Below are 57,671 nucleotides of genomic sequence, written 5' to 3'. Positions count from 1 at the left end.
CTTGGGGCCGCAATCACTGCCGAGACCATGCAAGTCAATGCAAAGATGCAAAACAGCATCAACAAAAAATTCTTCTGAAATTTTTTCATAACAAAGTCATCTCATTTTTTTCTTTCATTATTCATACTTCACCTATAAACACGACATCACAAAAATGCAAACATCGTATTATTGGGAGAAATGGACAGCTATTCATCTATTTCACACAAAATGTATCATAAATGAACAGGAGTTTGATTTTCATCAATCTCCACCACCCAATTCATTGTGATGACTGTTGTTTTACCATTCAGTCATACATATTTCTATTGTTAAAAAAAGAAGCATAAAGATAGTGAGCACACTCTAGAATTTCAAAAAATGATGGTTAGTAATTGAGTAAGAAAAAAATTTACCACCATTCTCCCAACCACTCTAAAATTCTTTCCCAGATACTCTTTTCCACATGTGCCATATCAGACGACTCGACCGGAACGATCCAGATATCATACTCCGGCGCTTCAAGGAAAATGATTGGAATCGCGGTATCATACCCGTTCAGAAATGCAACCTTCTGAATAACATTATAGATGTTCAGCAGATCCTTTTCTGAGTAATTGGATGAAGAGGCAATTAAGACCTCCAGATATCCTGAGTTACTGATTCTGTATCCACGATACTGTAGATCGGTATCATTGAGAAGTTCTCCAAGCGTTACATCGCTGATAACGAACGTGCCGCATCGATCATAATGTGGAAAGTCGGAGAGGACAAACTCCCTGCTCTCTTTCGGAAGCTCAGAATCAACGTTCGCATACAGGCCGTCCTTCAGAAACGAGACCGCAGGATCAAAATAAAACATCGTGACCGTTGTCCAGTCAGGAGAGAGCTGCGGAACCTCAGGTCCGGCATCAATTTTTATGCGATCATTGTTCGCATTCGCCAAATCAATTGACGAGCGGGAGGGAATCTGTTGTGCCATCTCCAGCGTGTCGGCATTCACTCGGTCAGCAGGATTTTTTGGAAATGTCACAATCTCAGATTCAGCCCTGATCGTTGAAAAAGCATCATCGATATCCATAAACTGAACCGGCAGCACGCCAAACTCATCATACCCGTTCTGCGACGCAATTTTTTGCAGATACCGTTTCATATTGATCAGATCACAAGTCCGGTAAAAATTTCCCGTATCATCGATTGCTGCATGCCGGACAAACACATCCAGATTTCCGGATCCGCTCAGACCAACGCAGCGAAATGTTGTTTCCATTGTCTCAAACAGCTCGCCAGCGGTGATGTTGGTTACAATCTCCGTTTCGTTTGGATAACAGAACAGAAAATCCGTCAGCATATAATCCCTCACTGCATCTGAGAGATTCTCAAATCCTGACGCATCGCGGCCAACATGGGATATTGATTCGCGTTCCTGATTTTTTGGCCTGACAGAGTCGCGGCTGATGCCGGTGTGATCAATGGACAACAGAAACTCATCCAGTACCGGATCATGGTACAACATCTGAATCATCCGCCAGTTTGGTGGAGCTGAGTTCTCAATCTCATTCACAAAAATAATGTAGGGGGCATCATTTTCCTGATACTCTTTCAGCAGAGCAGGATTGGGAAACGGTTCCCCGAAAGCCGGAGAGTATTTTTCAATGAGTGCTCTGTCCTCAGAGGAAATATCGCTCGGGGCAGCGGACACCGAAAGGGAAAAACAACTGAGCATCGTTATGCAGAGAAGCATCAGCAAAAAATATCTCTGAAATTTTTTCATATGATTTCATCTGTATGCGTGAAGCTCAGTATAAAGACAGTGATCAAACTCTGGTACTGCAAAAAATGAGCACAATTCGAAAAAAATAGTTTTGGATATACCATCCAAAAAATTAGAGATTGTGTAACTACTAATGACGTCATAACAAACCAATAAATACATAAAAGCATTATAAAAATCAAAAATTAATTAAATTGGAATATGATTATTTTTCGTAAAATTTCTTTCTCCAGTGTAACTTGTCAGGCCCAGTTGATTGAAATAATATCGACAGACGCGTGACCAAAGCGGCTAACAGTAGATAACCCAAGATCACGTGAAACATCACAGCGATATGTAATAATACGTTTGGTACAGGTGAGAGATCAATGGGAATTATGCCAAAAACAACTAAAAATGTTTGAGGTATTGCTGTGAAAAAAAAGGGAGATGCCACTTGAACGATTCCAAATGAGTGATATATCATGGAGAATACTATATTTACTAACACAAAAAAACCAATAATTCTAAGTGTACTCCCTCCATAATCTGAACATATCCAGAATAATTTTACAAGATTTTTATACATCAAGAACATAAATTTTGACACTTTTTCTGAAAAAGAATATTTTTCAGTTTCCTGAGGAACATCATTTCCCTCAATATTCTCATTATAAATATTGAATATTGTGTCCTGATACCAACTTTCCCAACTTTTTTTTCGAATTGCATATTGCAGGTATGGTAACATCTGAGTATCAATTCGTGCAGAATTTAGGCCGACACCAAGAAAACTCGTGGAATTACTAATATCACAACTAAATATAAGCGTACCACCATCAACAACTGAGAAGTCAAAGGACGTACTGCTTAGATTGCTAGACCAAATTTTAGTCCCAGTCAACACTGTTTTTTCAAAATGTGAATGAGAGAGATTTACTGATTTAAATATACAATTTGATAAATTTGCCCATGTAAAATTTGCACCAGTAAGATCTGCACCAGTAAAATCAGCACTGATCAAAGTAGACCCAACAAAATTTGAATATCGCAAATCCGCATCTTTCAAATCTAATCCTACTAATTTTTTACTTTTTTCGTCTTCGTATGGAGGAAAAGATGCACTCCTAACGTACGCACCAGCTAATTCTACAACGGATCTTCCTTTTTTTCGCTCTTCCTGTCTCCATTCATTCCATTCTTTTGTATTTTTTGTTTGCATGAGTTTGGCATAATGTAAAGGATTCATTTTTCCTCCAAATTGTTAAGAGGCAAAAACATTCCCTGAAGATGGCGAGGTATGAGAGGATCATTCAACATCTCATCAACATATCCAAAGACGATACCCTTCAAAACTCCATCAATATCTCCGCTAACAGTCTTGAATTCTACCATTACACATTTTACGTCATATGTTTTTGTTGACATGAGCAATTCGCCGATAAATCCAGCAAACATTTGAACGTTTTTTGGATTGGATGTGTTTAAATAACTATAAATATCACTATGCCTTTTACGATTGAATTTACCACTATTCTCAGAATAACCTAATCGATTGTAAAATTCGTCAGAAATTACAAATGAATCCTTATTAAATATTTCAGGATTTGATGCGTCGGTAACATATTCCCAATCCCATCTATCTCCAATTTGGGCGATAGGAGTTTTTTTCAATTTCTGTACGTCTGAACGCATTTTTATTGAGAGATTTCGATAATACAGAGATATAATTACCAAAACAAAAATCCCAATACACAAAGCCAAGAGAGAAATGAACCATACGATCTCCATAGTTTAATTAAGGTTTTAAAATATTATATAATTTATGAATGGAATGTGCACCTACCAGTATCTCAGCACTTCCTACAGGCAATACATTCGGCAATAAATTTTTTTCAAGATATTTTTTCAAGATACAAAATCTCAGTCTCGACATCATGGCGGTTCAATGCGACTACAACCTCAAACAACACCAGAACCTCAGAGTACTCCTTTCTTCTGTACGGATTAACTGCCAGATCATACTTATTTCGGAGATCACAAAACACCTTTGTCGCCGTCGAAAAATTCGATTCTGCCGAACAGCAAGGATTGCATATGCTCTTTCGTTCGTCATATTTTTAGCCATATTATGACCTCCACAGTGAAAAATTTCAGAAATCTTTCCTTAGAAGATATCAGATCTTCTCATCAGAACTCGAAATATTCTCGCAGTAAGGAATACCCTACGCCATTTCCAGGGTATCAGCACTCAGTCGGTCAGCAGGATTTTTTGGAGAGACTCTCAGGTAGTCAGATGATGTTCTTTCAATAAACTCACGATCCTCAGGCGAAATATCGTTCGGGGCAGCAGAAACCGAAAAGGCAAAACAACTGAGCATCGTTATGCAGAGAAGCATCAGCAAAAAATATCTCTGAAATTTTTTCATATGATTTCATCTGTATGCGTGAAGCTCAGCATAAAGACAGTGATCAAACTCTGGTACTGCAAAAAAATTTTTGAAAAAAATCAGCGGAAAAAATCCGCCGGAAAAATTCACTCAATAAAATTCGTCATAAGATGCTCCTCGTACACAGGCCCCGGAACGCCCGCCTTTCTTCCAGCCTCAATGCACCGCAGAAGCCACGCCATATTTTCCGCAAGCGTTCGCATCGTCTGAAGACCCTCCGCATCCTTTCGCACATCCTCAGGCGTAAACCCGTGAACCTGATTCCAGTACTGCGAAGAAACAATCGGCATATTACTGATCGTAAAATACTTGTTCAGCCGATCAAACGCAGCAGACGCACCGCCTCTCCGGCAGGACACAACCGATGCACCAAGCTTTCCTGCCATTTTACCGCCGCTTGAAAAAAACAACCGGTCCAAAAACGCAGTCAGCTGACCCGAAGGACCCGCATAATACACTGGTGATCCAAAAACAATCGCATCAAACTCATCAAGGCGGGCCGCAACCTCATTCACCTGATCCTTAAAAGCGCACTTCCCTGTCTCCCGGCACTTCATGCAGGCAATACAACCCGCAATCGGTTTCTTCCCAAGATACAAAATCTCAGTTGCGACATCATGACGATTCAGGCTTGCTGCAACCTCGGACAACGCCGTAAACGTACAGCCCTCCTTATTCGGACTCCCGTTGATCAACAAAACCTTCATACAACTGACCTCCCGAGTGCCTCAGCCTCAAGAAGAATTGGCTTGCCGGAAATATCCCCGACCTCCATCAGCCCTCCCGCAAGAATCATTCCTACATCCTTCCATCCAAGATTCTCCGCAAGCGTCTGATAATAACTCACCACCGGAGCAAAATTTTTCTCAGAATCCTCCTCGGCAGGCATCAGAAGAATACACTCCTTTCCACTCGAGCTTTGAAGATCGCTCTCCATCACCGCAAACAGCCGATCAACACATGCCTTCAGCTGCGCAGTAAAACTCCAGAAGTACATCGGAGATGCAAACACCACGACCTCCGCCTCCTTAAAAATTGGATAAATCTCATCCATCGCATCCTTCTGAACGCACGGACTTTTTGGATCCTTTCCGCCGGACAGACATCCAAGACACGGATGAATATCCATCTTCTCCAGATCAAACCGCGTAACAGAATTTCCAGAAGAGACTGCTCCCTTCACAAACGAATCAATCAGCACCGCAGTATTGCCTTTCGGCCGGGGGCTGCCGTTGAGAATCAGAATTTTCTTGCTCATACTAAAACACCTAATATAAAATATAAAAATTTCACCGCACTCAGAACTGGTGCTGCAAAAATTCAAACGCCGCCAGAACTTCTGCGTACTCCTTTCTTCTGTACGGATTTACTGATGGATCATACTTATCGCGGAGATCGCGAAACGCTTTTGCTGTCGTCGAAAAATCCGAGCCTGCCGGAACACCAAGGATTGCATATGCCCGTTCCGTCGTCATATCATCGGCCATGCTATAACCTCCGCAGTAAAAGAAGAAAAATTTTCGGGAAGGATTTCAAAGATCCTTCATCAGAAGATACCAGGTCTTCTTGTCAGGACTCGAAATCTTCTCACGTTCCTCCATCTCGGCCTGAGTTCTTGGCGCAGGAACAATAACCTTGTCTCCCGGCTGCCAGTTCGCGGGCGTTGCCACATGGAACTTATCATTCACCTGCAGAGAATCGATCACCCGCAGAACTTCAGGAATATATCGTCCGGTCGTCAGCGGATAATAGATCATCGCACGAAGAATGCCTTTCGGATCAATGAAGAACACCGCACGGCATGCGGCAGTCGTACTCATTGCCGGCTGGATCATGCCGTAAAGGGAGGCAACTCTTGTATCCAGATCGGCAATGACCGGGAAGGGAATTGCAACGCCGAGTTTTTCTTTGATGTCTTTGATCCAGGCAAGATGCGAGGACGAACTGTCAACCGAAAGACCGATCAGGGCAACGTTTCTCTTCTCAAACTCCGGGTATGCCTTGGCAAACGCTGCGAACTCGGTCGTGCAGACAGGAGTAAAGTCTGCCGGATGGGAAAACAGCACGACCCATTTCTTGTCTTTGTAATCAGAAAGTTTGATCTGACCTTGTGTGGTTTCTGCGATAAATTCGGGGGCTGGTTCGCCGAGACGGGGCATCTCGTGGAAGTATTCAATGCAGTCGCACTCATCGTCGAATGGGTCGCATGTACAAGTTTGGTCTTCGCACATTTTTTTCACCTGATCTGTCTTTTGCACGTGTGAGTGAATAAGGGTTCAGTTGTCGGCAAAAGATCAGGTTTGATTTGGAAAAACTTTATTCGGATTTTGTGTTTTTATTTGGTGAGCCGCCCACGGAAAATCTGAAAACACGGAGCTTCACGGAAAAAAAGATCACGGAGCAGACGTGAACACCACGGAATTCTAAATAGAAGTTCCGTGTTTAAAATAATCACAATGAAATTGTGTTGAAAAATCATTCTTGGCAGTCTCACTACTTCACAGAATTACACCGCGTAACTCCTATTCTATCTAAAATAATTCACTTCCGTGGTGTTCACGTCTGCTCCGTGATGTTTTTCTGTTGTCTTCAGTGTGTTCCGCTTTTCCGTGGGCGACAAAATCATCCACACGCCTAAGAGCACATAAATATCATGTTGACAAACTAAGTAAGTTGCAGTAAGTTCACGTATTTGTACCCGAAAGCCCGGTGTGGGGCCGAAGGATAAATACCACTGCCGGGGGAATATTTTGTGTTAGATTGGAACTTAATTGGCATCGGAGCGGCATTTATTATTTACTTCGCCGCAATGATCTACATCGGGTTCTTCTATTTTAAGAAGACCAAAACCACAAGTGACTACGTTCTCGGAGGACGCAAGCTGCACCCGTTTGTTGCAGCAATGTCTGCCGAAGCATCAGATATGAGCGGATGGCTCCTGCTTGGTCTGCCGGGTCTTGCCTATGCAACCGGTATGTCTGCTGCGGGCTGGACTGCGATCGGTCTTGCGATCGGAACGTATCTGAACTGGAAATTCATTGCAAAACGCCTGAGAATCTACACCCACAAGGCAAAGGATTCTCTGACCATTCCCGAGTTCATCACGAACCGTTTCAATGAGAAGAGAGGATTCATCACTGCAATTGCATCTGTTTTCATTCTGATCTTCTTCATCGTCTACACCTCTGCCCAGTTCAAGGCAGGAGGAGTTCTGTTCAGCTCCCTGATGACGATCTACGGCGTTGATTTAAGCTCGATCGGTATCACGGATGTATCCTCGCTGTATATTGCGGGTGTGCTTGTCTGTGCACTGATTGTGGTCTGCTATACCTTCACCGGAGGATTCAAGGCAGTGTGTATCACTGATACGATCCAGGGTCTTTTGATGCTGTTTGCTCTGATTCTGGTTCCGATCGTTGCCTGCATTATTCTGTTCGGCGACGGCATTACGTTTGCAACTGCAGGCATCAACCCTGAGATGTTTTCGCTGTTCCATCAATATGATGCGGCAAGCGGCGTCTTTGAGTTCGTGTCGGTGTTTACGATTGTGTCAGGACTCGCATGGGGATTCGGTTACTTTGGCCAGCCCCACATTCTGCCAAGATTTATGGCAATCGAGAATCCCGAAGAGGTGCCAAAGGCACGTATGGCTGCAATGGTCTGGGTCATTCTGTCTCTGTCTGCGGCAATCTTTGTTGGTCTGATCGGTCAGCTTATGTTCCCGGACCCAGCAGCTCTCGGCGGAAACCCTGAGCAGGTGTTTATCCAGATGACAGGAACAGTGTTTGGTGCTCTGCCGTTTATTGCAGGTATCATCTACTGTGGTATCCTCGGGGCAGTGATGAGTACTGCTTCGTCCCAGCTTCTTGTTGCATCCTCTTCGATCTCGCAGGACATCTACAAGAATCTGATCAACAAGTCTGCACCCGACAAGAGACTTCTGATGATCTCTCGTGTGACGGTGCTGGCAGTTTCTGCAATTGCAATCATCCTTGCCTTAAATCAGGCAAGTACGGTGTTCAATATTGTGGCAAATGCCTGGGCAGGTTTCGGCTGTACGTTTGGTACGGTAATTCTGCTTGGACTGTTCTGGAAGAGAATGAACTGGCAGGGGGCACTTGCCGGTATCATTGTCGGAGGAGTGGTGTCTCTTGGCTGGGGTACGTATCTTGCAGGCCCGACCGGTCTGTATGAGATGGTGCCCGGAGTCATCGCGAGTCTGATTGCAATTTATGTGGTCTCAAAGCTTACGGCAGAGCCGGAGAAGGAGATCACGGATTTGTACGATGAGTACGTTGCAGAGATTGGCGACCGAAGTACCTAATTCGCGGAAGCATTTTTCCGCATTTCTTTTTTTTGTGCTGTCGTGAAAAATTTTAAAACGCGAATAGCGCGAATAAAAAAATCGCCAATGGCGATTTTTAAGAAAATGTTAAAGATTTTATTTTGAACAGATTTTATTCGTTCAGAAAAAAACACAAACATTTTTTTTGAAAAATCGCCATTGGCGATTTTTTATTCGCGCTATTCGTGCCATTCGCGTTTCAGAATCTCATCACGCCGGATTCGATAAAACGAGTGTTTGTCCACAGTACTCATATACTGTGAAGGATCAATGACAGAGGTACGCGAATAGTATGAGTGTTGATTCCCGGACAATAGATGAAACTGTGAGGATTGTTGCCTGCATCCGGGAAAATCCGGGGGTTTCATCAGAGGAGATAATGCATGAGACCGGCATCTCGCAGTTTTGGGCAAAACAGACACTCAGAAAACTAAAAAAACGGGCGGTGATTCTGGTAATCATGAGAGACGGGGTCTCTACCTACTGGGTGCGGCGGGAACCAAAATGTGCCGAGGAAAAAATATTACAGGAGATCATGGGCAGTGATGTTCTCCACCGGATATTTTCAGAAATTTTCCGGAACCAAAACATTTCAGCAGAAGAGATTACAAAAAGAGTTGGGCTGTCCGGAATGCGGGTCGGTTGGCATCTCTCAAGGCTGGAGATGTTTGGTGCAGTTGTTGAAGAAGAGACTTTGGGATTGAAAAAATATCGGACTGCGGATATGTTTAGAGAAGCGTACGAAATATATCAGTGAAAAAATATTTTTTCAGGAAAAAAATTCCATGAGAGCTGCGAGTGACTCATCGGTTGCGTCGTCATCAAGCGTGATGAACATTTTTTCCGAGAACGAACTCACGTGACCCTCGGGAGTGCACGTGAATCTGACGATGTGGGCGATCAGATCTTTTGGTTTTTTGTCGCGGTTCCATTCAAGAGAGATCTCTGCGTATGTAGTACTGTTGTCTGGGAGAATTTTTTCCGAGATGAAATTTTTGGTTGACCATACTCCTTCTTCGGTCCAGTTGGTAAAACCTGTGGCATGCTCTCGCAGGACCGGATGGGGAGTTGGAGGATTCACGCCGTCGTACTCAAAGACCATGACGATGCTGAGGTTCGTCGATGGTCTGCCAAAGAAAGCTCCTTTGTCAGAGGAGGACTCTTCTTTTGATGCAGTACGATGTTTTTCTCCATGAAGGGAGAAGAGATCATACACTGAACTTGTTTTTGCGGTGATGATTCCATCAGGCGAAAAAGTGATCTGGAGGCGACAGCCGTAGATGTCAATGCGGGTGCTGCCATCAGGGCTGGAGAGATTCGGATACCGGGCCTGATATGCTGAAATAATTTCTTCGTGAAGAGCAGGAATGGTTGTGTAAAGAGTATGGCCCAACTCTTTTTGAATAAAAGTGAGATTTTTGGATGACGGAATCTCGGATGGATCGAAGGTTGTTTTCAGCGGTAGTGCTGCGTGTTCGTCGTACAGGACATGATCGCTCTGATTGTACTGCGTTTCAATGACTGCGGCGGCTGCCGGAGACGCGGCGAGACAGAGTGAGAAAACCAGAAGGAGGCAGAGGCAAAAAGTTCGTGGCTGCATGTTTGAATAAACGTCAGCCGGATATTTATAGAGAGTGAGCAATTCTTCGGTTTGAAGAGTTGCTCAAATGATAATCAAAATTTTCTCCATACCATGCATCTAATATTCAGTCAGCCGTCCATAATCATTCCAGTCACCGAACATCTTTCCTGCCGCAGACTGCTCAATAAGTTTTTTCACTCTTTTTTCAAACACAGCTCTGTCTTTCCTTTTGTCACGTTGTATGGAATCGATACGGACACGCTGATAGAGAGAAGGAAAACTTTTGAAATTATCCCATGCCGTCGGATTTTCTTTGAACGCCTGCATGATCTCATCGTCTATGACAAAGCTCTTCTCCGACATATCCGGCAAAACCGCACGCCCTGCGTCCGTCACAAGTCCCAGTTTTTCTAATCTGCGGCAACGTTCCTTATTTAATTCCGACCACGGGCTTCTCGGTGCCCGGGGAGTGAACTTCTGCATATCCACGCCATCGATGTTTTTATGGGTGGTATCTATCCATCCAAAACAAAGAACTTCTTCTACTGAGTCAAGATACCAGACAAAATCCTTTGGCGGAATTTTTCCTTTCTTTGCAATCATCCAGCATTCCGTTTCCTTGTCATGATTTTCTGCTAACCACTCCCGAAATGCCTCTCTTGTGGTGATGCCAAGAATATTTTTTGCCTCCACGGTAATCCGCCCTGTTCAGTAATTGTTCGACTGTTCTGCAAAGAAAGTATTTGGATTTGTGCTGAGTCCTCCTTTGTTTTTATCACGCCGCAGCACACAGCCGGATATTTATAGAGAGTGAGCAATTCTTCGGTTTGAAGAGTTGCCCATATGATACACATCAAAATCCTCTCCATGAATGAGGCTCATGATCTCCTTCCATGCATCCTTGAGTTCCTTAAGAGAACCCGGTCTCAACAGTCCAGTGGCATCTGACACGCATGATTCTTGACTCTATAATAGAACAGACGCGGGAGAAGAAGATGAACCATTATATGATAAGCCCTGAGTACCTCAATGTGCATAAGGAAATAACAGAAAACAGAACTACCGAACATCAAATGAGCAAAACAGACACCCAGTCAGAACCTGACCAGAATAACCGGTCGGGGAGTTAGGCTCTGACTAAAGTATTTGACGATCTCAAAAGTGAAAGTTATGTGTGGAAAATCACCTGCTGATCATCGACTGTCTTGACATTTTTGAGGTAATACCTGATGGAAATATTTGTGTGCCAACAACTTGTAGTTCCAGCGGACGAACAATGTTTCAGTGTATATCTGAAAATATTTTCCAGACCCAGCGGAATACATAACTCCATCAGGTAGTACAATTTAGGATTCTCTCATTTCAAGAAGATAAATCTCTTGGACACAAATTAGGTTTGCTTAGACAGCGTAGTATCCATGGCATACCAGGGTATCAGAAGGGCACGGCAAGCGCAAGAAAATCTCAAATAAAGCGCTTATCATCTGACAAAAAAGAGAGCATCAGTTCCGGACAGGATGCTTCAAAAAAAATTCCGCGCCGGATTTTTTCCTGAGGCATACCGTTTCGTTTGAAGTTGCAGGCAGTCATGGTTCAAAAACAATAATCCAAAACCACCACAGCATATGCTTTTATGATACCAAGAGAAAAGCATACAGTAGTATGATCAAGGTTGCTGTCAACGGATACGGAACCATCGGAAAACGTGTGGCTGATGCAGTCGCCGCACAGCCTGACATGGAAATCATCGGTGTCTCCAAAACCAAACCCGGCGCAGAAGCATTTGTTGCAAAACAACGCGGATACCCCCTTTACATCGCAGACATCACCAAAAAGGAAAACTTTGAAAAAGCAGGAATTCAGGTCGCAGGCAGTGTTGCGGACATGATCCAGAAAGCCGACATCATCGTTGACGCAACGCCCGGAGGAGTTGGCGAAGGCAACAGAGTCCTGTACGAAAAATACGGCAAAAAAGCAATCTGGCAGGGCGGCGAGGATCACGAGGTCGCAGGATTTTCCTTCAACTCCTCCTGTAATTATACAGAGGCGATTGGAAAACAGTTCGCCCGCGTGGTATCCTGCAACACCACCGGATTATGCCGGATCATCAACTTAATCGACTCAGCCTTTGGCGTCAAAAAAGTACGGGCCACGATGGTTCGCCGCGGTGGCGACCCTGGCGATGTCAAACGCGGACCGATCGACGCAATTGTCCTCAACCCGGTGACCATTCCCTCTCATCACGGCCCTGACGTGCAGAGCGTTCTGCCGAACATCAACATCGTCACCTCCGCAATGATCGTGCCGACAACCCTGATGCACATGCACTTCCTCAACATGGAGCTGAAGAATCCTGCGACCAAAGAGCAGGTCATCGAACTTATCAAAGCACACTCAAGACTCGGCCTCATTGAGAAGAGCACAGGGATAACCAGCACCGCAGAGCTCAAGGAGTACGCATGCGATCTGCTTCGCCCGAGAGGCGATCTCTGGGAGAACGGTATCTTCAAAGAATCCATCTCGGTCCTCGAAGGAACAGATCTCTATCTCTTCCAGGCGATTCATCAGGAAGCGGACGTTGTTGTGGAAACTGTTGACTGCATCCGTGCGATGGCAGGCAGGTGCCAGACCGCATCCGAATCGATTGCGATCACCAACAAAGCGGTCGGCCTTACCGCCATCAGATAATTTTCTTTTTTATGAATTTCGACGATCTGATCCCAAGCTCAGACAAAACGCATCATCTCTATGAAGGGGTGCCGATCTATGAACGGCGCTTCAAAAATATCGGGCCGTTCAAATTTCCGGGACTTGCGGTTGCCTGTGATGCGGCAGGAGCGTGTCACATTACGTTTGCCGGAGAGCCTGCGTATGCTGAGCGGTATGACTGGACCGGAGACTTTGCCGAAGGAGTCGCAGCAGTCAGAGACGCGAACGGCCGTTACTTTTACATCGATCAGACAGGAAAGCCGATTGCTTACGACACGTATCTGTATGCGACGGATTTTGCCGAAGGTTCGGCGGTTGTGTATCATGAAACATTCGGGGCAACCCACATTACTACGGCAGGCGAGCTGCTCTACGGAGACTGGTACTTTGATGCACGACCTTTTGCAAACGGAGTTGCAGCAGTCCGGGATGAAAACGGCTGGCTGGTAATTGATGCCGCGGGAACGGTAATCGGGAGAGCAAAAGAGCCTGCGGAAAAGTTTCCCCTGAGAGGAGATGTCCGCTATGTTCCGCAGGAGAATCAGATCCCCAAAGTTTTGCAGACTGCAGACTGGGACGCGGCCGCAGTTCTGATGCGGCACGGAGAACGACAGCCGTTCATCAAAGGAGAGCCTGGTTCAACAAAAGTTCTGACTGCCCGGGGAAGGAGGCAGGCGCGGGAGTTTGGAGCTGCGCTTCCTGATGTGCCGATTCGTGCGTACGCAAGTCCGATGGTTCGGTGTGTGCAGACCGGTAATGAAATTCTTGCAGGAGCTGGCGTTGCCAAAGAAGCAGAGGAAAGTCTGATGCTTGGAACGCCGAGCGCGTATGTCGCAGACGATGAACTGGTCAGAGAGTTTTATGTAATAAATCCGGTGAAGATCATGAGCCTCCGGTATGTCGCTGGCGAAATCCTTCCCGGACATTATCCTGTGGATGTTGGTACCAGCCGGATGTTTGATTTTGTTTCGGGTACGCTTGCCGACGGAGAAATTTCGGTCTGCATTACGCATGATGCATGGATTGTTCCTTTCGTTTCCCTCCTGACGGGTTATGATTTTACGAATGACTGGCCGGGTTTTCTGGACGGCTGCGTTCTGATGCGGCGGGATGGGAAGTATTTCCTGTGGTGGCGGGGAAGAGAGTACCCGATCGCTCGGTGAATATTTGAAACGCGAATAGCGCGAATAAAAAAAATCGCCAATGGCGATTTTTCAAAAAAAAAATGTTTGTGTTTTTTCTGAACGAATAGAATCTGTCCAAAAATAAGTAATTATAATAATTTTTTAAAAATCGCCATTGGCGATTTTTTTATTCGCGGTATTCCGCGAAGCGGTGAGCAGGCCGAAGGCATGCGATTCGTGCTATTCGCGTTCCCTTTTTCAAAAAAAATTGAGAGAAAAAATCATGCCGGAGTCGCAGCCCCGGCAGGAGATCGTTTCAGCACCCTCCTCGCAATCGCCTTTCCTGCCTCGCCCAGAAACAGAGCAACGACGGCTATCATAATAGCAACAAACCATGCCTGCTCGCCCAGCGCCGCAGTGCCGAACAGACTCTGCATGAATCCGATCTCAGTGAGAATCACCGCCCAGGCAATCACCACCAGAAACATGATGAAGAGAGTACGATTCGTCAGAAACTCGCGGGTGAAGATACTCGCGTCCGGGAACCGGAGGTTTGCCGTGAACGGAATGTGCAGAAGGATGAACGTAATCATCGTCATCGCAATCGCCTGCTCGGGCGTTCCGCCGGTTGACTCAATCCAGATATATCCTGCAAGGGGAGCCGCTCCCCAGTAAATACCGACGAGGATCATCCGCACGGTAAACCATCCTGACATGATCCGCTCATTCTTCGGTCGCGGCTTTTTCGTCATAATTCCCGGAGCTGCCGTATCATAACACAGTGCCATACCGACCGGGACCGTAACAAAGTAGCTGATAAAAAGCGTCTGTACCGGCGCAAAAATTCCTGTGTAGGCGCCGACAAAAAGCGCGGCAAACAGAAACAGAAGAATGTAGGCCATCAGATTTGCCATCTGGAATCTGATGAACTTCAGCATATTATCATAGAGAACACGTCCCTGACGAACGGCTGTTACAATCGTTGCAAAGTTGTCGTCGGTCAGAATCATCTCGGCAGACTCCTTTGACACTTCGGTTCCGGTAATTCCCATCGCAACACCGATGTCTGCGGCCTTCAGCGCCGGAGCATCATTGACGCCGTCACCGGTCATCGCAACGATATCGCCTTTTTCTTTGAGGGTCTGCACAAGCCGCACTTTGTGTTCCGGCGCGACGCGGGCAACAACGCCGATATCATCGATCGAAGCGCGGAGCTGTTCATCCGACATCGCAGACATCTCAGCACCAGTGATCACTTTTCCGGAGATGCCAAGCTGGCCGGCAATCGCTCCGGCAGTTGTTCCGTGATCGCCTGTGATCATTCTGACCCGGATGCCCGCGGTCTTACAGGTGGCAATTGCATCCTTCACCTCAGAACGCGGCGGATCAATAATGCCGACCATCGCAACAATCGTGAGATCGCGGATGCTTTCAGGCGTAACTGAAGAAGAATCAAACGTGGCCGGATCAAAGTCGCGGTAGGCTATCATCATCACCCGCAGACCTTTTTTCGCCAGATCATCGTTTGCCGCAAGAATCGCGGACTCGGATCCGGCAAGGGGGGAGACGGTTGTATTCGTATCAATATAGGAGACACCGCGGGAAACAAGGACGTCAGGCGCACCTTTGACATAACACCGGACGATCTCTTTGCCGGTGTTCGGGTCGGTCATTGCGTGAAACGTTGCCATGAACTTGTACTCGGAGTCAAACGGAACTTCAGCAATTCGCGGGTACTCGGCCCGGGTTGCTGCGGTGTTGAGGCCTCCCTTCTCCGCAAGAATCACGAGAGCCCCTTCGGTTGGATCGCCGACGAGTTTTCCATCCGATACTGTCGCGTCAGAACAGAGAACCATCGGCAGAAGAATCGGGTCAAGTGAGGCGATCGGGGCGCCGCCAACATGCTGAATCTGACCGTTCGGATAGTATCCTTCGCCGGTGACCGTCAGCGTGCGGCCCGCGACGACAATTTCTCTTGCGGTCATCTGGTTCATCGTCAGGGTTCCTGTTTTGTCGGAACATATGGCAGAGGTTGAGCCGAGCGTTTCAACAGAAGGTAAACGCTTCACAATTGCTCCGCGTTTGGCGAGGTCCATCGTGCCGACCGAGAGCATCAGCGTCATCACGACAGGAAGGCCGGTCGGTACTGCCGCGACCGCAAGCGCAATGCCGAGCGTGAAGAGATCATCAAACGACTCGCCATGGTAAAGGCCGATACTTATCAGAAGAATGAGCGCAATGGCTGCAATGATTGCAACCGCGATGCTGAGCTGATCGATCTTTTTTGTCAGCGGAGTCTTTTCCTCTTTGACCTCGCGAAGCATGCCGGCAATTTTTCCGACTTCGGTGTTCATGCCAGTGCCGGTCACGATCATTTTTCCTTTGCCGCGGGTCACGACCGTGTTCATGAATCCCATGTTGGCCTGATCACCGATCGGCATATCGCCAGAGGAGAGAACGGCTATCTCTTTTGGAACCGGCTGGCTCTCACCGGTCAGGGCCGACTCTTCGATTTCAAGAGCTGCTGAGTAAACAATTCTGCCGTCGGCAGGAACGATGTCGCCGCTTTCAAACTCCACCACATCGCCCGGGACGAGCTCTTCGATTGCAAGCGTTATCAACGCGCCGTCACGAAGACAGCGGGTGGTGGTCTTCATCATTTTTTTCAGCGCCGCAACACTGTCTGCGGCCTGGCGTTCGGAACGAATGCCAAGAATGGCGTTCAGCAGTGTTAAGGCAAATAAAAGCAACGCGGTGCTGACGTTGCCGACATACAGACTCAGGGCTGCTGCTGCGAGCAGAATTATCTGCATGTAGTCGCGGTACTGGCGAAGAAAAACCCTGATGAAACTTGGCTTCTCCTCATTTTGCAGTACATTGCCGCCAAATGTTTTCCTGCGCTCCTCTGCCTCGGAAAGGGAAAGGCCCTGCTCAAGAGAGGTTGCAAGACGGCTCTCGGTATCCGAAACAGACAGGGAGTACCAGGACTGTCCGGAGGAAAAATCCAGTTTATCCATTGCAGTATCCTGTTGTGAAAATTAGCGGCGAGTATGCATTAACCTGCGTATGGGGTCATGTTTTTAAAAGTTATAAAAATACACTAAAAGGTTATTTTTATAAACATGAAAGATCAATAGAGTAGTAGAGAGTCCGCACAGACTCGAAGGAAAAACATCATGACAAACGAAGCAATGGAATTTATGAAGAAAAACCCGGTCCTCTATCTTGCAACTGTTGACGAATCCGGCAACCCGAAAGTCAGACCATTCATGTTCATGCTGGAGAAGGATGGAAAACCCTACTTCTGCACCTCGAACAAAAAACCGATGTATGCACAGATGAAAAATCATCCAAACATTGAGATAACAACCGCGTCCCCTGAGTTTGCCTGGATAAGAATTTCTGCGAAGATCTCGTTTTCCAATGATCTTGAGATCAAAAAAGCGGTCATTGCATCAAGCCCTCTCGTGAAAGGCATCTATCAGACCGCAGAAAACCCGGAGTTTGCAATCTTTACTCTTGCGGATGCAACCGCAGTCATCGCAGACTTCTCCGGCAATCCGCCAAAGACTTACCGTCTTTGAAATCTCAATTTTTTTGAACTATACCTTCATCTGATCACAAAGGAAATTATTTACTGAACAATGGAAGACGTTTTGGCTGCCGAACTTCGCGAAGAGATCAGATCGCTCAGAGCCGAACTTCGCAGATATATTGCCGCAGAAACCTCTGACAACAATTCAGCACTGGAAGCGTTTAGAAAAAATTCTGCTGAGATGCTGATCAAAGGCGAACTTGAGCATGCGAAAAAAACTCTTGAGGCCCAGGCAGAAAACTGTTCTGCAAAGGACAAATGTCTGCCCCAGTTTTCCAAAACCTATGAAACACTTCTAAAAAGTCTGAAGACCGGCTCGATCTCTGCTGAAGAGATAACAAAGATCCGCCGCGAGTACGAAAATGCCCAGAAAATGTGCAGCAACGAAAACTGCACCGGATGTCTTGCAGAAGCAGATAGACTGTTTGCGGCCCAGACAAAACTGCTGAAAAGTGCCGGAGTCTATGCCGGAGACAGTGTCGCCGAACAGATTCAGGAACTCTCTGACGACGCGGTCGTTGCATGGATTGGCGAGCCGCTCGCAAATGTCGTCCGCGTAAAAATTCTCAAGTCCCTTGCAAGCGAGCCGAAAGCCTTTGCAGATCTTGCAAAACTCACCGGACTTCGCGGAGGAAATTTATTGTTTCACTTAGAAAAGCTGACATCATCCGGCATGATCCTGCAGAAGGGAGAGCGCAAAGACTACGCTATCACCTCAAGAGGGCGGGAACTGCTGCATGCAGCAGCTGTTCTCATCGAAAAAATCGGATAAAAAAATTCTTTTTTATTTTTTCCAACCTGTCTACACCGTATCACACATCCTTTATCTCATTGTGCTTCCAATGTAGTAGGATATGGACGCATACGAACTCGTCACCCGTAACACGGCGGAGATCGTCACTGAAGACGAACTCCGGCAATTGTTGAACAAACCAACAAAGCGGGTCTATACCGGGTATGAACCCAGCGGCGAGATTCACCTCGGTCACCTGGTGACCATCAATAAACTGATGGATATGAAAGAAGCAGGGTTTGACGTCGTGGTCTTGATCGCAAACCTGCACGCATATCTGAACCGGAAGGGAACCTTTGAACAGATAAAAGAGCTTGCCGAGTACAACAAGGCATGCATTGAGGCATGCGGTCTGAAAGGAGCAGAGTTTGTGCTTGGGACAGATGTTCAGCTGACGCCCAAATATCAGACCGAAGTTCTCACACTCTGTCAGGAGATAACCCTGAACCGTGCGACCCGAAGTATGGATGAGGTCGGTCGGGCAATGGACAACCCGATGGTTTCGCAGATGGTGTATCCGGTTATGCAGGTTGTTGACATCCCGACCCTCAACGTTGATGCGGCGGTTGGCGGAATTGATCAGAGAAAAATTCACATGCTTGCACGCGAGCATCTGCCAAGCCTTGGCTACAAACCTCCGGTCTGTATTCACACACCGATTGTGAACGGACTCGACGGTCAGAAGATGTCCTCTTCAAAAGGCAATGTCGTCTCGGTCGCAGACTCTCCTGAGGAGATCAAGAAGAAGATGAAGAAGGCATTCTGCCCGCCGGAGACGGAAGGAAACCCGATTCTCCAGGTGTTCCAGTACAATATTTTCCCGCGGATGTCTGAGGTTGTCATCCGCCGCCCGGAAAAGTTCGGCGGAAACTCTGAGTACCAGAGCTATGCAGAACTTGAAGCAGCATATGCGGCAGGAAAAATCCACCCGATGGATCTCAAAGCCGCATGCGGCGACTCTTTAACAGAGTTACTCGCAGATGCATATGCCTACGTGCAGAGCTACAAAAACAAAGCATAATTTTTTTTTGAAAAATTTTTTCCAACTATTTTTTTGCCAACCGATAACTCTCCTCTATCCTGCAAAATATTTCTTCAGCAGGAACGGAGCCATCAAGACATATTGTGAACCAGTGTTTTTTGTTCATATGATATCCGGGAAAATATTTTTTGTTATCGATGAGAGAGGGAATTTCCTCAGAAATGATTCGCAGGTCGATGATCTCAATCAGCTCGTCATCGTCAATGCCGAGTTTTCTTTTCGGTATCCTGAGCAGGGCCGCATACCATTTTTCGGTGTCCTGCCTTCGAAACACCGCATTTTCCGGAAACCTGTTCCATAAAAACTCAAGCTCGTCCCCGTAGGTCTCGCGGACATGGCTAATAACTTTCTTTGCCATGCTGCTTTTGAACACATCACGCTCGAAGCAGGCATTATTGATAGCGGCGAGGACGCTCTCGTATTCATCCCGCACCCGTCCGACAAACTCTCCTTCAGCCTCAGCGACGCGATGCAGAACGTACGCATACTCTGAGACGGTATCAATCACTTCGGTGTAAACTTTTCCCTGTTCAGATATGATGACGGACATCTGAAATCGTCCGTCAAGAAGAGGAGCTGCGTAGTGGTAGCCGTCATTCTGCCGGACAAACCCGAAGGAGAGGAGGCGTTCCGGAATTATTTTTCGATTTTCAAAAATTTCGTCGATCTCCATCTTGTGTGTTCCTTCTCCCGCGGATATTGATGAGGGACTGTAGTATGTATGATGCCATATATTTTTTGTGGATAAAGTGGCTTTGCCCATAAATTCGTTTATTGGTGAACACAGTTTGGGGTTGATCAGCTCCGCCCACGGAAAAACGGAACACACGGAATATCATAGAAATAAAAACATCACGGAGCAGACGTGAACATCACGGAATCCAAAAACAATTCATTTCTGTGGTGTTCACGTCTGCTCCGTGATGTTTTTATTTCTGTGTTTTCCGTATTTCCGTGGGCGGAGCTACGATGAACGTTAGTTGCCAACAAACGATTTTATGGGCAAAGTCTATCTTTCTGAGATCAGAAACCCGAAAATACCGAAGTCCATCACCGATAATTTTTATGACGGTCAGAAGAGCTAATTATTCATAAGAGAAATATAGTATAATTGAAAACGCAATCACCCCCAAAAATCATGAAATCAACACCGAAATCACGTGATCATCACCACGAAAATCTGGATAGAATCGAAAAACTCGACCGGAAGCTTGCCGAGCTCGGCGTCCGTATCAAAGACGAAGACTCGCGCAAAGTCACCGACGAAGTGTTCGACGAGACCACTCTTCTTGCCCTTTACAAACTGGTGAACAAAAAAGTCATCACCTCACTTGGCGGATCCATCTCCACCGGAAAAGAGGCGAACGTATTTTCTGCCGGAAAAACAAACGAAGACGGAAAAGAAATCGGCGCAGCAGTCAAGATCTACCGTCTCCGGACCGGCAACTTCACCACCATGAGCGATTACATCCTTGGCGACCCCAGATTTTCCAACATCCGCAGAACCCACAAAGACATCATCTTCGCATGGACCAAAAAAGAGTACAGCAACCTCTCCCGGACACGCGAAGCAGGTCTCCCCTGCCCGGAACCCTACGCATTTGACCGCAACATTCTGATCATGCAGTTCCTTGGAGAAGGCATCATCCCCTACCCCCAGATGCGTCAGCTTCTGCCAAAAACTCCGGAAGAGACCTACGAAGAAGCTCTCGGCCTCATCCGTGACCTCTACCAGAAAGCCCGTCTCATTCACGGAGACCTCTCAGAGTACAACATCCTGACAGGACCGAACGGTCTCATCCTCATCGACATGGCCCAGGCCGTAACCCCGGAACACCCGAAAGCCTACAACTTTCTATTCCGCGACATTAAGAACATCAACAGGTTTTTTGCATCAAAATGCAAAACAACCGATGAACATGAACTCTTCCGCAGCATAGTCGGAGAAGAATTTTTCGAGATATAACATGACCCAGGAACTCAAGATCCCCAACGACCGTATCGGAGCAATCATTGGAAAAAACGGCGATACCAGAAAACATCTGGAAAAAATACTGAACGTCACCCTTGAAGTCGACAGCAAAGACGGAATCGTCGTAATCGAAAATGAAGAGGACGCACTCGCCGAGATCAGATCAATGGAGATCATCAAAGCAATCGGCCGTGGATTTTCTCCTGACCGTGCCAAAAAACTTCTCGAAGACGATGACATGATCCTTGACTTAATCGACATCTCTGACGATGCAGACACGCCGCAGAAACTTGCCCGCGTCCGTGGAAGAATCATCGGCCGCGACGGAAAAGCCCGCGAACAGATCGAAAACATGACCGGAACGTTCGTCTCGGTCTACGGAAAAACGATCGGCATCATCGGTATGCCTGATCAGGTGAGCGATGCCCACAGCGCAGTCCTCATGCTGATCAGCGGCGCGGATCACAACGCTGTCTTCAGTTTCCTTGACCGCAAGAAGAAGGAAGCAAAGATCAATGTGATAAGCTACTACTACTAAAGACCACCATTCACAATCTTTATTTACAAAGAAGGATTTCTCCATAGTTCCACTCGAAACAAAGGGGTTCAATATTCCATCGGCTATTTCATGAAAATAGACTCACTTCCCATTCCAATTTCCTTGCGCACGAAGTATTCGGCTCTGGGAATCACCGAACTGTATCCGCCTCAGGCGAAGTGCGTAGAGGCGGGTCTGTTTACTCGAAAAAACCAGCTGGTGGCAATTCCTACCGCGTCCGGCAAGACACTTGTCGCAGAAATGGCGATGCAGAAGGAAATTTCAGACGGCGGAAAATGTCTCTATATCGTTCCCCTGAAAGCCCTTGCCGCAGAAAAATATGAAGATTTTTCAGGAAAAGAAGTAAAAGTCGGTATCGCGACAGGGGATCCTGATCAGCGCGACGAATATCTGGGCCGCTATGACATCATCGTCGCGACGTCGGAGAAGACCGACTCACTGCTTCGCAACCGCGCCGAGTGGCTGAAACGCGTTTCTCTCCTCGTGGTGGACGAAATTCATCTGATCGGCGACCCTTCCCGAGGGGCAACGCTTGAGATGGTGATAGCAAAACTGCGGTACCAGAATCCGAACCTTCAGATCATCGGCCTCTCGGCAACGATGGGTAACCCTGAAGAACTCGCAGACTGGCTGAACGCCGCGCTCGTCACGAGCGAGTGGCGGCCGGTGGATCTCCGTGAGGGCGTCTACTATAATGGTGCGATTCATTTCCATGGCTCGGAGAGAATCGTGCAGACGCCGAAAAAAGATGATGACCTGAATCTTTTACTGGACACGGCCGATGAAGGCGGCCAGTGTCTGGTGTTTGTTTCATCCCGCCGCTCGGCAGAAGCTTATGCGAAGCGGGCAGCAGTTGTGCTGAAGAAAAAGTCCGAAGCTCTTGATTTGTATGCGGAAAAAATTGCAAAAGCAGACACTACCCCTTCAGGAAAAGTTCTGGCAAACTCGGTGAAAAACGGCGCAGCGTTTCATCACGCAGGCCTTCCCCGTGCTGCCCGTGAAGCAGTGGAAGAGGGTTTTCGGAAAGGAGAGATTCAGGTTATTGCATCAACCCCGACGCTTGCGGCCGGCCTGAACCTGCCGGCAAGGCGCGTCATCATCCGCGACTATCAGCGCTACGAGGCAGGAGTCGGTATGAACCCGATTCCTGTGATGGAGTACCGGCAGATGGCAGGCCGAGCGGGACGGCCGAGGCTCGATCCATACGGAGAAGCGGTTTTGATCGCAAAGGACCGCGACGCTGTGGACGCGCTGTTTGAAAGTTTCATCGATGCGCCGGCAGAGAACATCACGTCCCAGTGTCAGAAGGAGAATGAACTGCGTAATCATCTGCTCGCATTAATTGCGACAGGTTTTGCAAAAAATCGTGCAGAGCTTGACGGGTTTATGGAGAAGTCCTTCTATGCAAGTCAGAAGGCGGTGCATCGGCGCTTGGATAGAAATATCGGCAAGGCGCTCTCTTATCTGATCGGGTCAGGCATGGTAACTGAAGAGGTGGGCGGCGAGCTGCTTGGAACCTCGTTTGGAATTCTTGCGTCGCGCCTCTATCTGGATCCTGAGACTGCGTCATTAATTCGCGACGTTCTTGAGAAACAGGAGACCTTTTCTGCGTTTGGGATGTTGCATCTCCTGTGCATGACGCCTGATATGTTCAGATTTTATCTGAAGGCTTCTGATGAAAAACTGGTGGATGAGGTGTTCTCTGAGCGCGGCGATGAGTTGTGGTGCGAGGAGTTGTCCGAGGAGTTTTTTGCAGCCGTGAAGACAGCACTCGTTGCTGAGGCATGGTGCGAGGAGGTACCTGAGGAGGTTATCTGCGAAAACTTCGGCGTGGGTGCCGGGGACATTCATGCGGTGGTGGAAAATCTTCGGTGGCTGATGCATGCGTCAGCCAGAATTGCGCATGAGTTTGCGCCTCGGTTCGATAGAGACGTCCGGGACTTGGAGATACGGGTTGAAAACGGTGTGAAGGCAGAGCTTCTGCCGCTGATCGCGCTTCGGGGAATCGGCCGCGTCCGTGCGAGGAGATTATTCGACCGGGGCATCACCACGCCTGAGGATCTGCTCTCAGCAGAGCCAAAGGATGTTGTCGGAATTCTTGGCGCGGTGCTTGCGAAAAATGTTCTTGAGCAGGCGGCAAAAAAAATTGGAAGAGTGTTAGACGAAGTCCCCCTTCCCGAGGAGGAGGTTGTCCCTGCGAAAGCGAGTGAGACAAAACCGCAGAGGACGTTGTTTGATTTTGGAGAGTGAGTTATGATGGAAAAAAGTTTGGAGATCTATTCAGCAGAGGCGGTGGTGGATGATGTTGCCGCAGCCCTTTCACTGGTGAACGCGGCGGCGAAAACTGCGAACGCAGTTATCGTACTGTTTGATGCGGAAAAAATTACCGGGCCAAACCATATCCGCTCTGCTGTGATGCATGCAGAACGATCATTTGCTTCGGGAAAGCCGGTTGCGAGAACTTTATCGATGGAGATTTTGTTGTATGCATCCGGCCAGCGCCAGTGTTCGTTTGCTCCGCAGTTTGGTCTGCATCTTGAAAAAAATTATTTGTATGTTGCAGTCCTTGGCGGAGATTTTGCAAAGGCAAGAGATCTGCTGTTGGATGTTGCGGTGCCAAAGGATCATCAGATGACAGCAAACGTTTCAGTGCTGATGGAACTTTTCGGGATCACTGCTGAAGAGATCGAGGTTGTCGGTGTTGAACGAATTGAGGAGCTGGTGCTTGAACGGGTTGCAATGATGGATGCGTACAAGTAAGTTCAGAGATATTTTTCCATCACATAATCATCCATCGCGTAGCCGTTCCCGATATCAGTCACCAACTCGCGGGCGCGGACGAACCCAAGTTTTTCGTAAACGCTAAGCGAGGAATAATTTTGTTTGTTGACGGTGAGATAAATCGTCGTAAGACCTTCGCGCCGGCAGATCTCTTCGATGAACTGCAGAGCAGTCCTTGAAAACCCGCGGCCCCGGAAATTTTTTTCGACATAAAATTTGCTGAGAAACATTGCGTGATTCTCGGGCTCCGGACGGATGCTGATGTAGCCTGCATTCGCAGAGCCAACTTTGAGCAGATAATACTGATAATTTTCTTCTTCGATCTGGTTGCGGATGGCTGCAGCTGACTGAAATGTTTCAATCATATACCTGGTCTGTTCCTTTCCGATGATTGGAACATAATGTTCGGTCCAGATTTCGTTAGCAAGCTCTGCTGTGCTGTGGATATCCTCACTCGTTGTCACCGGATGAATGGCAAATTCTGTCATGTCACTGGGCTGCATGCGTGATAATGTGGCGAATTTCTGGAACAATGATCTCTTCAGTTGCGAGTTTCACTGCTTTTGGAGATCCCGGGATGCAGAAGATTGCGCAGCCGTTGGTGATACCGGCAGTTGCTCTGGAGAGAATCACCGCATTTTTCACCTGCTCATAACTTTTTATCCGGAACAGTTCGCCAAACCCGTCCATCGTTTTGTGGAAAAGCGGAGCCACTGCTTCAATGGTGCAGTCATCATGCGTAAGACCTGTTCCTCCGTTCACTACAATGCAGTTTGCGGTTTTGAGTGCTGCAAGAACTGCGGTTCGAATCGCAGAAATATCATCCTTCACGATCACCAGTGAGATAACCGGGATACCTGCAGCGGTGAAGGCATCACGAATTATCTGGCCGCTCAGATCTGTTTTTTCCGTCCTGGTCGTTGACACCGTAATGATCGCAGTCTGTATGGAGATATCGGTTACATGTTCAGCTGGCATGAAAATAGATAGGCATTCCATGATATTAGGCAGTTCGCATCGGACATATCAGGTGAAGAGAACCGGGACTTGATGTGAAGTAAAAAAGAGATCTCATCAGATTATTTTTTTTCCAAAATTTTTGCAATGTTTTTTAGAAAAGTCCCCCACCCCTTCATTTCGAGTGGAGCGCATGGAAGGTATCTTTGGAAAAATGATACGTTCCATACTGAGTATCACTATTCATTAGTAAGTCTACTTCTCATAATATAAAACTTTTCTTTTTAAACATTGTAAAAAATTTTTGTTGATTATAAAAATAAAAAAATTATAAGAAAAATTGAGACCTAAGAAATGAGGAAAAGCTCGGAGAGCATGATTTTTGCCGGGCACAGAACTCACTTTCCACTCGAAATGAAGGGGTGGGGGAGTATTACTTGTGAACTATTCCTTTCTTAGCATTTGAGTTCTATATTCAGACATTTTGCATTCAGTATCTCTGGTGAGCATGAACCTTTTTTTCCAATGGAAACAGCGGTATATTAATAGGAACAACAACGTAATGGTAACCTAAGGATCTGGTACATCATGACTGAAGAACCATACAAATCTATAGGACTTTTCAAAAAATACACCATAAAAAATAAAATTTTTCAGAATCGTGAAGTTCTTCGCCACAGTTACAGCCCTCGCGAACTGCCGCACAGGGTGGATCAGATCGATTCCATCGCAGTAATTCTTGCCCCGGCTTTGCAGGGAGCAACCCCTTCAAACATCCTCATCTACGGAAAAACCGGTACCGGAAAAACCGCCACCGTCAAGTTTGTCGGATCCGAACTTGAGAATGAAAGCTCGGAATTTTCTCCCTGCAGAATGGTTCACCTCAACTGTGAAACAATCGACACCCAGTACCGGGTACTCGCGCAGATTGCAAATCATATCAGCGGTCATGACCTGAAACCAAGTGACCGCGCCAAAAATACCATCCCTGCAACCGGCTGGCACACCGATCAGGTGTACTCGGAACTCAAAAACGTGCTTGAGCAGGCAGGCGGTCTGCAGATCATCGTACTGGACGAGATTGACAAACTGGTCAAAAAGAGTGGTGACGACACGCTTTACAACCTGACCAGAATCAACAGTGATCTCAAAAATGCCAGAGTAAGTATAATCGGCATCTCCAATGATCTCACCTTCAAAGATTTCCTTGATCCTCGCGTGCTTTCCTCTCTCTCTGAAGAAGAACTCGTGTTCCCTCCCTACGACGCAGTCCAGCTGCAGGACATTCTCCACCAGCGCGCCGAGATGGCATTTCTCCCTGACTCCGTGAACGAGGACGTCATCGCATTGTGTGCAGCGCTTGCCGCACAGGAACATGGTGACGCCCGCCGCGCACTTGATCTTCTCCGCGTCTCCGGTGAACTTGCCGAACGCGAATCTGCAGAACAGGTTCTCGAGGTGCATGTCCGCCGCGCCCAGGAAAATATCGAGACCGACACCATGAGCGAGTGCGTCCAGACCCTCCCGCGTCAGGGAAAAATGGTGCTCTGCTCCATGCTTTTAGTCTCCTCCGCAGGCCAGAAGGTGTTCACGAGCGGCAGCGTCATCAACGTCTACCGCGAACTTGCCAAAGAGATGGACGTCGAACCCTTAACGCACCGCAGGGTTTCTGATCTCATCAACGAACTCAACATGCTCGGCATCGTCACCGCCCGCGTCGTCTCGCACGGCCGGCACGGCCGGACAACAGAAATCTATTTCAACAGTCCCACTAATCAGATACGTACAGTAGTAATGAACGATCCAAGACTTCGGGAGTGCAGTATTTTACATCCGCTTCTGTAAGTTTTTTGGAATAACTCACAAAAGGTGAAAAATTATGGACGAAAAGGATACAGTAATCCTCAGGGAACTGCAAAAGAACGGCCGCATCGCAGCAGGCGATATTGCCGTTATGCTGGAGGTTGATGAAAACGAAGTTGAGAATCGTATCGCAGCACTCCAGGCAGGAGGCATTCTCCGGCGCTGTACCGCAGTCATTGACTACGGTGCTGCGGGGGTTGATGAGGTGGCTGTAATTCTGTCCCTCAAAATAACTCCCGAACGCGGACTCGGCTACGACGGCATCGCCGCCCAGATCGCCAGATTCCCGCAGGTGGAGTCCATTCTCCTCCTGACCGGAACGTACGATCTGCAGGTCATCATTCGCGGTCAGTCCATGGCCGAGGTCTCCCGGTTTGTTGCCGAACAGATCGCCTCAATCGAAGGCGTCCGCGAGACCATGACGCAGATCGTCATGAGAACCTACAAGGAGCAGGGTGTTGAGATGCTGCGGCCGGGCAGCCGCGACCGGCAGCTCATCACATTCTAAGAAGGGCATGGGATCATGAGGAATTTTGTGTCACGGATGGCCGGGGAGTTACCTCCGTCCGGCATCCGGAAATTTTTTGATCTGCTGCTCACGATGGACAACGTGATCAGCCTCGGCGTTGGCGAACCTGATTTCGATACGCCATGGAACATCTCGCAGGCTGCCATCTCATCCATTGAGAAGGGCATGACGATGTACACCTCAAACCGCGGTCTTGCCGAACTGCGGGAACTGCTTTCCGCAGATCTTGACCAGCGCTATCATACGAAGTACTGCCCGGAGACTGAGATGGTCATAACAACCGGCGTCTCCGAGGGTCTGGACATCGCAATTCGCGCAGTTGTTGATCCGGGAGATGAGGTTCTCGTTGTTGACCCGTGCTTTGTCTCCTATCAGGCAGAAGTGCTGATGGCAGGAGGCAGGCCGAAGACGCTTCCCTGTTCTGCACAGGACGGCTTCAAGGTAACTCCTGATGTATTGATGGAGTCAATCACGCCGAAGTCCAAAGTTCTGCTGCTCAACTTCCCGACCAACCCGACTGGCGGTGTGATGGGAAAGGATGATCTCCAAGCGATCGCTGACATCATCATCGATCATGACCTGCTGGTCATCTCTGATGAGGTGTATGCAGAACTGACCTATGACGGTCATCATGTCTCGACCGCCGCGATTGACGGACTCTGGGAGAGAACGATCACGCTGAACGGATTTTCCAAAGCCTATGCCATGACCGGCTGGCGGCTCGGTTATCTGTGTGCGCCAAAAGAGATCACGAATGCTGCTCTCAAGATTCATCAGTATGTGATGATGTCTGCTCCGACCGCGTCGCAGTTTGCAGGCATTGAAGCTCTGAAGAACGGCGAGGATGCAAAGAATGAGATGATCGCCGAGTACAGGATCCGAAGAAATCTCTTTGTCAAAGGACTCAACGATGTCGGTCTCCCCTGCCATCTGCCAAAGGGTGCATTCTATGCATTTCCGTCGGTTGAAGGAACAGGACTTAGCGATGAGGAGTTCGCCGAACGCCTGCTGCGTGAACAGCATGTTGCGGTGGTTCCCGGAAGCGCGTTTGGAAAGAACGGCCGCGGCCATGTGCGGACCTGTTATGCGGTGGATCGGGCGAAACTTTCCGAGGCTGTACGCAGGATCGGAGTCTTTGTTGAGTCGCTGCACAGCTAAACTATTTAACCCCTTTGTTTCGAGTGGAGGAGTTTATATGCTCCCCACCATTTTTCATGCAGAAGAGAGAGATTGTTGCACGATTCCTTGAGGCGGGACTGCTGGTTCATCCGGCTGTCGTCACGTACATCAGCGAAAGCGGTGGTTCCGGAGTAATTGAAGGAATTATCAGCTCACTTCCTTCGGGAGTTTCGGTTGTAACCACCAAAGAGGTTCCCGGCATGACCGCCGCCCGGCTCGACAAGCTGAATGTTGGTGTGAGTGCTGTTCCTGAAATTCTTGCGGGCCGCGAGGGCTCTTCGATACCAACGGCAAATCCTGAAGAGTCGTTTGCCCTGTTCCGCGACCGGTATGATACGCTTGCTGCAATGATGCGGCCCCGCGTGAGCCCTGTTCCTATCGAGGCCCTGGTCAAACAGAACAGCAGATTTTCCGACACTGATGTCGGCGTGATCGGTATGGTTGTCGAAGGTTCCACGAGTGCGAAGGGTCACCGGATTGTGGAGATCGAGGATCCTACCGGAACGATCAAGGTTCTGTTCAACAAAAACCGCGAAGGGTTTGATGATGCGGAAAAAATTATTCCTGACGAGGTCATTGGTGTCCGCGGCAAACTTTCCCGGGACAGTGGCGGCGGCGGAGGAATGATATTTTCTGATACACTTTTCCGGCCTGAGATTCCACTCACGCATGTGATCTCGCCGTCCAAAGAACCGGGCAAGGCGGTGTTCATCTCTGATGTGCATGTGGGAAGCGACACGTTCCTTCCTGATGCATGGAACCGGTTCGCTTCATGGCTCGACGCACATCCTGAAGTCGGGTATCTCTTAATCGCAGGAGATGTGGTGGACGGCATCGGCATTTATCCAAATCAGGATAAAGAGCTGAACATCAAAACAATCTACGAGCAGTACGATGCCGTGGGCGAGATGCTCTCGGCCCTGCCGTCCCATCTTCAGATCATTCTCTCGCCCGGCAATCACGATGCGGTGCGGGCTGCCGAGCCGCAACCTGCTCTGCCGGAGGAGTTCAGGACCCAGTTCCCGGCAAACGTGACGTTTGTCGAAAATCCTGCGGTGGTGAACATCCAGTCGGTGAATGTTCTGATGTATCATGGCAGAAGTATTGATGATCTCATCAAGTTCATTCCGGGATCAAAATATGAAGAGCCTGGCGAAATTATGGAGGCGATGTTGAAGCGTCGCCACCTTGGTCCGATTTATGGCCAGCGCACACCGCTCCTTTCAACACCCGCAGACAATTTAGTGATCCGTGATGTCCCTGATATTTTACACACCGGCCACGTTCACATCACAGATGTGGTGAACTACCGGGGAGTCCTCGCTATCAATGCAGGGACATGGCAGGCCCAGACTTCGTTTCAAAAACAGATGAACATCACGCCGACGCCTGCTGAGGCGGTTGTGGTGGATCTTGAGACGATGCAGCATGAGATATTGAAATTTCTTGACCCACCCACGGAAAAACAGAACGCAGACCGAAACGACTCCTGAAAAAGGAGTTAAACACGACAGAACGGCGTGTGAAAGGCATGCGAATCGTGGGAGGTTCGTGAATCAAAACATCCCCCCTGCGCTCTTCATTCGTCAATAATCGAAACCATTTCGTACGCAGATGTTTTTGTCTCCACCACAAACTCTATTTACAGTAGTATTATTAGGTTGTCTGTCCTGTACTATAGAGAGAAACCAATCCGGTTTACCGGAGGTTTTTGATTCTTATGGATCTGATCTATCTCGCTCCAATATGTGCCGTTATCGGCCTTCTCTTCGCACTCTACTCTTACTCCGTGGTGAAGAAAGAGGGAACAGGCGATGAGATGATGCAGAAGATCGCTGCAGCCATTCACCTTGGCGCAATGGTCTTCCTGAACCGTCAGTATCGTGCAATCGGAGCCTTTGTTGTTATTATCGCGGTCATCCTTGTCGCTCTTTCCTTTGTGACTGACGACAGTCTGAGCATCTGGGCCGCACCGGCATATGTTATCGGTGCAGTCCTCTCCTCAGCAGCAGGATACGTTGGTATGCACAGTGCAACCAAGGCAAACGTAAGAACTACCAATGCTGCAAAGCGCGGTATTGCTGCAGCAGTCAAAGTTTCCTTTGCAAGCGGATCCGTCATGGGTATGACCGTGGTCGGACTTGGTCTTCTTGGAACCTCTGCAGTGTTCCTCGCTTTAATCGCCATCTTCGGCGGATTCGGCGACATTGCAACCGTCAACACTGTTGTCTCCAACATGGCGGCATTCGGTTTTGGTGCATCCTCTGTTGCACTCTTCGCCCGTGTCGGCGGCGGTATCTTTACCAAAGCAGCTGACGTTGGTGCTGACCTTGTCGGCAAAGTCGAAGCAGGCATCCCTGAAGATGATCCCCGCAACCCGGCAGTCGTTGCAGACAACGTCGGTGACAACGTCGGTGACGTCGCAGGTATGGGTGCTGACCTGTTCGAGTCCTATGTGGGTTCGATCGTTGCATCCATGGCTCTCGGTATTGTCGGCGCAACCTTTGCCACCACGCTCTTTGGTGAGAACGTCGATGCACTGAATGTCATTCTTCTGCCGATGCTGATCTCCGCATTTGGTATCATCGCAGCAGCTGTTGGAACTCTGTTTGTTCGAACCAAGAAGAATGAAAACTCCGCAATCCACAAAGCATTCAACACGGGAACCGTCATTGCACTGGTCATCTCTGTTATTGCAACCTACTTCCTGACCTCCAACCTTATTGGCGGATCCTTTGGTATGGGTATCTGGTTTGCAACCATCGCCGGTCTTGTCGCAGGATTTGGTATCGGTCTGATCACCGAGTACTACACCTCCTTTGACTACAAACCAACGAAGGCAATCTCCGAGTCCTGTCAGACCGGAGCAGCAACCAACATAATTAATGGTTTTGCAAAGGGAATGGAGTCCACCGTCTGGCCGGTTCTGATCATTGCAGCCGCAACCTATGTTGCCTACTACTTCGCAGGCATGTACGGTATCGGTATTGCAGCGGTTGGTATGCTGTCCACTCTTGGTCTTACCCTCGCAGTTGATGCATATGGCCCTGTCGCAGACAATGCCGGAGGTATTGCAGAGATGTCCCACCAGCCCAAAGAGGTTCGTGAGATCACCGACACCCTTGATGCAGTCGGAAACACCACTGCAGCAATCGGTAAAGGATTTGCAATCGGCTCAGCCGCACTCACCGCTCTCGCTCTCTTCAGTGCATACGCAACCGCAGTCGGCCTTGAGGCAATCGATATCTTAGACACCAATGTGTTTATCGGTATGCTGATTGGTGGCATGCTTCCGTTCCTCTTCTCCGCGCTTACCATGACCGCAGTTGGTCAGGCAGCACAGAAGATTGTGGTCGAAGTCCGCCGCCAGTTCAAAGAGATCAAAGGTCTGATGGAAGGTACTGCAGAGCCGGACTACACGTCCGCAGTTGCTATTGCAACCGACTCCGCAATTCACAAGATGATTCTGCCGGGCGTTATTGCAATCCTTGCACCGATCATTGTTGGTCTGATTCTCGGTCCTCTTGCACTCGGCGGTCTCCTTGTTGGAGCACTTGTCACGGGCGTTCTTCTTGCACTTACCATGGCAAACTCCGGAGGAGCATGGGACAATGCAAAGAAGTACATTGAACTTGGTAACTACGGCGGCAAAGGCTCTGATGCTCACAAGGCAGCAGTTGTCGGTGACACTGTTGGTGACCCGTTCAAGGACACTTCCGGACCTGCATTAAACATTCTGATTAAGCTGATGAGCATGATTGCACTGGTGTTCGTGCCGGTCATTCTTGCTTTCGCAATGTAATCTGAATCCAATCATACAACATTTTTTTAGGGGGCCTTCGGGTTTTTTTATCATTTCGTTTCATCGCGTGCGGCATCATACACCACTGAACAGAATAATTGAATATAATTCAAATGAAATGATTATACTGCAATGAAGCGTCTCCTGCTCTCCCTCCTCCTTCTCGTTCTCCTCTGCGGTTCAGCCGCAGCTGCCGGATGGTCTCCCGTCACCATAACGGACGACTCCGGTTACACCTCAGAGATCTCAGCCGTTCCGGAAACAATTGTCTCTCTTGGCCCGTCCAACACGGAAATTTTGTTTGCCCTTGACCTTGACGACAAGGTTGCAGGCGTGACCGAGTACTGTAACTATCCCGAGGCGGCAAAAACAAAATCCATTGTGAGCGGAGTGTCATCAATCAACGTCGAAAAAATTGTTGCCCTCAATCCTGATCTCATTCTTGCAAATGCGATCAACGGCGAGGACAACATCGCTCATCTCCGTAAGCTCGGCTACACAGTTCTCGTTCTCAACCCTGACAGTGTTGAAGGAACCTTCAGCTCAATGCGCCGCATCGGGAATGCGACCAACACCTCTGCCGCAGCCGAAAGTCTGATTGATTCCATGCAGCAGCGGCTTGACGCTGCTGCTGAGAAAATAACTGCTGGAGAAAAGCTGACCGTCACGCACCTCATGAGCAGTGATCCGTACTGGGTCTCAGGCGTTCACACGTTTCAGAATGAACTCATCATGCGTGCCGGCGGGGAAAATGCCTTTCCCGAGGTTGACGGCTGGGGAATTGTGAATCTTGAACATCTTTTGATCACCGACCCGGACATTATTCTCGTTGACTCGGGTGCAGGCATGGGAGAGAAAGGAGAAAATATTTTGAAAAAATCCATCATGACCGATCCCCGCCTCTCCTCACTCTCCGCAGTGAAAAATAATCGCGTGTATGTGATGGACTCAGACATCTTTGACCGCGGCGGCCCGAGAATTGTTGACGCACTGGACGATCTCATCGCAGTCATGTATCCTGCGACGTCTGAAGAACCGGCCGCAACCCCGCAGGCATCAGGTTTCGGTGCGGGTGTCCTGCTGACCGCGGCGGTTTTTGGTCTGGTAGTTTTGAGAAGAGAGAAACTTTGCCCATAACTTCGTTTATTGGCAACGCCACATTTTTTTGCAATCCCCGCGTTCACCCTTTTCAATACTGTGATCCGTTAATGGCATATAGTTAACAAATCTGATATGATTCAAGAGATTTAATCATATCTAAAAAGACAATCAGTACACACATATGGCTGATGCAGTTCCCTCATCTCAGGAAACCGAAAGGAGACTGCCGAACTACCGGCTCAGGTTCGTTCTTCTGATACTTGCCGCAGTTGCCTGCATCATCATCTCGTTTTCTGTCGGCAGATACTCACTTGACATCGCCGACGTCGTACTGATTTTTCTTTCTGCATTCTACTCTGCCGGAGAAGCCGCAGTTGAGAATGTGAATGCACTTCTCTCGATTATTCCCCTGCTCTCTCCGCTTTCAGGAATTCTCTGGCTGTCATCTGCAATGCTCTCAGAAATTTTGGATCTCATCTCACAGATTCTGCCGGGCTCGGGCACTATTGACTTTGCAACTTACAGTGTTATCTTCAACATCCGGCTCCCGAGAATTCTTGCGGCACTTCTTGTCGGCGCAGCTCTTTCAACCGCAGGTGCTGCATATCAGGGAATGTTTCAGAACCCGCTCGTCTCACCTGACATTCTTGGAGCTTCGGCGGGTGCGGGCTTTGGCGCAGCGGTTGCCATTTACTTTTACCTTGGAACGGGAGCAATCACCAGCCTCGCCTTTGTCGGCGGCCTCATTGCGGTCGGTGCCGCATATCTCATAAGCCGCCTTACGAAAGGATCTGCAACCCTGAGCATGGTGCTTGCCGGAATTCTCATCGGCAGCCTCTTTTCTGCTGCCACCTCCTACATCAAACTCGTCGCCGACACCAATGATCAGCTGCCGGCAATCACCTACTGGCTTATGGGGAGTCTTGCCGGCGTCACCATGGATGACGTCTACTTCGCAGGAACCGTTATTCTTCTCGGACTTATCCCGTTGTATCTGCTTCGCTGGAGAATGAATGTGCTGACGCTCGGCGAGGATGAAGCACGAAGCATGGGTATCAACACCAACATGCTCAGACTTGTTGTGATCATCTGTGCAACACTCGTGACTGCCGTATCGGTTTCCATCTCCGGCATCATCGGCTGGGTGGGCCTCGTCATTCCGCACTTTTCCCGCATGGTCTTCGGCTACGACTACCGAAGAATTATTCCTGCGTCCATTGTTATGGGAGCAGCATTTCTTTTACTCGTGGACGACTTCTCGCGAACGATCGCCAGCACCGAAGTCCCTCTCGGAATTCTCACGGCATTTGTCGGCGCACCAATATTCGCGTACTTGCTGATGATGGGAGGAAAACGATCATGAATCTTGAGGTTGCAGACCTCTGCTTTGCCTACAGCAAAAGTTCGCGACAGGTGTTAAACGATATCTCCTTCTCGGTTGCAGAAGGAGATCTTCTTGCCGTGCTTGGCCCGAACGGTGTCGGCAAAAGTACGATGTTTCGGTGCATTCTCGGATTTCTCAGAAATTATCAGGGCACCATTCGGCTGAATGGTGTTGATATCAAAACTCTCGATCACAAACAGATCGCAAAACATATCGCCTACATTCCGCAGTCAACACATCCGGTGTTCAACTACACGGTCCTCGACGTCGTTCTGATGGGCCTGACCAATCAGGTGAATCTGCTTGCAGCACCCAATCAGAAACACATCGATGAAGCATATCTGGCGATGGAAAGTCTCGGCATCGGCCACCTTCGGAATGCGGGTTATGGTGAGATCAGCGGAGGTGAACGCCAGCTCGCCTTAATCGCACGGGCACTTGTGCAGAAAGCGAAAATTCTCATCATGGATGAGCCGACCGCGAACCTTGATTACGGCAACCAGTTCCGGGTGATGTGTCGGATATCGGATCTTGCAAAAGAGGGATATCTCATCATCCTTTCCACACACAATCCGGATCATGCATTTTTGTACGCAAACCGGACGCTGATGATCCATGGCGGACGAGTGATCGCTGATGGGGCGCCGGAGAAAGTGCTGGACGCGCAGCTGATCAAAAACGTCTATGGCGTGGACGTTCACATAGAAAATTACGCATATGGCTCCCGCCGCCACAAACTCTGCATCCCGATTGATGGCGGTGTTGGAAAGCATGAGTGATTTTGTTAAATTTTTCTATTTTACTTTCCCACTGGGGTGAGTTATTATATTTTATAGAGTGCCGTCAAATAGTAGCTGTAGCCGCTTCGGAGGGAAGAGCAGCCCATCAGAAGTCCGGCTTAACCATCCCGGGTTTGGGAGGTGTATGAATGAGAAATGGTGGAATAATTTTCGTCCTGATCCTTCTCGTCGCTGCGGCATTTGTCGGTGCTGCGGCTGCTGAGGAGACCAGGGAGTTTGTTGATGATGTCGGCCGGCAGATTACGCTGCCGGTCGAGATTGATGCGGTGTCGCCGTCCGGCCCGCTCGCACAGATTGTACTCTACTCTCTTGACCCTGATCTGTTTGTCAGTGTTTCAAGCGAGTTTTCCGACATCCAGAAAAAGTATGTTGATACACGGCTTCTGAGTCTGCCGGTGACCGGCCAGTTCTATGGATCGAAGGCTTCGACGATGAATCCTGAGTCGATTATGGAGCTGAACAAACGCCTCAACATTGATGTGGTCTTGGATATCGGTGAGGCAAAGGAGACCATGAAGCCGGACCTTGATGATATTCAGAAAAAGACCGGCGTTTCGTTTGCATTTGTCACGCAGAACAAACTTGCTGATATCCCTGGCTCCTACGAAAAACTCGGCGAGCTCCTCTCACGTCCTGAGCAGGGAACGAGACTTTCGAAGTATACCTCAGATCTTCTTGCCGAGTTTGATTCCGGCATGAAAACAATCGGCAGTGACAAAAAATCTCTGATCTATGTGACTGCGATTGACGGCAACTCGGTCTCGATGGTTGGCAATGGTTCGTATCATGCCGAGGTCATCGATTATGTCGGAAGAAATCTTGCGGCAACATCTGCGAGCAGCAGCGGAACCGGAGACGGGTATACGATGGAGGACATCCTGCAGCTGAATCCTGATTTCATCATCGTTTCCTATGCTGACAATCATGCCTACTATCAGAAGATCATGAACGATCCCATGTGGAGAACGCTTTCTGCGGTTCAGAACGGCAATGTCTATGAGGCGCCAAACGGTCCGCACAACTGGATGGGAGGACCGCCGTCGATTCAGCGGCTGCTGTCGATGATCTGGATCGGGAACCTGATGTATCCTGATGTGTTCGAGTACGACATCGATACCCGCGTGAAGGAGTTCTACTCGCTGTTCTTCCACTATGATCTAACAGACGCTGAGCTGAACGATCTGATGATCTATGCAACGTCAGAAACTTCTGCAGCCACGCCTGCCGAAACGAAGTCCTCGGTCCCGATATTTGGCATGCTTGCAGGTCTTGCGGCTACAGCTCTCTTCGTTTGGAAGAAAACTCTGAGATAACTATCATGGCGGTTGACTACCTTTCACTCTGGAATGCACAGCATGAGGCGGCCAACCGCCAGAAACAGATCTTTAGCGACGGCAAAAGTTTTTGGGAGGATTCCCAAAACGTCAGCCGTTTTCTGGACCGCTTGTTTGACAAGGATCGTGCGAGGATCAAAAATCAGCTTGCGAGGATGCAGATTCCCAAAGGATCCTCTGTTCTTGATATCGGTGCCGGTCCCGGCACGCTTGCGGTGCCGCTTTCACGTGCAGGATGCTTTGTGACAGCGGTTGAACCGTCCAAACACATGCGGTCTGCAATGCAGGAGTATCGGAACATTATGCATGCCCCGGAAATTCAGGAGATACCCTGCCGGTGGGAGGATGTGGACGCAACCGATATCGGAAATTACGATGTTGTGATAGCTTCGCTGTCGCTCGGGCTGGATGATATCGGTGCTTCTCTTCTGAAGATGGATGCGGTCGCACGGAACACAGTTCATTTATTCTGGTTTCTCTCCCCTCCGTCATGGGCTGAGGTGAATGCGGCTCTGTGGCCGCAGCTGCATGGAACCGAGTTCGCGTTTGAGCCTCGAGCTGATCTTCTCTGGAGTTGTCTCTGTCAGCTTGGGATATATCCGAATCTTTTCGTGGAGCATGTAGAAAAGGAGCGGCGAACTGCCGCAGAAGATGAGATCATTTCTCATTACTGCCGCAGGTTGTGTATCAGGGAAGAGTGGCAGCAAAAAATTGCCGCTGCGTATGTGCGTGATCATATTGCTGCTGATGCTGAGTTATGCATCTCCGGCGTCTCGAAGACGGCACATATCTGGTGGGAGAAAAATTCGCATTGGTAAATTATTTTTGATTGATTTTTTCGGTATACTTGGATATATTTGATTACATCTCAGCGCTTTGTATAGAGTGTATGAGTTTTCACACTTCAGGGGAGTCCCCGGCATCTATTGACTACTGCCGTCTGTGGGATGAGCAGCATGCCAGATCCACTGCGCAGAAGGAGAAGATGGGCGAGGGCGGCGGAAAATTCTGGTCAGATCAGGGTGTGGTTGATCGGTTTTCCCAGAATGTTATCTCAGGCGATCCGTCACGAATCGAAAAGCAGATAGAAGAGATGGGGATTCCCAAAGGATCTTCAGTTCTTGATATCGGTGCGGGCCCGGGAACTCTTGCTGTGCCGCTTTCACTTGCAGGATGTTTGGTGACAACGGTCGAACCCTCAGAGCCGATGGGAGTTGCGATGGAACGTTATCGTGTAACGGTGAATGCTCCGCCAATCCGGGAGATTCGCAAACGTTGGGAGGATGTAACGCCTGAGGAGGCGGGAGTACATGATATTGTGATTGCGTCGCGATCGTTGATCATGGGAGATATCAAAAACAGTCTTCTGAAGATGGATGCGGCCGCACGCCATGCTGTTCATCTCTACTGGTTTTTAACGCCGCCTTCTTCATCGGGCGGGAACGTGGAGCTGTGGCCGCTTCTTCATGGTGAGCCGTACTGCAGCGAGGCGGACGCGGATATTTTGTGGAATGCTCTCTGCCAGCTTGGCATCTATGCAAATATCATGATAGAAACAAAGGACAAGAGTCAGCATTACGAATCATTCTCCGCGATGCAGGAGGATTACTATAACCGGATGTCGGTCTCCGAAGAGTGGCAGAGAAATGTTGTGGACGCATTTCTTCTGGACCGGGCGGTGCGTGAGGAGTCTGGGTATGTGATTCCGGGAGTTTCGCGGACAGCGCACATCTGGTGGGAGAAGTGATCTTTTATCACTCACTTGGCTGCGTTTTATATGGGAAAAATTTCTTCTCTTTTAGGGTTTATTTTTTGAATTTGAGGCAAATTTCAAGGTTTTACACCCATTGTAATCGGGTCGTGTATAATATGATCGAGGGTGTTTGGTTATCTAAGATGCGTTATATGGCGCATATGTTCTTTTTACTATGATTTTTGCGATTTTTTGAGAAAACACTCGTCTACAATCACTATTTTGTGATGCCGTTTAAGCGACCTTTATATATGGGTTTTGAGGCTGTTTTTTGGAATGGGAATGGTTTAGGGTGTTGAAAAATAGATGGACTTTATAATTCTATTTTGATAGCCGGCCGATTCTGCATTCTGATGTTTGATTGTGTTTTTGAGAATAATTTGTGTTAATTGGGTAAATTATGGTTATTAACCCTGAATTTTTGCTGACTTGTGATGAAATCTATGCGCGCAACAAAATAATACCTACGTGAGTATATTAAACGATATTGACAGTGTAAATATATTGATATTTACTTATTGTAAAAGTCATACTATTAACTTATAAGTGGTGTCCACGTATCCTAACATGTTATCTCCTGAGTTGTTAGATGTGGGGATACGAATGTGTGATATTATGCAGCGCAGAACAAACACCAAAAAAGATGATGCAGTATCCCCTGTTGTCGGCGTTATGCTGATGCTGGTGGTAACTATCATTATCGCAGCGGTGGTGAGTCAGTTCGCCGGCGGGTTAATCACAACCCAAAAGGCCACGCCATCCGCATCTATCAAGACAACGATCGACGCTGATGATCTGAGTTTTTCGATGAAAGTACTCTCTGTCAGTGAACCAATTGACACAGCGAATCTTAAACTCGTTACTACAATGGCGAAAAATGGTGTCCTGTACACTGGAACAGTTGTTCCCAGTGCCTCAAAAACGTACTATGATGCTGGACCATTTGGCCTTGGAATGAAAATTAACGGCACAGGATTTACCGTTGGTTACGATGAGGCAACGGATTCTGGAGGGGAAAGCAGCAGTAAATATGCCTGGAGTCAGGAGAATATCGGCCAGTGGTTTGGAAATTACTCACTGTATAATGGTGTTTCCATGTCTGCTCAGGGAGAGTATGAGTTGGGTTACATCCTTGGATCAGGTGGACAGGTTGATGGTGATGCAGTAGTCAATGGTGTTTCTACCAGTGAGGTTACAACAGAACAGTTAACTCCCTATGGAACAGTGAACGATCAGGATACTCCGAGCGGCATTAAAGTCACTATTGGTGGTGAAACAAAATTCTTCTATCCAAGTGATGGATATAGGGCTACACGCTCGAGTGGAAAGATCTACGTCTACAAAGTTGATGATCGAAAAACTGTTGATATTCTGAAATCAGGAGATACTGTCAATGTCAGATTGATTTACACTCCCAGCGGACAGCAGATCTATTCTGAAGATGTGAAGGTACGGTGATCAGTATGAACACAAATAATTCTCCAGAGAAGAATGACGCTGTCTCTCCTGTAGTCGGAGTCATGCTCATGCTCGTAGTTACGATTATTATTGCCGCATTGGTCAGTGCTTTCGCCGGAGGTCTGGCGACAACTGCAGAAATCCGCCCAACTGTCGTAATGGAAGTTTCCTATAGTCAATCCAATGGGTTGATCATTACCAACACTGGTTCATCCAGTACGCCGACTGATTTTTCCGTATGGATTCGTCCGGGCGAAGAGACTGGAATGACTGATTATGCTTATGAAATTCCGCTCGAAAGTTCAAAGATTGCATCTGCTTTCTCCACTGGAACATCACTCTATGTCAGTGCAGCGACCATTAAGGATGCCCTTGAAGAAGAGTACGGACAGTCCAGGCAGCCGTGGATGATCACCTGTGATCTTGATGACAGCAGAAATGCCATAGGAAAATCTTTCTATGTTGAACTTGTCGATGAGTCCGGTACCTTTGCCAAAGCAAAAGGTGTTGTACAGGCATAAATGCTAAGATGGGCTGTGATCCATCTGATTCTTTTTTTTTGAATTTTTGTTTATTGGATATGGAATAAGAGCCACGTTCATACATAATCTGCGCTTTTCTCTTTTTTTCAAATCTATGTCGGAGAAATGATCACAGAGTCCGTCATTTCTCCGTCGGTTACAAGTTAAGTTATCCTTATGTATTTATGGTGTAAATTAAATATTATTAGTATGTAATACAACCTGCCCCCTCTCTCACAAATTACACCAATTGATTCTATCAATGACCAAAAATACATCGCATTTAAAAAAATCGCCAGACATCAAGCATTCTGTTTAGCGGCACTGCAGCTAGTTGTGTCGTCCTTCCGGTGTCCTCCCTCCGTTTTGTAATACAGGAGCATAGAAAAAACCATGATTCCGAAAAAAATTCTGATTACAGTCATTCTCCTCCTACTTGTATCAGGCATATGTGTTGGAAAAATTCCGGCACGATACACCGGAGGCATCTGATGCAGTTGAAGACATCGCACTTTCCTGCAAAAAAACAATTCGATGAAGAGGCCGCGATAAATTCTGAAAAAAAATTTACCACGCATCATCTTCGTGAACTTTTTTCGTTGAGAAAAGAGCCCTCTCCTGAAGAAAAAAAAGAGACAGCCGCAAAAAAATTTTCTCTGGGAAATCTTTTTGAAAAAAAATCTAACGAACAAAAAATTATCTTTGAAGAACCTCCGATGATCCTCGAACTCCCGGAGTTTGCAACAGAACATGAAGTGCTTGATCGCTACTGGCTTACACCGCCGTATGCATACACCAACATCTATCGCGACGAAGTCTCCCACATCCACTACGAGATAGTTGAGCCGAAGATCTCAGAAAAGGAACTCGTCGTTCTCGAAGAAACCTTCGAACACCTGCGGTCCATGCTGGTCTACGACACCGTGCGCAAACGCGGAGAGTTCGGTCTGGACCTTGGCATGCTCAGAGATGTTATCAGCACCTTTGATCCCGAAATAACACCGGACCGAATCGGCGTTCTCATCTATTACCTCAACCGAAATTTTCTCGGCTACAGCAGACTCGATCCCCTCATGCATGATGAAAAGATCGAAGACATCACCTGTAATGGTGCTGACATTCCGATTTTTTTGTATCACCGACGGTTTGCAAACGTTGAGACCAACTGTCTGTTCGACGCAATCGAGCTGAACAAATATGTTCTGAAGCTTGCCCAGAAAGCTGACAAACAGTTATCTCTCACAACGCCTCTTATCGACGCAGCCCTTCCTGACGGCAGTCGGGCGCAGCTGACCTACTCTGACATCATCTCCTCCAAAGGAAGTTCGTTCACCATCCGCAAATTCAAAGTCGACCCGATGACGCCGGCCGATCTCATCGCATCCAACACCTACAGTGCTGATCTCATGGCCCACATCTGGCTCGCGGTCGAAAACCGCAAAAGCATGATCATCGCCGGAGGTACCGCGAGCGGCAAGACCTCTACCATGAACGCGGCATCATTTTTCATCCCCTCGGTTGCGAAAATTGTCTCCATCGAAGACACCCGCGAAATTCAGTTGCCGCACACCAACTGGCTGCCGATGAAAACGAGGGAAAGCGTTGCCAATGTTTCCGGTATGGGAAACATCAGCATGTTCTCGCTCCTGAAGGCTGCACTCAGACAGCGGCCTGAGTACATCATCGTCGGAGAAGTCCGCGGCGAAGAAGCCCAGACACTTTTTCAGGCGATGAACACCGGCCACACCACTTACTCAACGCTGCATGCAGGAAACGTCAAAGAGGCAATCAACCGGCTCACGCATAATCCGATTAACGTTCCGGTCGCCATGTTCGGCGCCTTAAACCTTATTCTGGTTCAAAGTCTGCTCTATGGCGAGGGCAAAGGATTTCGCCGCTGTCTTTCCTTGAACGAGATCACGGTCGGAGAAGTTGGCATCAACTGGCAGCCGCTCTTCACCTGGGATCATCTGACGGATACGTTCGTCAAAAGCTATGAAAACTCCTCGGTCTTTGACAACATAGCCTACCAGAACAACTGGTCGCGGGAACAGCTTGAGGCAAAACTTGCAGTCCGAAGGACTGCGCTCGAGAGAATGGTTGCTGGCGGAAAAACAACACCGCCCGAAGTGGAGGCCGCAATTCGCGAAACAATCATAACAGAACAGAGGAGTCGATGACCGAAACGAAAAGTTTCATCGACCGGCTTCTCTTCAACAGACAGATGGCCGGAACGCTCCGTTCAGCCCACATCACTGTTCCGGTAGATCAGTACATGATGCTGACCATTCTCCTCACGGCTTTTTCAGCTCTCCTCATGATGATGGTTGGAGTTCTGTTCTTTGTCTTTGAGATCAGCTTCAATCCGATTCCCTTTCTTCCCCAATGGCTCGTGATGCTGTTCGCGATAGTCCTCGCTCCTGCTGGTGTCTTTGCTGCGCTTTACTACTATCCACAGCTTGAGGCACAGGGAAGAAAAACGAAAATCGATATGGACCTGCCGTATGCAATCACCTACATGCAGGCCCTCTCCTCAACGATCACGCTCTACGACATTTTTCGCAGCGTGTATGACGCGGCAGATCTCTACGGCGAAGTCTCCAGAGAGTGCGGACTCATCGTTCGGGACGTGGAGTTGTTCGGCGAGGATCTTCTGACTGCGATGGAGAACACCATCTCGGTCACACCTTCGGAAAACTTCCGAGAACTTTTAAATGATCTGATGCTGGTCTATCGCTCGGGAGGCAACCTCACCAACTTTTTCAATGCAAAATCCGAGTCGTACCGCGAACTTGCAAGACAGGAACTTGAGGCACTGTTACAGTTTCTGGAGATGATCGCAGAAATTTATGTGACCGCGTTTGTCGCAGGACCAATTGCGATCATCATCATGCTGGTCGCCCAAAATCTTTCCGGCCAGAGCACGCTTGCAGGAATCATGCCATTGATGTACATCGGGCTTCCGCTCGGAGCAGTTGCCCTTATCTTCATCCTCTACATTCTTCTGCCGCCCGACAACCTTGATATCACCCGCCGTGAGATACGTGACAGCGAGTACGGCACCGAACTCCTTGCACCGGGCATTGAGACAACGCCTGATGCTGCATTCATCAAGCAGCTGAACAGCCGCAAACAGATGCTCAAACTTCTTGAAATTGTCAGACACCCGATCAAATTTTTCATCTCAGACTACACAATTCCGATGGTTATCGGCTGTATTCTTGCAGGCGTTGTGTTCCTCTCCTACCTTACAGGAGCGTTTGGAAACGTTTTTCCAAGCTTCACCCTTCAAGCTCTCATCTGCATTATGGGAATAGCTGCGATGTTTCCTTTGATGACAGCGTATGAGATTCGCCGCAGATATGTGAACAAGGTTGAAACCCAGCTGCCGGAATTTTTGCGGGAGATTGCCGATATGCGTGACATCGGCATGACGCTTCAGGGAGCCATCTTCATGATCTCAGGCAACAAGACCGGTGTGCTCTCTTCAGAGATCAGAGTGGTGTCTGATGAACTCAGATACGGTTCATCTCTTGCCGGAGCACTTGTCAGAATGGAGGAGCGTATCGGTCTTGTCTCGGTGAAGCGGGCCATCTCGCTTCTGGTGAAAGCGAGCGAAGTCACTGATTACATTCGGGAAATTTTAACGATTGCGATCGCAGACCTTGAACATTATCTGAAGATGAAATCAAAGCGGCTGAATGTTTCATTCGTCTATCTGGCGGTAATTTATCTGTCGTTTGGCATCTATCTTTACTCGGCGTACCAGATGAACGTTGCATTCATCTCCAGTTTTTCTGCGTATGATATCAGCTTTGATCTCACCTCGAACAAGACCGATATGTTTCACATCGGTATCATTCTTGCATTCTTCTCCGGCATTATGGCAGGCCAGCTCTCGGCGAACAGTATTCTCTGCGGGCTGAAACACTCGATCATTCTCCTCTCGGCAACGATTGTGATGTTTGTCTTTATTTTGTAGGAAAAAATCATGAGCTGCGATACATCTGATAATGCTATTACCTCGGTTGTGGGTGAGATGCTGATTTTAGTTCTGGTGATCATTTTAGTGTCACTGTTTGCAACGTCTGCGTTCAATCTTCTGCCGGGCGACCGCGAAACGGTCGCGACCGTCTCCATGAGCCACAATGATTCTCATCTGATCTTCTGGCACAAAGGAGGGGACTGGGTGGACAAAAAAGATCTGATCATTACGGCAACGCCGAAGGCCGGCGGCGACCGGATTACTCTTCCAATCGATGAAGTGTATGATTGCTTCGGCAATCCTGTTGAGGTGTTTGATCTCGGCGGAAATGTTGCGGCATCGGTCACTGATCTTTTCTCTGGAACATATGAGATACGGGTTACGACCTCCAGAAGTGTGATCCATGCAGAGGTGTTCATAAAATGAAATCCGATCACAATGAGGCGGTCTCTACCGTGATTGCCCTGATGCTGATTCTCGCAATTCTTTCAACATGCATCGCCATCTACTCAGCAACCTACATCCCGGGACTCAAACAACAGTCAGAGATTTTGCACAGCGAAGAGGTACAGTACGCATTTCAACGTCTCTCCTCTGATGTTGACAACCTCTACTCACTTGGCCGCCCTGCCCAGTTCTCAGAACCCGTTCCCCTCGGCGGCGGAGACATTCTCCTAAGTTTGGTGAAGTCGAGTGGAACAATTGAACTTCAAAAGAAAAACATTGTCAGCATCACTGTCGGAGGAGAGGAGTTTGATGTTGAGACGACATCTGTTTCGTACACTCCTTCGTACTCTTCGTGGGAGTTGCAGGGCTATCTGTATCAGAACGGTGTTGTCTGGATAACCAAAGGTACCAAGAAAACCCCGGCTGATCTTATTCTTCATACGGTCAAGATGGGAACAGATCAGGAGAGCGAAACGATCAACAAATGGCTGACTGCGATGCGTCCCGTGCCGTCCGGTGAAAACTACACGATGCAGATTGTGTCGATGATTCCTGCCGACGGAAAGAGTTCTGTGACCGGCTCAGGGATTGCAAAAATTCGGTTGAACGCTGTGGCTGTGAAGGAGAAAACGTACCACAATACCTCCATAATGTTCGACTCCGAACCAATTCTCTCTTCAGTAAACGTCACGCTGAAGATTTTGCAGATTGAGGTGAGTGTTACATGACCCGCGACTCTGCGGTGTCTCCGGTTGTCGGCGTCATGCTGCTTCTTGTTCTCGTCATCATCTTCACTGCTGTTCTTGCTGCCTATGCAGGCGGTCTTGCCCAGACATCGACGCCTTCGCCATCGGTTGATATTGTTGCCTACAGCTCCGGCAGCGGGGGAGATTTTTCTATCATCTTCGAACATCGCGGCAGCGATGCTCTGCCGATCGCTGACTGTAAGATCACCACATTCATCGATTCACATGAGAGCTCCTTTCCGGCTTCAGTAGTTTCTGAAAGCAGCAGCTGGCGCACCGGAGAGATAGTCAGTACAAAAAATCTGACAAACACCGCATCACTTCTGAAAATTTCCGAGAGTCAGTTTGTGCAGTACATCAAACGCTCCACCCCTCTTGAGCTTCGCCTCTATCATCTCCCCACAAACTCGATTCTTTTTAAAGACACCATCCTTCTGGAGGAACCATGATGAAAAAAACCGATTTCGCAGTATCCGAGGTCGTCGGCGTTCTCTTAATGCTGACGATCACGCTCATTCTTGTGAGTCTTGTGGCAGTTGCCATGAGCAGTGCGGTCAGCAGTAACGAAAAACCAATAACTGCTACGATCATCGCGTCCGGCGTTCACGGCAAAAATATCATCTTCGAAAACATCGCCGGTGATGCTTTTGTCCTGAATCAGGTTGAACTTCGCCTCGGCGTCCGCGAATACCCCTCACAGTACACAATACTCCGCAACACCGCCGAGGGAGGGAGGCTGATAAGTTACTCGAACTCATCAACGATTTCCCTCGGTGATCGGTTTTACATCCAATCCGAATCGGATGGAAAGTTTCAGTGGAGCTCCTTTGAGATCTCTTCAGGCAATCATCTGACGTATCGGTTCTATGATCTTCGGACCGGCAGCCCGATCTCCTCAGGAGAGATCGCGATTCCGTAAACAAATTTACAAAATTTCCCTCTTCCAACTGACCTTCTGGCCGGTGGAGTAGATTCTATCCATATCCAGTCCCTGCACAATCCTTTTCGCATGATCCGCATCGCGAATCACAAACGAGGAGATGTCATCAACGCCGAACTCAAAAAGTGCCGGAGCAAGAGGAGTTGAAGGACCAACGATAACCACGTTCTCCGCATTTTCTGAGAGTTTCAGATACCTTGGCAGGGTTTTGTAGATGATGCTTGCGCAGGTAATGAACACGAAGTCAGCCTCTGGTATCAGATAATCAGTAGCCGGTTCGGGATAATCCTCAGGTCCGGGCGTTGTTTCAACGATCGAGAGATCGCAGACAGGCGCAAACAGCTGTTCCAGATGCGGAAAGTGGCCGACGACACAGACTTTTTTGTTCTTGATCCTGTTCTGGGACATGATGAAGGGATCATTTTTCCGGTCCTCGGTAATTCTGGATGCCGCAAGCTCAACTCCATTCGATGCCGCAACTTCAGGATTATTGTAATAGGCATTGATCGCCGCAAGACCGATTGATGCCTCCACATAGTTCCAGGACTTCACCGCTTCAGCAAGTTCACGAAGCGGCATGCCAAGTTCGCGGCGCAAAAGTTCCGGACGGCTGTCAATTGGGATAAGCCCTGCAGTACCGGCACCACTGCCGCTTCTGACAAAAGAGTTGTAACAGCCGTTAATCAGATCGTCAACCGTGTATTCCGCGGGAATCCCTGCAATAATTTCATCGTACATTTTCCACATAATCTTTCCTCAGATTGTATCAGGAGTTATTCTCCCTCCGGTCCGCAGTCTGTTTCTAATGGACTGCAGCGTGTTGTCCAGCATCTCAATTTTTGCGAGGCTCTCGCGTTCCTCAGGCGTTGTTTCGATGACTGCGTGAACACCGCCGTTTTTGATCACAAGCCTCTTTCCGGCCATTAAGGCAAGGAGGGGATCATGCGTTGAGATGAGAACAATTTTTTCGTTTTTCGCGAGCATGCGAATCGCCTGTCTCCGGTCAACACCGGCGTTCTCGATCTCATCGATCAAAACGATTGGTGAAGCACTCATGCATGCAGTATCTGCGATCATCAAAGCCCGCGACTGTCCGCCGGAAAGCTGCGTGACTTTGGTATCGGGTGTAAACTTTTCTCCGGCAAGTTCGTTTGCCGCAGCAAAACATTCGGCTGCGACGCTGACGGGATCGGGATGCAGTCTGCTTTTTGCATGCATCTCGAAGAATTCTTCAACCGAGAGGTCCATCACGAAGTTCATGTTCTGCGACAGCTGGGCGACGAGTCGTCCGTCCATCGCAAACCGTTCCTCATCCTCAAGGGTTTTGCCGTTGACAAGGATCAGACGTTTTGTCGGCGTATCCCGCTGGGCAAGACACTCAATGTCTGCAAGAAGTCTGCTTTTTCCTGATCCTGTAGGCCCGACGATGCTTACGATCTCGCCAGGTTTTATCGAGAGCGTGAACTCCTCGGCCTCTCCGGATTTTGTTTGGCCTCCGAGGATGGTGATCTCTTCAACTGCTGTGGTCTGTTTTTCCTCTGCAACGGTCTCAAGAAACCGGACAAGCTGATCAAGAACGGTTGCTTTGTCCAGCCCGAAGTCGATGAGGGTGTTTTCGTCTGCATAATCCAGCGCTTCGCTGAGAGGGAGATTGTCCTTAAGATTTTGCAGATTGTAGTTGACGAAGAAATCTGCGGCAACCGGATGGGTCTCAAGAAGTTCTCCAAGGGTTGTTCCTGCAATGATTTCGTAGAGATCTTCGGTCATGGAAACTCCATTTTGCGCAGCATTCCCATCTGATACTCTTCGCCGATTCGTGTTTCTCCGGTACAGTAGGAACAGACCGAAGACGGCGTGGTGAATCTGAGTTTGCAGCCGCGAAGGCTTGCCGTATCTGGTGCGGACTCGGCATGTTTCCCAAGCATAAACGCTCCCTGTCCGGTAATTCCGTTGATGAAAACTATTTTTGCGCTGCTGTTAACCTGCCGGATGTTGAACATGAATACCTCGCGTTCTGCCTGGGAGACGATGTCTCCTTTGGTGACCACAACTATGTCGGCGAACTTGAGCATCGGCCCGATTTTTCTTGGCGTGTGAACACCTGAAAGGTTGTCAATCACGCAGATCGCAAGAACGCCTCTGATATGCGGAGAGCAGCGATTGCAGAGGCCTGCGCTTTCGGTGATGAGAATGTCAAAGCCCTGCTCTGTTCCCCATCTGACTGCGTCCTCGACATTGCTGATGAAAAAATGATCAGGGCAGAATTTTCCGGCAAATCCTACCTGCACCGGAATGCCGTACTCGGTGTACCGGTCGCGATCAAAGGAGGTGAGGCAGTCGAATTTGACGACGCCTATTGTTTTTCCTCTTTCACGTAAGATATCTGCAAGCCGCAGGATAACCGAAGTTTTTCCTGATGAGGGCGGGCCTGCCACGGTTATCAGTTTCATGGAAAACTTCCTTAATGGTATATATTCAGCTTCTTTACATAAAAATATGGGATTATTTTTTCTGAAAAATTAATTACATGTTGTTGACCAAAAATAGAAAATATATTTTCTTCTCAGGCCATACCGCTCACTCGTGAATCATTACAAGCATCATCTTGAATCTGGTAGTCGGGTGTACTGCGTGCGGAACATTTGCCGGCATAATGATCATCTGTCCCTGCTTCAGATGATGAGGGGTTCCCCCGACCGGAATGTCAGCTTCGCCCTCAAGCACGATTACCAGTGCATCGTAAGGGGCTGTGTGTTCCGAGAGTCCTTCGCCTGCTTCAAACGCAAACGCGGTGACTGTTCCTGATTTTTTGTTGATAACCATCCGGGAGACAACCGATCCGGGCTGGTACTCGGTGAGGGAGCTGAGATCAACCGGTGTTCCGATCAGGGACTTTGGATCATAGTTCATACCGAAGTATTGGCGCAGGAAGAGATAAACCTCTGTCTCGTATCAGAAAATTTTGTTTGGGGAATCTGTTTTTTTCAAACGCGAATAACGCGAATAGCGCGAATCGCATGCCTGCGGCCTGCTCACCGCTTCGCGGAATAAAAAATCGCCAATGGCGATTTTTGGAAAGAGGAGTGTATTTGTATGCAATATTCATTAAAAAAAAATACTATCAATGAATTTTCCCTAAAAATCGCCATTGGCGATTTTTTTATTCGCGCTATTCGCGTTATTCGCGTTTGAAAAAAAAGCATCCCCCTATCAGAACCACCGCATCATCACGATCGCATCCTCGCCATCTGCATAGTACTCCCCGAACACAATCACATCCTCGTACCCGATTTTTTCATAAAACCCGTGAGCCGAAGTATTACTCACCCGCACCTCCAGACTGCAGGCCCGGCAGCTGTCGAGGAAAAAATCCCGTTCAAGTCTTCGGAGAAGCAAACGTCCGAGACCAAATCCGCGAAGCTCAGGAACAACCGCAAGATTACAGACATGACCGTACTTCTCCTCATCCGTCTCCTCAACCGCTCCTGCTGCAAACCCTACGATTCGTCCGTCCGCCTCGGCAACATAAAACGAGGTCAGAAACACCGTCATCATCTCAATCATTCCCTTGTAATCCCAGGGGTCCGAAAAACACATCAGCTCAATCCGGTAGATCTCCGGAATGTCCTCAATAGACGCCTTGCGGATCGTGCAGCCTGCAACCGTCCCGCCAACCCCGTTCACCACTACCATTGTTATTTTAGTATTGTCACCGAACTATATTATAGGGAGTCTTACCACTCATGGTTACCATATATCCGTTTACCGGCCTCCACCCATCCGACGCGGCGTACACTTTCGTTCCGTCCGTTCCCTATGATGTGATCAGTGTCGAAGAAGCAGCAGCAGAAATTGCGAAGAACGACAAAACCCTTCTCCGCGTTATCAGGCCCGATGCCGAACTGCAGGACATCGACCCGCACGACGACCGCATCTATGAACGTGCCCATGAAATGTTTGAACAGATGAAAAAATCCGGCCTGCTCGTTGATGACGATCGTCCGGCATTTTATCTCTACCGCATCACCCTTGGCGGCGAAACATTTACCGGCCTCATCTCCTGCGTCAGCGTTGCTGAGTATAAGGATGACATCATCAAAAAGCATGAGCTGACCCGCTACGACAAAGAAGAGGACCGCACCCGCCACATCGATGCCGTCTCCGCCCACACCGGTCAGGTGTTTTTGCTGTATAAAGATCCGGGAGCTGTTCACGCCCACATCTCGGCCCTCGCAGACTCCATGCAGCCGTTTGGCGAGTACCGTTCTGCCGGAGGCAACCTGCACCAGATCTACCGCGTCGATGATGCAAAAGAGATCGCAAACCTTGAACAGATGTTTGCCGCGATCCCGAATCTCTACATCGCCGACGGTCACCACCGGGCGAAGTCCTCGGCAAATGTGTTTGACCGCCGGTCTGCCGAAGGCAGATCTACGCCTGATGCAGAGCGATTCATGAGCGTTCTGTTTGCTCACGACAAAGTGAGAATCTACGGCTACCACCGTCTCGTCCGTGACCTTGCCGGCATGAATGCTGATCAGTTCCTCGGCGACCTTGGCTTACGGTTTACCGTAACCCCGATCAAAAAAGTTGACACGACGAAAAATGCTGTTCCGCCAATGGCAAAAGCTGACGGCTCGACCCACATCATTCATCTGTATCTGGAGAGCGAGTGGTATGAGCTGACCCGTCCGGTTGACCCGAATGCAGATGCGATCGAAAGACTCGACGTCTCTGTTCTGCAGGAGTCGGTGCTTGACGACATGCTTGGCATCATCGATCCCCGCGGTGATCCCCGCATTGCGTTTGTTGGTGGTATTGTTCCGCTCGCAGACGTTGTCAAAGAAGTGGACGCAGGAGAGTACTCGGCAGCATTTATCATGCAGCCGGTAACCGCCCAGGGAGTCATTGATGTTGCGGACAACGCAATGATCATGCCGCCGAAGTCAACATGGTTTGAGCCGAAACTTTTGTCTGGCATGGTCATCCACGAAATCCGTTAACATTTTTTCAACATATTTTTTGAACTATCTGTGGCACGTGGTTACCGCCGGCAAAGCCAAAAAAAATTTCATGCACGAAAAATTATGAAATAGGCTTTGCCCATAAATTCATTTATTGGCACACACTGTCCGGCATTGATCGTAGCTCCGCCAACGATTCGCATGCCTTCGGCCTGCTCGCTGCTTCGCAGGAAAAACGGAGCACACGAAAATTTCACAGAAAAACATCACGGAGCAGACGTGAACATCACGGAAATGAATCGTTTTCGGATTCAGTGGTGTTCACGTCTGCTCCGTGATGTTTTTTTATTCTGTGTGTTCTGTTTTTCCGTGGGAGGCTAGGAATTAATAGACAACACCGAAAAATTATGAAATCTAAAAAATAAAAAAAAGATTGCCGGATTATTTCCGGATGCCGTTTTTCACATAATTTTCCGTCGTGATAACCGTTGTCCCGGCAAGCGTGAAGTAGGTGTCATCGATCGGCTCGATTGAGTACAGCCACAGATCCGCGTAGTTGGGAATGCCACCATCATCCCACTGATAGTCATAGGTAATTCCACCGCCGGATTTTGCAATTATCACGGATTTACGAACCACCGATGATCCGAACAGATCGGTATAATACATCGCGTTTTCCCCGTTCATCTCCGGAACCTGCATGTTGGCATGTATTGTTCCATTGTAATCGAAGATCACAATATTATCTACATTTGTGGATATGTCCTCGGTAAACACCGTTCCGTTTGCTCCCGGATTGTCCGCTATTTTTTTGATGGCATTCTCGACCCCTTTTTCATGGGCGTATCCGAGAATTGCCCGGACAACAGTCGCAACATCTCCTGAGGCCTTGTTATTGATCTCCGTATAATTTGTTGCTCCGGGACTCAGACCCATAATGAACCAGTCATCATTTACCGGCATCACATAAGCGATCGTAAAGAGTCCTGCCTCAGACAGCTGGGTATCATCCGAAGGATCGAAGTAGGCTATGTATCCTCCACCCTGCTGTGCGGTTGTGATCATCTGTTTCATATACGATATACCGTACCGTCCGCGTCCGTTGATGTAGTTCAGACCAATGGTTTCCTTTTTATCAGGAGGTGCGGCAAGAATCGTTCCGTCAGTACTTACGGCATACACTTCATAGAAATAGAAACCTCCGTTGATACGCTCCATCGCAGGTTCTGATCCACTGGTAAATGCATATCTCCATATCGCCGTCACATCGTCACGCATCTGATCCGGTTGCGGGGTAAACTGATCCCCATAGTTTACCGGCGCGTCATTATCATTTTTGGTGAGGAAAATGGAGTACTCATTTTGGTGAACGAGCACTTTTTCCCATGCAGTGGTAACTTGGGTGTCGTCTTTTCCTGCATACTGATATGCGCCGGTTAGATCATCCTGAAGAATAATTATGCTGTTTCTGATCTTATTGGGAACTCCTTTTTCCAGTTTGGTTCCAATGTACTCCTGCTGTGTTGCATAGGTGATAACTCCGTCACGGTTGGCGAGGAGGATGGCATAATCTCCGTACTTGACGCCATCTGCGAGACGGTGTCCCTCCTGCAGGAGGAGATAGGCTTCTGTTGCAATGAGCAGACATCCCTTGTACTCGCCTGTGGGACTGAAGACCGGCGCATAGAGCAGTTCCATCATTCCGAGTTCAGGAATGTAGACCGGGCCGAAATTAACAGCTCCGCCGGATGAAATGAAGTCCTCCTCGGTTGGCACGGGAATTGTATCAGATATTTTTCCCGGAGAGTAAATGGGTGTTTCAACAGAGTTTCCGGCAGCGTCGTAGTAGACAATTCTGTTTATCCAGATCTTTTCTGCATAATAATCGTTGATGATCCGCTGCACATCTTTTTCTGTTTCCGCTTTACCGATCTGATCGCCAAGATAGTACATATCAAGAACGCAGGTGGTATACATGGTTCTGATATCATCGGCGAAATCAGCAAGTGCCTCTTCAGTTTCACTGCTCAGTTCGGTGTAGGTGATCTCTTTGTCTGTGGTTATGCAGCCTGCAGATAGTACTGCAATTACACATCCGATCAGTACTAGCAGAAGTAGTTTGTGGGCATGTTCAATTCTCATAATGACTCTCTCCTGGGTTTAGCTGAGATGATATTTTTCCATCAGTTCCGCACGCTTTCCTGATGCTTCCAGGTCAGCGAGACCTCTGTCTATGAGATCCTGCAGGGGGATGTTGCCGTTCTGTATTGCAACACCGCACATGTTTTTCGTATCATAGGTAGATACGATCTGAATATCATTTTGATTTGCCATCGATTTAAGGAGTGGTTCATGTACAACGATGCAGTCAACCTCTCCTGAAAGACAGGCGTTAAGGAGATCACTGGTGGTTGCGTACTCTTTGATCATTCCGGTTTCCACCATCTCCGCATACCGTTTCTGATCATACTGATCTTCAAGCCAGTATCCCATGATGGTCTTTGTGACATAACCGGTGACAACCGTGCCGGACTCAAAGTTATTTTTTGTGATCGGACGATTTTTTGCGCATCCGACTCCCACTCCTGCGGCATAGTATGGTGTTGAGAAGCTGACTTTGGCGGATCGTTCATCGGTGATGACCATTCCTGAGTACCACATGTCAACTTTACCGGTGGCAACCGCGTTGATATTTTTCGACCATGGAATATTGACATAGGTCACCGTAAATCCATTCTTTTCTGCAATCCACTCAAGCGACTCAGTATCAAATCCGGTCAGGTTTCCGTCTTCACCAACGTAGGTGAACGGCCAGTTCTCTTCTGAGATGCCGACCAGATACTCGTCCTTCAACTGTGCCACGTGATGCTTTTGCATAATTTTGTCGTATTTTTCAGACGCGACGATGTTTGCAAGACCGGCATTGATTTTTGCGATTAGTTCCTCGTTTGATTTGTCAGCGACAAATCCTACATCATTTTTGTCGGTGATGTATCCAAGGGAGGTGAGAGGTGAATATTGATGAAGTTTTTCTCCAAGAACAAAATCTGTGCCAATAACTGCATCCGCTTCTCTGGTGAGGATAGCGTAGAGGGTAGCGTCCTGTGTGTATTTGGCGATGATCTTTTTCTCAGCAACCATTTTGTTGAATGTTTCTGTGCCGAAATGTTCTTCGAGCAAGTTTTCGTAGACGCTGCCTTTGTCATAGGCGATTATGGCGTTTCCCGAGAGAACATCATCTATGGTTAGGTTGGAATCTTTTCTGACGACAATTGTCTGTCCGGTAACGATATACGGATCAGAGAACAGATATTTTTCCTGACGTTTCGGTGTTATGATCCAGGCAGTTATCAGATCAATTTCTCCGTTATCGAGTTTTGACTGAATGACTGCATGATCCCAAAATTCATACACGAACCTGATGCCCTGATCTTCGGCGATCGCGTTGAGAACGTCGATGTCAATTCCATACGCCTCTCCGGTTCCCTGTACCTGCATGGAAAACGGGGAGAATGATGGACTGACGGCTACGACATAGGTCGGTTTTTCCTGTACGCATCCGGCTGCGGCGATTAACACGCCGAGGAGTAAGAGCACTATGATGAAAATTGAGAGAGTGTTTTTTCTGGTCGCGATAATCACCCAATAGATGTATAACTATAGTATCCGGCTTCAATACATATTGTCTTTACGCAGGTCTCGATGCTATATTTCAAAATTGGATTGCACTTTTCTCTCTCACCAAATTCCGAAAATCAAGCGTTTTCTCAAAACAAGTAATTATAATGCTCTGATAACAATTTCGGCTTCAGGCGCGTGTAAAAATATCTCATCCTGAGTTTGGCACTTTGGATTACTGTGAAATTTCACGTGATTATGTCACTGGATTATTTTTTCCAATAATATCAATGTCTCAATATGTCTCTCGATTTTTCCATTTGTTTGGGGATTGGCAAAGTATTTTTTTTTTCTTCGTGAGCAAAGCATGTCATGTTTTTTTTTGAAAATTTTTACGTCATTCTGTTAATAAATTATATTATTGATACTCTTTGACTTCGTTCTCTCATAAATGCCGGAGAGGATGCAGCAGAGAAAATTTCAGCGTATGTGATTATTGGTGTGAAAAAAATTTAAAAAAAATTATGCGTAGCCTGCAGGATCATCTTCGTCAGCAGACTCTTCATCGGATTTTTCTGTGGATTTTTTTCCATAGAATTTTTCGTAAAATGTTTTCAGATTCTCTTCGCATTTTTTCACGAGGTTTGGATCCACATTTTCGATCGGAATGTTTCGGCCGATCTCTGCTGCAAGAATTTCCACCAGCTGAAAGACCGAGTCGGGTGTCATTTTGATTCTGCTTTCCTGTCCTGAGTAGAGCATGACGATCATGTCAACCGTCCAGTACGGATTTTCTCCTTCCCGCTTGTAGGTGTTGACGTCCACTGTGTGCCAGTCCTCGTCCATTGTTCCTGCCGAGAGTGTGTATGCTTGCTGGACGCGGTTGCCGTAGAGGGCTGTCAGATGCTGGATTACCCATGCAGCACTGCGGCTCTTTTCGTCCTTGATTACATACAGTAAATCTTCAAAGAATGCTGCTGCGTTTACGTGGCATGCGGTCATGACCACCATTGTGGCTGATGGTCCGAGCAGCATCGACATTGCGTTCACGATTCTCGGGAATGTTTTGCGATCGATCGGGTCTACGAGATGGTACTCGAACACTTCGCGGATCGGATCAAGGACGGTCGGCGTTTTTTCCAAAATGTCAGCGAACTGTGCAAGGTCAGCGAGGAACTGTGCAGGAACCGGTTTGTGCGGACGTTCGATATCATTCTCTTCAGGTTTTTCTGCCGCTGATGGAGCTTCAACTGCTTCAAGATGGATGATATCTTTTTTGTCTGTTACGGCAGGAGTTTCCGAGGGAAGCTGGACCGTCTCTGTTTCCGCCTTCTTCTTGGTAACCCTCCGCTTTTTTGGAGGATTTTTTTCTGCCGGTACGGTATCTGTCGGACGATCCTTCTCCTCAGTCATACATACTCATTGGTGCAGAGAGCACAAAAACATCATCGATTGTGCGAATCGTGGACGGCTTATGATCAGCCCACGGAAAAACGGAGCACACGGAAATTTGATTGAAAAACATCACGGAATTACATTTGAAACAATATTTCTGTGCTGTTCACGTCTGCTCCGTGATGTTTTTTTTTCTGTGGTACTTCAGTGT

At 48.1% G+C, this 57,671-nt stretch carries 55 protein-coding genes (1 of these 55 only partly in view); 31 read left to right on the top strand and 24 right to left on the bottom strand.

Annotation, left to right across the window (positions count from 1 at the left end):
- From McpAg1_RS01435 to McpAg1_RS01395, 9 genes are all read right to left on the bottom strand, one after another.
- Window positions 1–89, bottom strand: partial view of a chymotrypsin family serine protease gene (locus McpAg1_RS01435; protein WP_338093504.1) — the start only. The gene continues 1,252 nt to the left of window position 1, outside the view; 89 of the gene's 1,341 nt are visible here — the first part of the coding sequence; the start codon lies at window positions 87–89; its stop codon lies off the left edge, out of view.
- A 302-nt stretch (window positions 90–391) separates the two neighbouring features.
- Window positions 392–1,753 carry a hypothetical protein gene (locus McpAg1_RS01430; RefSeq protein WP_338093503.1) on the bottom strand — a complete coding sequence of 454 codons (1,362 nt, stop codon included), beginning with the start codon at window positions 1,751–1,753 and terminating at the stop codon, window positions 392–394.
- A 205-nt stretch (window positions 1,754–1,958) separates the two neighbouring features.
- Window positions 1,959–2,981: a pentapeptide repeat-containing protein gene (locus McpAg1_RS01425; RefSeq protein WP_338093502.1), complete on the bottom strand. Its 1,023-nt coding sequence runs from the start codon at window positions 2,979–2,981 to the stop codon at window positions 1,959–1,961.
- Window positions 2,978–3,427 (bottom strand): hypothetical protein, encoded by a 450-nt coding sequence (locus McpAg1_RS01420; RefSeq protein ID WP_338093501.1) that lies wholly within the window; start codon window positions 3,425–3,427, stop codon window positions 2,978–2,980. Before McpAg1_RS01420 ends, McpAg1_RS01425 begins: the two co-directional genes overlap by 4 nt.
- A 200-nt stretch (window positions 3,428–3,627) precedes the next feature.
- On the bottom strand, window positions 3,628–3,780 hold the full coding sequence (locus tag McpAg1_RS01415; RefSeq protein ID WP_338093500.1) for a hypothetical protein: 153 nt from the start codon (window positions 3,778–3,780) through the stop codon (window positions 3,628–3,630).
- A gap of 488 nt (window positions 3,781–4,268) precedes the next feature.
- The gene (locus McpAg1_RS01410) at window positions 4,269–4,889 is read right to left on the bottom strand and encodes a flavodoxin family protein (protein WP_338093499.1); all 621 of its coding nucleotides are present in this window, start codon (window positions 4,887–4,889) and stop codon (window positions 4,269–4,271) included.
- Entirely contained in the window at window positions 4,886–5,440 is a 555-nt protein-coding gene (locus McpAg1_RS01405; protein ID WP_338093498.1) for a flavodoxin family protein, read from the bottom strand. The genes McpAg1_RS01410 and McpAg1_RS01405 overlap by 4 nt, the downstream gene beginning before the upstream one ends.
- Before the next feature lie 40 nt (window positions 5,441–5,480).
- Window positions 5,481–5,669, bottom strand: coding sequence for a hypothetical protein (locus McpAg1_RS01400; protein ID WP_338093497.1), 189 nt, complete (start codon window positions 5,667–5,669; stop codon window positions 5,481–5,483).
- A gap of 45 nt (window positions 5,670–5,714) precedes the next feature.
- Window positions 5,715–6,413, bottom strand: coding sequence for a peroxiredoxin (locus tag McpAg1_RS01395; RefSeq protein WP_476738683.1), 699 nt, complete (start codon window positions 6,411–6,413; stop codon window positions 5,715–5,717).
- Between the two features lie 521 nt (window positions 6,414–6,934).
- On the opposite strand from McpAg1_RS01395, the gene putP reads away from it, so the two are divergent.
- Both putP and McpAg1_RS01385 read left to right on the top strand, forming a co-directional pair.
- Window positions 6,935–8,506 (top strand): sodium/proline symporter PutP, encoded by a 1,572-nt coding sequence (gene putP, locus McpAg1_RS01390; RefSeq protein WP_338093496.1) that lies wholly within the window; start codon window positions 6,935–6,937, stop codon window positions 8,504–8,506.
- Between the two features lie 313 nt (window positions 8,507–8,819).
- The gene (locus McpAg1_RS01385; protein WP_338093495.1) at window positions 8,820–9,284 is read left to right on the top strand and encodes a winged helix-turn-helix transcriptional regulator; all 465 of its coding nucleotides are present in this window, start codon (window positions 8,820–8,822) and stop codon (window positions 9,282–9,284) included.
- A gap of 12 nt (window positions 9,285–9,296) precedes the next feature.
- On the opposite strand, the gene McpAg1_RS01380 is transcribed toward McpAg1_RS01385, so the two are convergent.
- The 3 genes from McpAg1_RS01380 to McpAg1_RS01370 form a co-directional block, all read right to left on the bottom strand.
- A complete protein-coding gene (locus McpAg1_RS01380) occupies window positions 9,297–10,127 on the bottom strand; it encodes a hypothetical protein (protein WP_338093494.1) in 831 nt (276 codons plus the stop codon).
- Window positions 10,128–10,226: 99 nt separating this feature from the next.
- Window positions 10,227–10,802: a YdeI/OmpD-associated family protein gene (locus tag McpAg1_RS01375; RefSeq protein WP_338093493.1), complete on the bottom strand. Its 576-nt coding sequence runs from the start codon at window positions 10,800–10,802 to the stop codon at window positions 10,227–10,229.
- 108 nt (window positions 10,803–10,910) lie between these two features.
- Entirely contained in the window at window positions 10,911–11,060 is a 150-nt protein-coding gene (locus McpAg1_RS01370) for a hypothetical protein (RefSeq protein ID WP_338093492.1), read from the bottom strand.
- Window positions 11,061–11,771: 711 nt separating this feature from the next.
- Between McpAg1_RS01370 and McpAg1_RS01365 the strand changes: the two genes are divergently transcribed.
- Together McpAg1_RS01365 and McpAg1_RS01360 are read left to right on the top strand one after the other, a co-directional pair.
- Complete coding sequence (locus McpAg1_RS01365; RefSeq protein WP_338093491.1) at window positions 11,772–12,797, top strand: type II glyceraldehyde-3-phosphate dehydrogenase; 1,026 nt, start codon at window positions 11,772–11,774, stop codon at window positions 12,795–12,797.
- A gap of 11 nt (window positions 12,798–12,808) precedes the next feature.
- On the top strand, window positions 12,809–13,981 hold the full coding sequence (locus tag McpAg1_RS01360; RefSeq protein ID WP_338093490.1) for a histidine phosphatase family protein: 1,173 nt from the start codon (window positions 12,809–12,811) through the stop codon (window positions 13,979–13,981).
- A 242-nt stretch (window positions 13,982–14,223) separates the two neighbouring features.
- Here the strand turns inward: McpAg1_RS01360 and McpAg1_RS01355 are convergent, their stop codons facing one another.
- The gene (locus McpAg1_RS01355; RefSeq protein WP_338093489.1) at window positions 14,224–16,959 is read right to left on the bottom strand and encodes a cation-translocating P-type ATPase; all 2,736 of its coding nucleotides are present in this window, start codon (window positions 16,957–16,959) and stop codon (window positions 14,224–14,226) included.
- A 159-nt stretch (window positions 16,960–17,118) separates the two neighbouring features.
- Between McpAg1_RS01355 and McpAg1_RS01350 the strand changes: the two genes are divergently transcribed.
- The 3 genes from McpAg1_RS01350 (at window position 17,119) to McpAg1_RS01340 (ending at window position 19,351) form a co-directional block, all read left to right on the top strand.
- A complete protein-coding gene (locus McpAg1_RS01350) occupies window positions 17,119–17,526 on the top strand; it encodes a pyridoxamine 5'-phosphate oxidase family protein (protein WP_338093488.1) in 408 nt (135 codons plus the stop codon).
- A 60-nt stretch (window positions 17,527–17,586) separates the two neighbouring features.
- On the top strand, window positions 17,587–18,309 hold the full coding sequence (locus McpAg1_RS01345) for a winged helix-turn-helix domain-containing protein (protein ID WP_338093487.1): 723 nt from the start codon (window positions 17,587–17,589) through the stop codon (window positions 18,307–18,309).
- 82 nt (window positions 18,310–18,391) lie between these two features.
- Window positions 18,392–19,351 (top strand): tyrosine--tRNA ligase, encoded by a 960-nt coding sequence (locus tag McpAg1_RS01340; protein WP_338093486.1) that lies wholly within the window; start codon window positions 18,392–18,394, stop codon window positions 19,349–19,351.
- A gap of 25 nt (window positions 19,352–19,376) precedes the next feature.
- Here the strand turns inward: McpAg1_RS01340 and McpAg1_RS01335 are convergent, their stop codons facing one another.
- Complete coding sequence (locus tag McpAg1_RS01335; RefSeq protein WP_338093485.1) at window positions 19,377–20,045, bottom strand: MmcQ/YjbR family DNA-binding protein; 669 nt, start codon at window positions 20,043–20,045, stop codon at window positions 19,377–19,379.
- 465 nt (window positions 20,046–20,510) lie between these two features.
- On the opposite strand from McpAg1_RS01335, the gene McpAg1_RS01330 reads away from it, so the two are divergent.
- The 4 genes from McpAg1_RS01330 (at window position 20,511) to cgi121 (ending at window position 24,663) form a co-directional block, all read left to right on the top strand.
- Window positions 20,511–21,338, top strand: a complete 828-nt coding sequence (locus McpAg1_RS01330; protein WP_338093484.1) for a serine protein kinase RIO — start codon at window positions 20,511–20,513, stop codon at window positions 21,336–21,338.
- Between the two features lies 1 nt (window position 21,339).
- Window positions 21,340–21,882: a KH domain-containing protein gene (locus tag McpAg1_RS01325; protein ID WP_338093483.1), complete on the top strand. Its 543-nt coding sequence runs from the start codon at window positions 21,340–21,342 to the stop codon at window positions 21,880–21,882.
- Between the two features lie 90 nt (window positions 21,883–21,972).
- On the top strand, window positions 21,973–24,153 hold the full coding sequence (locus tag McpAg1_RS01320) for an ATP-dependent DNA helicase (protein WP_338093482.1): 2,181 nt from the start codon (window positions 21,973–21,975) through the stop codon (window positions 24,151–24,153).
- A 3-nt stretch (window positions 24,154–24,156) separates the two neighbouring features.
- Window positions 24,157–24,663, top strand: a complete 507-nt coding sequence (gene cgi121 / locus McpAg1_RS01315; protein ID WP_338093481.1) for a KEOPS complex subunit Cgi121 — start codon at window positions 24,157–24,159, stop codon at window positions 24,661–24,663.
- Between the two features lie 2 nt (window positions 24,664–24,665).
- Here cgi121 and McpAg1_RS01310 read toward each other — a convergent pair whose 3' ends face one another.
- Together McpAg1_RS01310 and McpAg1_RS01305 are read right to left on the bottom strand one after the other, a co-directional pair.
- Window positions 24,666–25,187 carry a GNAT family N-acetyltransferase gene (locus tag McpAg1_RS01310; RefSeq protein ID WP_338093480.1) on the bottom strand — a complete coding sequence of 174 codons (522 nt, stop codon included), beginning with the start codon at window positions 25,185–25,187 and terminating at the stop codon, window positions 24,666–24,668.
- The gene (locus McpAg1_RS01305) at window positions 25,174–25,662 is read right to left on the bottom strand and encodes a MogA/MoaB family molybdenum cofactor biosynthesis protein (RefSeq protein ID WP_338093479.1); all 489 of its coding nucleotides are present in this window, start codon (window positions 25,660–25,662) and stop codon (window positions 25,174–25,176) included. The genes McpAg1_RS01310 and McpAg1_RS01305 overlap by 14 nt, the downstream gene beginning before the upstream one ends.
- Before the next feature lie 567 nt (window positions 25,663–26,229).
- Between McpAg1_RS01305 and McpAg1_RS01300 the strand changes: the two genes are divergently transcribed.
- From McpAg1_RS01300 to McpAg1_RS01210, 19 genes are all read left to right on the top strand, one after another.
- Window positions 26,230–27,486 carry an ORC1-type DNA replication protein gene (locus McpAg1_RS01300; protein ID WP_338093478.1) on the top strand — a complete coding sequence of 419 codons (1,257 nt, stop codon included), beginning with the start codon at window positions 26,230–26,232 and terminating at the stop codon, window positions 27,484–27,486.
- A gap of 34 nt (window positions 27,487–27,520) precedes the next feature.
- A complete protein-coding gene (locus McpAg1_RS01295) occupies window positions 27,521–28,012 on the top strand; it encodes an Lrp/AsnC family transcriptional regulator (protein ID WP_338093477.1) in 492 nt (163 codons plus the stop codon).
- Window positions 28,013–28,027: 15 nt separating this feature from the next.
- Window positions 28,028–29,191, top strand: a complete 1,164-nt coding sequence (locus tag McpAg1_RS01290) for an aminotransferase class I/II-fold pyridoxal phosphate-dependent enzyme (RefSeq protein WP_338093476.1) — start codon at window positions 28,028–28,030, stop codon at window positions 29,189–29,191.
- Between the two features lie 56 nt (window positions 29,192–29,247).
- Window positions 29,248–30,705, top strand: coding sequence for a DNA-directed DNA polymerase II small subunit (locus McpAg1_RS01285; RefSeq protein WP_338093475.1), 1,458 nt, complete (start codon window positions 29,248–29,250; stop codon window positions 30,703–30,705).
- 227 nt (window positions 30,706–30,932) lie between these two features.
- Entirely contained in the window at window positions 30,933–33,014 is a 2,082-nt protein-coding gene (locus McpAg1_RS01280) for a sodium-translocating pyrophosphatase (protein WP_338093474.1), read from the top strand.
- A 132-nt stretch (window positions 33,015–33,146) separates the two neighbouring features.
- Window positions 33,147–34,151 carry an ABC transporter substrate-binding protein gene (locus tag McpAg1_RS01275; RefSeq protein WP_338093473.1) on the top strand — a complete coding sequence of 335 codons (1,005 nt, stop codon included), beginning with the start codon at window positions 33,147–33,149 and terminating at the stop codon, window positions 34,149–34,151.
- Window positions 34,152–34,296: 145 nt separating this feature from the next.
- Window positions 34,297–35,478, top strand: coding sequence for a FecCD family ABC transporter permease (locus tag McpAg1_RS01270; RefSeq protein WP_338093472.1), 1,182 nt, complete (start codon window positions 34,297–34,299; stop codon window positions 35,476–35,478).
- Window positions 35,475–36,278: an ABC transporter ATP-binding protein gene (locus tag McpAg1_RS01265; protein WP_338093471.1), complete on the top strand. Its 804-nt coding sequence runs from the start codon at window positions 35,475–35,477 to the stop codon at window positions 36,276–36,278. Before McpAg1_RS01270 ends, McpAg1_RS01265 begins: the two co-directional genes overlap by 4 nt.
- 149 nt (window positions 36,279–36,427) lie before the next feature.
- A complete protein-coding gene (locus McpAg1_RS01260; protein WP_338093470.1) occupies window positions 36,428–37,612 on the top strand; it encodes an ABC transporter substrate-binding protein in 1,185 nt (394 codons plus the stop codon).
- 5 nt (window positions 37,613–37,617) lie between these two features.
- Window positions 37,618–38,451 (top strand): class I SAM-dependent methyltransferase, encoded by an 834-nt coding sequence (locus McpAg1_RS01255; protein ID WP_338093469.1) that lies wholly within the window; start codon window positions 37,618–37,620, stop codon window positions 38,449–38,451.
- A gap of 71 nt (window positions 38,452–38,522) precedes the next feature.
- Window positions 38,523–39,380 (top strand): class I SAM-dependent methyltransferase, encoded by an 858-nt coding sequence (locus tag McpAg1_RS01250; protein WP_338093468.1) that lies wholly within the window; start codon window positions 38,523–38,525, stop codon window positions 39,378–39,380.
- A 573-nt stretch (window positions 39,381–39,953) separates the two neighbouring features.
- Window positions 39,954–40,844 (top strand): type IV pilin N-terminal domain-containing protein, encoded by an 891-nt coding sequence (locus tag McpAg1_RS01245; RefSeq protein ID WP_338093467.1) that lies wholly within the window; start codon window positions 39,954–39,956, stop codon window positions 40,842–40,844.
- Window positions 40,845–40,906: 62 nt separating this feature from the next.
- Window positions 40,907–41,365, top strand: coding sequence for a type IV pilin N-terminal domain-containing protein (locus tag McpAg1_RS01240; RefSeq protein WP_420847087.1), 459 nt, complete (start codon window positions 40,907–40,909; stop codon window positions 41,363–41,365).
- A 716-nt stretch (window positions 41,366–42,081) separates the two neighbouring features.
- Entirely contained in the window at window positions 42,082–43,545 is a 1,464-nt protein-coding gene (locus McpAg1_RS01235) for a type II/IV secretion system ATPase subunit (RefSeq protein WP_338093465.1), read from the top strand.
- Entirely contained in the window at window positions 43,542–45,347 is a 1,806-nt protein-coding gene (locus tag McpAg1_RS01230; RefSeq protein WP_338093464.1) for a type II secretion system F family protein, read from the top strand. Before McpAg1_RS01235 ends, McpAg1_RS01230 begins: the two co-directional genes overlap by 4 nt.
- A 9-nt stretch (window positions 45,348–45,356) precedes the next feature.
- On the top strand, window positions 45,357–45,776 hold the full coding sequence (locus McpAg1_RS01225; protein ID WP_338093463.1) for a type IV pilin N-terminal domain-containing protein: 420 nt from the start codon (window positions 45,357–45,359) through the stop codon (window positions 45,774–45,776).
- The gene (locus McpAg1_RS01220) at window positions 45,773–46,525 is read left to right on the top strand and encodes a hypothetical protein (protein WP_338093462.1); all 753 of its coding nucleotides are present in this window, start codon (window positions 45,773–45,775) and stop codon (window positions 46,523–46,525) included. The genes McpAg1_RS01225 and McpAg1_RS01220 overlap by 4 nt, the downstream gene beginning before the upstream one ends.
- Complete coding sequence (locus McpAg1_RS01215; RefSeq protein ID WP_338093461.1) at window positions 46,522–46,992, top strand: type IV pilin N-terminal domain-containing protein; 471 nt, start codon at window positions 46,522–46,524, stop codon at window positions 46,990–46,992. Before McpAg1_RS01220 ends, McpAg1_RS01215 begins: the two co-directional genes overlap by 4 nt.
- Window positions 46,989–47,462 (top strand): type IV pilin domain-containing protein, encoded by a 474-nt coding sequence (locus tag McpAg1_RS01210; protein ID WP_338093460.1) that lies wholly within the window; start codon window positions 46,989–46,991, stop codon window positions 47,460–47,462. Before McpAg1_RS01215 ends, McpAg1_RS01210 begins: the two co-directional genes overlap by 4 nt.
- A 6-nt stretch (window positions 47,463–47,468) precedes the next feature.
- Here the strand turns inward: McpAg1_RS01210 and McpAg1_RS01205 are convergent, their stop codons facing one another.
- The 5 genes from McpAg1_RS01205 to rimI form a co-directional block, all read right to left on the bottom strand.
- Complete coding sequence (locus McpAg1_RS01205) at window positions 47,469–48,230, bottom strand: Rossmann-like domain-containing protein (RefSeq protein ID WP_338093459.1); 762 nt, start codon at window positions 48,228–48,230, stop codon at window positions 47,469–47,471.
- 9 nt (window positions 48,231–48,239) lie between these two features.
- A complete protein-coding gene (locus tag McpAg1_RS01200; protein ID WP_338093458.1) occupies window positions 48,240–49,250 on the bottom strand; it encodes an ATP-binding cassette domain-containing protein in 1,011 nt (336 codons plus the stop codon).
- Complete coding sequence (locus tag McpAg1_RS01195; protein WP_338093457.1) at window positions 49,247–49,933, bottom strand: GTP-binding protein; 687 nt, start codon at window positions 49,931–49,933, stop codon at window positions 49,247–49,249. Before McpAg1_RS01195 ends, McpAg1_RS01200 begins: the two co-directional genes overlap by 4 nt.
- A gap of 127 nt (window positions 49,934–50,060) precedes the next feature.
- Complete coding sequence (locus McpAg1_RS01190; RefSeq protein WP_338093456.1) at window positions 50,061–50,393, bottom strand: cupin domain-containing protein; 333 nt, start codon at window positions 50,391–50,393, stop codon at window positions 50,061–50,063.
- A gap of 300 nt (window positions 50,394–50,693) precedes the next feature.
- Window positions 50,694–51,176, bottom strand: a complete 483-nt coding sequence (gene rimI / locus McpAg1_RS01185; protein ID WP_338093455.1) for a ribosomal protein S18-alanine N-acetyltransferase — start codon at window positions 51,174–51,176, stop codon at window positions 50,694–50,696.
- Between the two features lie 50 nt (window positions 51,177–51,226).
- On the opposite strand from rimI, the gene McpAg1_RS01180 reads away from it, so the two are divergent.
- Window positions 51,227–52,486, top strand: a complete 1,260-nt coding sequence (locus tag McpAg1_RS01180) for a DUF1015 domain-containing protein (RefSeq protein ID WP_338093454.1) — start codon at window positions 51,227–51,229, stop codon at window positions 52,484–52,486.
- Between the two features lie 402 nt (window positions 52,487–52,888).
- Here McpAg1_RS01180 and McpAg1_RS01175 read toward each other — a convergent pair whose 3' ends face one another.
- The 3 genes from McpAg1_RS01175 to McpAg1_RS01165 form a co-directional block, all read right to left on the bottom strand.
- Window positions 52,889–54,589, bottom strand: a complete 1,701-nt coding sequence (locus tag McpAg1_RS01175; RefSeq protein WP_338093453.1) for a hypothetical protein — start codon at window positions 54,587–54,589, stop codon at window positions 52,889–52,891.
- Between the two features lie 18 nt (window positions 54,590–54,607).
- A complete protein-coding gene (locus McpAg1_RS01170; protein WP_338093452.1) occupies window positions 54,608–56,044 on the bottom strand; it encodes a transporter substrate-binding domain-containing protein in 1,437 nt (478 codons plus the stop codon).
- 543 nt (window positions 56,045–56,587) lie between these two features.
- A complete protein-coding gene (locus McpAg1_RS01165; RefSeq protein WP_338093451.1) occupies window positions 56,588–57,478 on the bottom strand; it encodes a hypothetical protein in 891 nt (296 codons plus the stop codon).
- Window positions 57,479–57,671: the final 193 nt, after the last annotated feature.

The sequence above is a fragment of the Methanorbis furvi genome (genome assembly GCF_032714615.1).
GTDB lineage: Archaea > Halobacteriota > Methanomicrobia > Methanomicrobiales > Methanocorpusculaceae > Methanocorpusculum > Methanocorpusculum furvi.
The sequence above is the reverse complement of the archived record's forward strand: the minus strand, read 5'-3'. Positions and strand labels throughout refer to the sequence as shown.

Coding starts and splice junctions, on each gene's coding strand:
- McpAg1_RS01255 (WP_338093469.1), top strand. CDS start 37,618: ATGGCGGTTGACTACCTTTCACTCTGGAATGCACAGCATGAGGCGGCC.
- McpAg1_RS01410 (WP_338093499.1), bottom strand. CDS start 4,889: ATGAAGGTTTTGTTGATCAACGGGAGTCCGAATAAGGAGGGCTGTACG.
- McpAg1_RS01355 (WP_338093489.1), bottom strand. CDS start 16,959: ATGGATAAACTGGATTTTTCCTCCGGACAGTCCTGGTACTCCCTGTCT.
- McpAg1_RS01400 (WP_338093497.1), bottom strand. CDS start 5,669: ATGGCCGATGATATGACGACGGAACGGGCATATGCAATCCTTGGTGTT.
- McpAg1_RS01180 (WP_338093454.1), top strand. CDS start 51,227: ATGGTTACCATATATCCGTTTACCGGCCTCCACCCATCCGACGCGGCG.
- McpAg1_RS01175 (WP_338093453.1), bottom strand. CDS start 54,589: ATGAGAATTGAACATGCCCACAAACTACTTCTGCTAGTACTGATCGGA.
- McpAg1_RS01310 (WP_338093480.1), bottom strand. CDS start 25,187: ATGCAGCCCAGTGACATGACAGAATTTGCCATTCATCCGGTGACAACG.
- McpAg1_RS01335 (WP_338093485.1), bottom strand. CDS start 20,045: ATGGAGATCGACGAAATTTTTGAAAATCGAAAAATAATTCCGGAACGC.
- McpAg1_RS01200 (WP_338093458.1), bottom strand. CDS start 49,250: ATGACCGAAGATCTCTACGAAATCATTGCAGGAACAACCCTTGGAGAA.
- McpAg1_RS01265 (WP_338093471.1), top strand. CDS start 35,475: ATGAATCTTGAGGTTGCAGACCTCTGCTTTGCCTACAGCAAAAGTTCG.
- McpAg1_RS01235 (WP_338093465.1), top strand. CDS start 42,082: ATGATCCTCGAACTCCCGGAGTTTGCAACAGAACATGAAGTGCTTGAT.
- McpAg1_RS01385 (WP_338093495.1), top strand. CDS start 8,820: ATGAGTGTTGATTCCCGGACAATAGATGAAACTGTGAGGATTGTTGCC.
- McpAg1_RS01325 (WP_338093483.1), top strand. CDS start 21,340: ATGACCCAGGAACTCAAGATCCCCAACGACCGTATCGGAGCAATCATT.
- McpAg1_RS01225 (WP_338093463.1), top strand. CDS start 45,357: ATGAGCTGCGATACATCTGATAATGCTATTACCTCGGTTGTGGGTGAG.
- McpAg1_RS01205 (WP_338093459.1), bottom strand. CDS start 48,230: ATGTGGAAAATGTACGATGAAATTATTGCAGGGATTCCCGCGGAATAC.
- McpAg1_RS01340 (WP_338093486.1), top strand. CDS start 18,392: ATGGACGCATACGAACTCGTCACCCGTAACACGGCGGAGATCGTCACT.
- rimI (WP_338093455.1), bottom strand. CDS start 51,176: ATGGTAGTGGTGAACGGGGTTGGCGGGACGGTTGCAGGCTGCACGATC.
- McpAg1_RS01220 (WP_338093462.1), top strand. CDS start 45,773: ATGAAATCCGATCACAATGAGGCGGTCTCTACCGTGATTGCCCTGATG.
- McpAg1_RS01190 (WP_338093456.1), bottom strand. CDS start 50,393: ATGAACTATGATCCAAAGTCCCTGATCGGAACACCGGTTGATCTCAGC.
- McpAg1_RS01380 (WP_338093494.1), bottom strand. CDS start 10,127: ATGCAGCCACGAACTTTTTGCCTCTGCCTCCTTCTGGTTTTCTCACTC.
- McpAg1_RS01300 (WP_338093478.1), top strand. CDS start 26,230: ATGACTGAAGAACCATACAAATCTATAGGACTTTTCAAAAAATACACC.
- McpAg1_RS01365 (WP_338093491.1), top strand. CDS start 11,772: ATGATCAAGGTTGCTGTCAACGGATACGGAACCATCGGAAAACGTGTG.
- McpAg1_RS01405 (WP_338093498.1), bottom strand. CDS start 5,440: ATGAGCAAGAAAATTCTGATTCTCAACGGCAGCCCCCGGCCGAAAGGC.
- McpAg1_RS01270 (WP_338093472.1), top strand. CDS start 34,297: ATGGCTGATGCAGTTCCCTCATCTCAGGAAACCGAAAGGAGACTGCCG.
- McpAg1_RS01250 (WP_338093468.1), top strand. CDS start 38,523: ATGAGTTTTCACACTTCAGGGGAGTCCCCGGCATCTATTGACTACTGC.
- McpAg1_RS01350 (WP_338093488.1), top strand. CDS start 17,119: ATGACAAACGAAGCAATGGAATTTATGAAGAAAAACCCGGTCCTCTAT.
- McpAg1_RS01230 (WP_338093464.1), top strand. CDS start 43,542: ATGACCGAAACGAAAAGTTTCATCGACCGGCTTCTCTTCAACAGACAG.
- McpAg1_RS01195 (WP_338093457.1), bottom strand. CDS start 49,933: ATGAAACTGATAACCGTGGCAGGCCCGCCCTCATCAGGAAAAACTTCG.
- McpAg1_RS01295 (WP_338093477.1), top strand. CDS start 27,521: ATGGACGAAAAGGATACAGTAATCCTCAGGGAACTGCAAAAGAACGGC.
- McpAg1_RS01240 (WP_420847087.1), top strand. CDS start 40,907: ATGCTCATGCTCGTAGTTACGATTATTATTGCCGCATTGGTCAGTGCT.
- McpAg1_RS01165 (WP_338093451.1), bottom strand. CDS start 57,478: ATGACTGAGGAGAAGGATCGTCCGACAGATACCGTACCGGCAGAAAAA.
- McpAg1_RS01360 (WP_338093490.1), top strand. CDS start 12,809: ATGAATTTCGACGATCTGATCCCAAGCTCAGACAAAACGCATCATCTC.
- cgi121 (WP_338093481.1), top strand. CDS start 24,157: ATGATGGAAAAAAGTTTGGAGATCTATTCAGCAGAGGCGGTGGTGGAT.
- McpAg1_RS01430 (WP_338093503.1), bottom strand. CDS start 1,753: ATGAAAAAATTTCAGAGATATTTTTTGCTGATGCTTCTCTGCATAACG.
- McpAg1_RS01425 (WP_338093502.1), bottom strand. CDS start 2,981: ATGAATCCTTTACATTATGCCAAACTCATGCAAACAAAAAATACAAAA.
- McpAg1_RS01210 (WP_338093460.1), top strand. CDS start 46,989: ATGATGAAAAAAACCGATTTCGCAGTATCCGAGGTCGTCGGCGTTCTC.
- McpAg1_RS01420 (WP_338093501.1), bottom strand. CDS start 3,427: ATGCGTTCAGACGTACAGAAATTGAAAAAAACTCCTATCGCCCAAATT.
- McpAg1_RS01260 (WP_338093470.1), top strand. CDS start 36,428: ATGAGAAATGGTGGAATAATTTTCGTCCTGATCCTTCTCGTCGCTGCG.
- McpAg1_RS01345 (WP_338093487.1), top strand. CDS start 17,587: ATGGAAGACGTTTTGGCTGCCGAACTTCGCGAAGAGATCAGATCGCTC.
- McpAg1_RS01290 (WP_338093476.1), top strand. CDS start 28,028: ATGAGGAATTTTGTGTCACGGATGGCCGGGGAGTTACCTCCGTCCGGC.
- McpAg1_RS01320 (WP_338093482.1), top strand. CDS start 21,973: ATGAAAATAGACTCACTTCCCATTCCAATTTCCTTGCGCACGAAGTAT.
- McpAg1_RS01280 (WP_338093474.1), top strand. CDS start 30,933: ATGGATCTGATCTATCTCGCTCCAATATGTGCCGTTATCGGCCTTCTC.
- McpAg1_RS01305 (WP_338093479.1), bottom strand. CDS start 25,662: ATGCCAGCTGAACATGTAACCGATATCTCCATACAGACTGCGATCATT.
- McpAg1_RS01245 (WP_338093467.1), top strand. CDS start 39,954: ATGTTATCTCCTGAGTTGTTAGATGTGGGGATACGAATGTGTGATATT.
- McpAg1_RS01215 (WP_338093461.1), top strand. CDS start 46,522: ATGACCCGCGACTCTGCGGTGTCTCCGGTTGTCGGCGTCATGCTGCTT.
- McpAg1_RS01330 (WP_338093484.1), top strand. CDS start 20,511: ATGAAATCAACACCGAAATCACGTGATCATCACCACGAAAATCTGGAT.
- McpAg1_RS01285 (WP_338093475.1), top strand. CDS start 29,248: ATGCAGAAGAGAGAGATTGTTGCACGATTCCTTGAGGCGGGACTGCTG.
- McpAg1_RS01395 (WP_476738683.1), bottom strand. CDS start 6,413: ATGTGCGAAGACCAAACTTGTACATGCGACCCATTCGACGATGAGTGC.
- McpAg1_RS01275 (WP_338093473.1), top strand. CDS start 33,147: ATGAAGCGTCTCCTGCTCTCCCTCCTCCTTCTCGTTCTCCTCTGCGGT.